Consider the following 57,671-nt stretch of genomic DNA (forward strand, 5'->3'; position numbering starts at 1 on the left):
TACTTCGAATTCCTTAGCACTCTTACTATAAACAAGGTTACCTTTCAAAATAAAAATAGATTCATTCATCGGTTGTCGTCTCCTTTCCCATCTCCGTAACAGCAGCAAATTTTTTCTGCATAAAAAAATGACTATAAGCAGCTACAGAGATACCTCCGCAGATACTTATAGTCAACTATTCCGGTAGTTGGTAGAAACGTCCATCCGATTATGAACCTATATAAGTATTGGTCATATTTTATAATTTTTTGTTATTTTTATCCTAGCATTTATCTATTTTTCTGTCAACCCAAAAATTAATTTATTTCAGTTCACTCATTGTTACAGTTCACACGCGCTGTTGCCACTTATTTATTCCATCAAAGAAATATGCTCCAGATCGTTAAGCCACACTGTGGCACACGCATCACTCGGCATCCGAAGATCCCCTCTCGGTGAAAGCGCAACCGTACCGACCTTCGGTCCGTCCGGCAGGCAGGAACGCTTGAACTGCTGTGAGAAGAACCTCCGGCAGAAGGTCTCCAGCCACTTTAAGATCGTTACAGTATCATAGCTGTCCTCGAAGGTCCGCGCAGCGAGCCTAAAGATCTTGCTCGGAGCATATCCGAAGCGCAGCATATAATATAAGAAGAAATCGTGAAGCTCATAAGGTCCCACCAGATCCTCCGTCTTCTGTGCGATGTCCCCGTCCTTCGGCGGCAGAAGTTCCGGACTGACCGGCGTATCGAGTACATCGTAAAGTACCTTCTTTAATGCCTCATCTGTTGTCACGTCCGCAGCATATTTTACAAGATGACGCACCAGTGTCTTTGGTACCGATGCATTAACTCCGTACATAGACATATGGTCGCCGTTATAGGTTGCCCAGCCAAGTGCCAGCTCTGACATATCCCCCGTTCCAATGACCATTCCGCCCATCTCATTGGCAATGTCCATGATTACCTGCGTCCGCTCTCTTGCCTGAGAATTCTCATAGGTGACGCTGTGATCCTCCGGGTCATGCCCGATATCGCGGAAATGAACGCTGACCGCCTCGGCGATCGGTACCTCACGAAGTGTAGCTCCAAGCTGTACCGTCATCTTACAGGCATTCTGATAGGTGCGGTCCGTGGTACCAAAGCATGGCATAGTCACTGCCACGATATCCTTCTTATCCTTGCCAAGCAAATCAAACGCCCTTGCCGTCACTAACAGTGCAAGGGTAGAATCTAAACCTCCGGAAATCCCTACGACAGCACTCCTTGCACGGGTATGTGCCAGTCTCTTCTTAAGCCCCATGGCCTGGATATTCAGAATCTCCTCACAGCGTCTGGCCCGTTCTTTCTCATTAGCCGGAACAAACGGCATCTTCGGGAACTGTCTGGTCAGCTCCGTCTTCTCCAGCTCCACATAAAACGGTACTCTGATCAGGGAACGCCCTGCTGCCATCTTAAACGTTGTATTCTTGCGTCGTTCTGCGATCAAGCGAAATATATCAATTTCTGAGTAAATTATATCGTTTCTAAAGCGTCTTGATTCTTTCAGTACGCTTCCGTTTTCTGCGATCAGATTATGACCTCCAAAAACCAGATCCGTAGTGGATTCCCCTTCTCCTGCATTGGCGTACACATATCCTGCGATCAGCCTTGCAGACTGTCCTGCGATCAGATCTCTTCGGTACTTATCCTTTCCGACGGTCTCATCACTTGCAGAGCAGTTCACGATCACCGCTGCACCTTCCATTGCAGCCTCAATACTCGGCGGGATCGGGGACCAGACATCCTCACAGATCTCTGCAGTAACGATCAATTCCTCCATCGTCGTCGCCTGGAAAAGAATCTGCGGTCCGAAAGGAACCAGATTTCCCTCAAAGAGAATCCTTCTCGCTGATTCCGGCCCCGGTGTAAAATGCCGCATCTCATAGAATTCTCCGTAATTCGGAAGGAATGTCTTTGTAGTCAGTCCCAGAACTTCTCCCCGGTTCAAAGCTGCTGCTACATTGTAGAGCTCTCCATCCACGCTCAAAGGAACCCCTACGAATACCAGGATATCTTTATCTGCAGTAAACTTTGTAATTTCCAGAAGAGCTGTTCTTGCTTCCCTGATCAATACCTCCTGTGAAAATAGATCCTCACATGTATAGCCTGTGATACACAGTTCCGGGAAAACAACGATCTTCGCTCTCTCATCAGCTGCAGCTTCGATCGCCTCACATATCTTCTCCGTATTATATCTGACATCTGCCACGCGGATATCCGGCGTTGCCGCTGCCACCTTCACAAATCCCTGTTTCATTTCCTTCCTCCTCACTAAAATCCTGATGCTGCCTCTAACATATGTTTTCCAGCTTTTGTTTTCAGCCTTTTCTTTCTCTGGCTGCTCTTTTTCTACCTGCTTTTTTTCAACAGTTCCTTTAACTCATCTACCGTATAATGATAGTCCGTATTACAGAAATGGCATTTCACCTCAATAGTCTCCCCATCATCGATCATGGACTGGATATCCTTCTTTCCGATACTGATGATCGCCTTCTCGATACGCTCCTTGGAACAGTTACAGTAAAACTGTGCCGGCAGGGTATCCACGATCTCCACATTCAGGCCTTCCAGCACCTGATGGAGCATCTCTTCCGGTGTGTGCCCGTTGTCCAGCATAGATGTCACGGACTGGATCTTCTGAATGTTTTCTTCCAGCTTATTCAGTACTTCATCCTCGATAAACGGCATGACCTGAACGATAAATCCGCCTGCACATCTCACCGTATTATCCTTTTCCATCAGCACACCCAGACCGACAGAAGACGGCACCTGCTCTGATGTTGCAAAATAGTAAGTCAGATCTTCTGCGATCTCTCCTGTCTGAAGAATAGTCTGCCCCGAATATGGCTCTTTCAATCCCATATCTTTGATTACGTTCAAAAATCCCGGTCCCAGTGCACCGCCCACGTCCAGCTTACCGTTCTTCGGCGGAAGGAGCACATCCGGTTGATTGACATATCCTTTTACATTCCCCTGGCTGTCCGCTGTAACCGTCATCCCGCCGATCGGTCCGCCGCATTGCACCTGAAGTGTCAGGACATCCGCCGGATTCTTCATCATACTGCCCATCATCACACCGCCTGTCAAAAGACGCCCTAATGCCGCGGTCGCCACCGGACTTGTATTATGATGCTGTCTTGCCTGTTCCACCAGTTTTGTTGTAGACGCTGCAAATGCACGGATCTGTGTGTTCGCAGCCGTTGCTCTTACAATATAATCTTTCATGACTCTTCTCCTTTTTTTACGATCATATATATCCTTTCGCTTTCCTGTGCCGGCTCGTTTCTCGTAAATGCATCATATGCCTTCACAAGCCTCATTCCTGCTGAACAAATCAAAGCTTCCATCTCACGAAGAGTGTACCCTCTCTGATAATGCGTCTCCTGATACCGCCGGAATATATCGTCATTTTCCCTGGACAGCTCCTCATCCCGGATAAACAGGCTCAATCGATATTCATTGATCTGTTCTTCTTCATAGTAATAGTTATCCCAGATAAAACTGCAGTCCTCGCGGTCCTCAGCGATCGTCTGCTCTCCGATGATCTCACGGTATTTATAGTCTGTGTTAAAGTCAAAAATAAAAACCCCGTCTTCATCCAGAAACTGCCCTGTACGTCGAAACACCTCACAGAGCTCTTCCGGTTCCGTGATATAATTCACAGAGTCGCAGATGCTGACAATGGCACGGGCAGAACCATATAGATCTAACTCCCGCATATCCTGCATCAGATACAGGATCTCCTGCCCGGATTCTATCTTTTTCTCCATGGCAATGGCCAGCATATCCCCGGAATTGTCCACCCCGATCATATCATATCCCCGATCAGCCAGATATTCTGTCATCGTGCCTGTCCCACAGCCTAAATCAACCACGAGCCCTTCTGTAATCCCATATTCCTCAAGCAGTCCGTGCAGATACGCACCCCATTCTTCGTATGGCACATTGTCCATCAATGTGTCGTAAACAGAAGCAAAGCTTTCATAAGCATTGGATTCCTTTATTTTCTCCATCTCTTCTAACACCTCATCCATGTTTGCTATATAACTTATAAAGTATATCACACCCATAGTACAAAAAACAATGCCTGGCGGAACTGAAAATGTAAAGTGAAAATCCCTCAACGAAGATCCCTCCATTATTTTTCCCTTGACACATCCTGTCACTTTGCACTACAATAAGAACGTAATATAACATATAACATTTCGGTAGGTGAGGCTACCACAGGGATTTGGATTTTCCTGAGATTGCTGCCGCGAGATTGTGGAGACACAACAAGCTGGTTAGCAGGCTATGTCGTGAAGGCATAACCTAATGCAATTGATATGCCCTGTGACGCTAAAGCTTGGACGGTGGATCTTTTTTCGGAGTATGCGATATAACTCCGTCATTGTTCAGGCAGTGACGGAGTTTTTTCTATTGTAAAGGAACATTCCCTGGAAGGAATCCTCCTGTGAAAAAGAGGACTGCCGGAAGCATGTTGAATTTTTTATTCGGAAAGGTGGTGAGGTTATGGACGCTGGTGCCAGTTATCATTCGTATTGTTTCAAAAAATTGAATACAGATTGGAGATATTATTATGATGGACAAAAATATTTTTGTAGAACTCCTTATTCAGCATCAATTCAAGGCTGTAAGGAGTATTTTAGATGTCATGAACGAAGTGGACATAGCCTCACTTCTTTCCGAATTAGATGACAAAGAACTGGCTCTTGCTTTCCGCCTGATTTCCAAAGACAAGGCGGCAGAGGTATTTGCCAATATGAATAATTCCATGCAGACTTATCTGGTGGAAATGTTTACTGAAAAAGAGCTGCGTGAGCTTTTAGATGACTTATATATGGATGATACGGTGGACCTGTTAGAGGAGCTTCCCGCCAACTTAGTCACAAGGATCCTGGACACGGTCAGCCAGTCCGAGAGGAACATGATCAACCTGCTCCTTAACTACCCGGATGACAGCGCCGGAAGTATCATGACAACAGAATATGTGGGCTTAAGGCAGTCTATGACCGTGGAGGAATCCATGGCCCATATCAAAAGGACCGGAATTCATAAAGAGACGATCTACACCTGCTATGTGACTGATAAGAGAAAGCTGATCGGAATCGTTACCGCGAAGGAATTGATGACCTCTGAGGATACGATGCTGATCAAAGACCTGATGGAGACCGAGATCATTTCCGTCAACACGCATACCGATAAAGAGGAAGTGGCACAGCTCTTCCGCAAATATGACCTTCTTGCCATTCCTGTGCTGGATGCCGAGGGGCTGATGGTCGGGATCGTCACCTTCGACGATGCCATGGATGTCATGGTAGATGAGGCCACGGAGGATATCACCAAGATGGCTGCTATGAGCCCAAGCGAGCAGACCTACTTTGATACTTCTGTATTGGCCCACGCCAAACACCGTATCGCCTGGCTGCTCGTGCTGATGTTTTCAGCGACCCTTACCGGGACCATTATCACCAAATACGAAGATGCATTTGCTGCGATACCGCTGCTTGTTTCCTTTATTCCTATGCTGATGGACACCGGCGGTAACTGTGGTTCCCAGAGTTCCACCCTGATCATTCGCGGAATCGCCTTAAATGAAATACAGTTCCACGATATTTTCCGGGTTATGTTCAAAGAATTCCGTGTTTCCATGGTCGTTGGACTTGCCCTGGCTGTGGCAAACGGAGTGAGGATCCTCATTATGTACCACAATGCTTCACTGGCGCTGGTTATCGGAGCCTCTCTGGCTGTAACGATCATGATCTCAAAACTGATCGGATGCATCCTGCCGCTGCTTGCCAAAAAGATCAATCTGGATCCGGCTATCATGGCTGCACCGCTGATCACGACGATGGTGGATACCTGCTCGATCCTGATATACTTTAATATTGCTACGCGGGTTTTTAAGCTGTGAGTATAGTAAAGCAAAGGCACTTCCTGCCTCTGGAAGTGCCTTTTATAATTCCTATACAGTTATATATTCTTCTTACTAAACGATCACCTTGATCCATCCTTTTGGTGCCTCGATGCGCCCCATCTGGATTCCCGTCAGTGTATCATACAGCTTCTGGATCGTCGGTCCCATCTTTTCCATTCCACTTGGTAAGCAGATCTCTGTGCCGTGATCCACGATCTTGCCGACTGGTGAGATAACTGCTGCGGTTCCGCAAAGTCCGCATTCCGCAAAATCCCTGACCTCATCCAGATATACATCTCTTTCCTCCACTTCCAGTCCAAGATAATGCTCTGCCACATACAAAAGGGAACGTCTGGTGATAGAAGGCAGAATAGTGTCGGAATGAGGGGTAACCACTTTATTGTCCTTTGTCACAAAGAGGAAATTGGCCCCGCCGGTCTCCTCTACTTTTGTCCTGGTCGCTGAATCCAGATACATGTTCTCATCGTATCCATTCGCGTGTGCCGTCACGATTGCATGAAGGCTCATCGCATAGTTCAGTCCGGCTTTAATATGCCCTGTTCCGTTCGGTGCTGCACGGTCAAAGTCTGATACACACAGAGTAAGTGGCTTTACGCCGCCTTTAAAATATGGACCTACCGGAGTCGTAAATACACGGAACTGATATTCGTCTGCCGGCTTCACTCCGATCACCGGGTTGCTTCCGAACATGTACGGTCTTACATAGAGTGTTGCTCCTGAGCCAAACGGCGGAACATATGCCGCATTGGCCCTGACAGTCTGTACTACAGCTTCCACAAAACGCTCTGCCGGAAATACAGGCATCTCCAGTCTTCTTGCAGAGTCTTCCATTCTCTGTCCGTTCAGGTCAGGGCGGAAGGTCACGATATGTCCGTCCTCTGTCGTATATGCCTTTAACCCTTCGAAGATAGTCTGCGCATACTGCAGGACTCCGGCACATTCATTCATCACGATATTCGGGTCATCGATCAGACCACCTTCCTCCCATTTTCCATCTTTGAAATTGGCTACATATCTTTTGTCCGTTGTGATATATCCAAATCCAAGATTCTCCCAGTCAATATTTTTCTTATCCATCTGTATCTCCTCCATTCCTCTGCATACATGCAGTCCAAATTCTATCCTTGTGCCAATTATAATACTTCCCGGCACAAAATTCAAGAGCGCGCTCTGTTTTTTCTGGCATTGCTTCCTGCTCTCTGTTATGTTTTCTTCACGCCGGATACCCAAAGTTTTGGCTCCCGCTCCTCCTAACGCTCCATCATGCTGATCGATTCAATTCCTACACTTCCGCCTCGCACCACTTCGATATTCTTGAATTCTTCCTTCATCAGCTTGATAACCGCATCGTTCTTCGCAGCCGTCTGCACGAATTCCAAAAGCAGACTGTCCTTGCCATAATCAATGACCCGGGCCTTGAAAGTCTCAGCGATCTGGAACAGCTCCACCTTATCCTCCTGGGTACACTTTCTCACCTTGATATACAGAATCTCCTTCATCCTCACAAATATATCCGTAAAATCAATCACCTTGATGACTTCCACAAGGCGGTTCAGCTGCTTTTTGATCTGCTCAAAGGTCTCATCATCGCTCACCGTAGCGATCGTCATCCTGGAAATCGTGGGATCCTCGGTCGTTCCCACGGTCAGGCTGTCCAGATTGTAAGACTTGCCGGAAAACAAACCGGAAATTTTTGAAAGAACACCTACCTGATTCTCTACATATAATGAAATCCATCTTTTTTTCAGACTATTATCCATACTCTTTTACTCCTTTAACAATCCATGATCATCTCTTCCAGTGTTCCGCCCGGCTGGATCATCGGGTATACCATCTCCTCCGGATCTATGATAAATTCGATCAACGTCGGAACCTTGGTGTTCTTCTTTGCTTCCTCAAAGGCTGCCGCGATCTCCTCTGTCTTTGTCACGCGGATTCCCTTAGCCCCGTAGCTTTCTGCCAGCTTTACAAAATCCGGTGTATACTCAGGCATTTCTCTTCCTTCCGTCCTGCGGAACAGGGCACCGGATCTTAAATTCGTCATACCATACCGTTTTCCGTAAAACAGCTTCTGCCACTGGCGCACCATGCCAAGATAGGTGTTATTAAATACACATAAAATAACCGGAAGCTCCTCCAGAACTGCAGTTGCAAATTCCTGGATATTCATCTGCATTCCTCCGTCACCTGAGATCGCAATGACCGGAGTGTCGGGATTTCCAAGCTTCGCTCCGACTGCTCCCGGGAAGCCATATCCCATGGTTCCCAGACCGCCGGACATTATGATCTGTTTCTTTTCCGTTATTTCTACATACTGGGCGGCAAACATCTGATGCTGCCCCACATCGGTTACCACGATCGCCTCATCAAACTGGCGGTTGATCTCATCAATGATATCCTTCGGCCCCATCTCTGCATGCTTCTTCATCATCAGCGGATGCTCTGCCTGCCATGCATTCACCTGCTCCAGCCATTTTCCCGTCTCACACGGCTCCACGTACTCCTGCATCTTTAATACAGCCTCCCTCGCATCAGCAACGATAGGGATATCTACATGGATATTTCTGGAGATCGCGGCAGTATCGATATCGATATGTACGATCTGTGCTTTTGGCGCAAATGCGTGTAGTTTACCGGTGATCCTGTCATTAAATCTGGTTCCGATGGAGAACAGAAGGTCACACTCACTGACTGCCATATTTGCCGCATATGCACCGTGCATTCCAAGATTTCCTATATACAGCGGATGGTTGGTTGGGATCGCTCCCCTTCCCATAACCGTTGTAATGACCGGGATGTTCGTCTTTTCCACAATCTTTGTAAAAATATCATTTGCCCTTGCAATATTCACACCGCCGCCTGCGAGAAACAGAGGGCGTTCCGCCTTATGGAGCATCTTGATCGCTCTTTTCAGCTGTCCGATATGTACATTGGTATTTGGCTTATAACCGCGGATATTCACCTCTGACGGGTATTCTGCGCTGCCTAACTCTGCCATAACATCCTTGGGCAGGTCTATCAGTACCGGACCTGGTTTTCCTGTCCTTGCAATATAAAATGCTTCCTTAATGATCCTTCCCAGATCCTCCCGATTGCGGACTGTGACACCGTACTTCGTGATGCTTCTTGTAATTCCCACAATATCAACTTCCTGGAAAGCGTCATTTCCAATCAGATGTCTTGCCACCTGCCCGGTAAAACACACAAGTGGAACACTGTCATAATTGGCTGTTGCTAAGCCTGTGACCAGGTTCGTGGCCCCCGGTCCGCTGGTAACCAGACAGACACCCACCTTTCCTGTCGTTCTCGCATAGGCATCCGCCTCATGCACAAGAGCCTGCTCATGTCTCGGCAGGATCACCCGGATATCCTCCTGCTTGTAAAGCTCATCGCTGATATCGATCGTACAGGCGCCCGGATAGCCGAAGAGTGTATCTACCCCTTCTTCTTTCAATGCCTTTACCAACAATTTGTTTCCTGAAATCTGTCTCATGCATATACCTCCTTTATTTCCCCAGTTGTCTTTACTCATACCGTGCTCTTAACTGCCCCTGAAAGTGAAAAGAGCCCTAAGCTATACTTAGCTTAGGGCGAATCTGCAATCCGTGTTACCACCTAACTTCAGAGAGTCTTCTCTCTGCACTCTGCCAGTACAGGAACTGCTTCCGATACTGCTTCCCTGTAACGTAGGAACAACGTTGAAGCTTACTTGGGCCCGCGGCCTGTTCGGTTCACTGCTCGGGGGCTACTTCCATAGTTCCGTCACGAAGACTTCCACCAGCCGTCTTCTCTCTTGGCATCCGGTTCCTATGTACTCCTCCCTGTCTTAGCATTTCACAACTTCTGTTTTGGTAAATTTATATTTATTATAGTGTGTGTTTTTAACTTTGTCAATGTCATATTCTTGATCTTTTTTATTCTGTACCGAAATATAAGCAGTAAAGCCTGTCTGCGGCTCCCTGATTTCTGACCTCATTTTTCCCGGTGCCCCTGCCTCTTATCACAGATACCGTCCTGCTGCCAGCAGATACACCGCCGTATAGTAAAGGAACAGAAGTACCGCACGATAGCTGCGATTCTGCTTCCCGCTTAAATAGCTCCATCCCAGGATCGTATCCGAGATCACAAAACAGACCCCGCCGATCCCTGCCAGTACAGATTGAAGCTCCCGGCTATTGATCCCCATAGAAACCGCCTTTGCCGCCATCAGACAAAGAAGCGCTGCATAAACGGCCCCGGGCAAAAACAGATTTCCCAGATCCTTGACATACTTCCTGACCACCAGGAACATTCCGGCATAAAGGATCAAAAATACCGCAGTCACATATCCGGAGGCTGCACCGCTTCCGGCCAGGCTCATCACGACGCAGATATGTCCGATTCCAAATGCAGCGACACCGCTTAAGAACCAGATCTCCAAAAGGACATCCGCCGCCATATAACAGAGAAGCCCTGCAAAAAGCCACCAGGAAGCCGCCTCTTTTGTTCCCCAGGCATGGTACAATGTCAAAAGCACAGGCATGCAGGTTGCCGCAGCCTTGAAGACCAACGGCTTTCTACTCCCGCTTTCTTTCCGTGAAAAATAGATCCCACCAAACACAGCCATCAAAACTGCCGCTGCAGCCAACATATTATCTCCTCCAAATCCATCCACACATCGGATATCCTAAAATCCGCCTCACTGCTTCCCTGATGAAGTTAAAAATTTTTATTTTTTACCGCACCCGCGATTGTATATAAGAACAGTGCCCCCATATTTACGATCACGACACTGGCCCCTGCCGGGGCAGCCCATACATATGAAATCGAGATTCCAATAAACAAACAAACGACCGAGATAACTGCAGAGTTTACTATGACACTTTTAAATGTCTTGCACAGCCTCATAGATGTCAATGCCGGGAATATAATGAGACTGGATATCAGCAGCGCTCCCATCATCCGCATCCCCAGCACGATCGTAACCGCTGTCAGGACTGCGATCATAGTGTTATACAGATTTGCTTTGACGCCTGTAGCACGCGCAAAGGTCTCGTCAAACGTAATGGCAAATATCTTATGATAGAACAGGAGATAAAGGACCAGCACTGCCGCCGAAAGTATCAGGCTTAATTCCACATCCTCACCGCTCATCGCCAGGATGCTGCCGAACATATAATTGTACACATCCGTATTCATCCCGGTCGTCATAGAAATCACCATCACGCCGACCGCAAGTGCTCCTGTGGAGATCAGCGCGATCGCCGCATCTCCTTTGATCTTACTATTTCCGCTGATGCGAAGAAGCAGCACCGCCGCCAGGATCACAACAGGGATCGCTACGGCCAGCGGCGCCGCATTTGCAGCTGTCGCAATGGCTAAAGCACCAAATCCCACATGAGAAAGCCCATCCCCGATCATGGAATATCTTTTCAGCACAAGGCTGACTCCCAGCAGTGCAGAACACAGTGATACCAGGGAGCCTGCCAGGATCGCTCTCACCATAAACGGATAGGAAAACATCTCAATTATTTTTCCGGCCATGGTACTCACCACCTCTCAAAAATTCTTTTCCGATCCCGCTTTCCCTATAAGCATCCGCCGTACCAAAGAAAAGCGCAGTCTCCTGTAAATGCAGGATATGGCTGGCATATGCCATTGTACTCTCGATATCGTGTGAAACCATGACCACTGCGATCCCTGCCTTTTTATTGATCTCATTGATCAGCTGGTAGAATTCCTGTGTCACGATGGGGTCCAGCCCTGTCACAGGCTCATCCAATAAAAGCAGCTTCTTTGTGGCACACAGCGCCCGGGCCAAAAGCACTCTCTGTTTCTGCCCTCCTGAAAGATCCCGAAAGCACTGGCGCTGCAAATCCCTGATTCCAAGCAGCTCCATATTCTCTCTGGCTTTTCCCTTATCTGCTGCCGTATAAAAAGGGCGTAACCCTCTGCTGTTGAGCCGCCCGGACAGGACCACCTCATACACACTTGCCGGGAAATCCTTCTGCACATCTGTCTGCTGCGGAAGATATCCGATCTCATTCTGTTTCAGCCCATCGCCCAAAAGGATCTTCCCCTTTGCCGGTGCCTTTAAACCAAGAAGGCTTTTTACAAGAGTACTTTTTCCCGAACCATTTTCCCCGATGATGCCAAGATAATCCGCCTGTCCTACCTCGAAAGACAGGTCATGCACCACCGTCTGCCCCTCATAGGCAATGGATATATTCTCGCATTTAATCAGTGCCATCTGCCAGCGCCTCCTTCAACGTCTCAACATTTTTCTCCATCATATCCAAATATGTGACGTGCTCCTTAAATTGTTCTGCCGTGATATTATGGCAGCTGTAGAACACCTTTACCCTGGCACCTGTCGCCTCCGCCACCGCTTTCGCGATCTGATCATTACTCAGCTCCATTTTAAGGACTACCGGAATTTTGTCTTCCTTTACCTTATTGATCAGAAATGCCATGGTCGATGCACTCGGCTCTGTGTCCGATGCGCATCCCGGAAATGCCGCATAATAATCCAGCCCATACTCCTTCGTAAAATACCGGAATGGAAAACGGTCCCCAAAAAGGAGAGTATGTCCTGGCGATTCCTCCACGACCTTCTGAAACTGCAGGTCCAGGTTCTTAAGCTTCCCTTCGTATGCCTGGGCTTTCTTCCTGTACTCCTCTGCATATTCCGGATCTGCCTCACCTAAAAGTTCAGACAGTTTTTCCACGATCCTCTCTGCATTTTTGGGAGATGTCCACACATGCTCATCCAGTTCTCCCTCATGGGCTTCCTCAGTTCCCACATGGCGCTCTTCTTTCATTCCCTTGACATGCTCTTCCTCCACTGTGTCCACACAGTCCACAAGCCGGAGATCCCTTCTGCCTCTGTTGTCCATAGACTCCAGGATATCCTCCACCCAGGCATCATTTTCTCCGCCCACATAAATAAACAGATCACAATTCTGGATATCGATGATATCCTTAGGTGTCGGCTCATAAGAATGGCTCTCCTCTCCCGGCTTTAAGAGCATTTTAAGATCGACTCTGTCCCCTGCAAGCTCCCGCACAAAGTCATACTGCGGGAAAATAGTCGTGACCACTTTTATCTTTTCTCTCCCGGTCCGATCTGACTTTTCCTGCCTGTCACGCTGGTCAGACTGTGATGAGGCACATCCCAAAATGAAGGCAGCCGAAAAGGCCAGAAGCAGAGCAAGACCACGTTTCCTGCCCTTTAAGTTTCTTCCGGCTTTTTTTCTTGTATTTATCCATGTCTTTTTTATCATTAAAATTTCACTTACTTTCTGTCTCAGTGCGTCTACTTACGGCGCTCATATCTCGTGAACCGGTATTCCAGGTCAAAACAGGTCTGCTCTTCACTTTCCTGTACCAGCTCCCATTCCTCTCTTTCATCCAGATTCGGGAAATAAGTATCTGCCTGAAATGCATGGTCGATCTTTGTGATCAATGCAGTATCACAATAATCGAGCAGCTGTCTGTATACACTGTCTCCTCCGATCACATAGATATCTTCTGATTTATATTTTTTCAATTCTTCCTGTAATTCCTCTAAAGTATGCACAATAACAGCATCTTTTACACAATAATCTCTGTTAGATGTCAGGACAATGTTTACTCTGTTCTTAAGAGGCATCCCATTCGGGAAACTTTCCAGTGTCTTTCTTCCCATGACGACCACCTTTCCCGATGTCGTCTCGCGGAAAAACTTCATATCTGACGGAATGCTCACCAAAAGTCTGTTCTGATAGCCAATGGCCCAGTTTTTGTCTGCTGCTGCAATTAAATTCATTGTAATTCCTCCCTTTATTAAGTCCTATTAAACTGCAATCGGTATATTCTTGATCTGCGGATGAGTCTGGTAATCATCAAGACGCACGTCATCTGTCGTAAACTCATAAAAATCCTTAATTTCTGGATTCAGCCAGAACTTCGGCGCCGGATAAGGCTCCCTGGAAATCAGCTCTTTGATCAGCGGAATATGTCTGTCATAAATATGAGCGTCAGCGATCACATGGACCAGTTCCCCGGCCTTCATATCACATACCTGGGCGAGCATATGCAGAAGTACCGCATACTGGCACACATTCCAATTGTTAGCGGCCAGAATATCCTGTGAGCGCTGGTTCAGAATCCCATTCAGCGTCAGTTTCTCACTTCCTGCTTCTTTTGTCACATTAAAGGTCATGCTATATGCACAGGGATACAGGCGCATCTCATGCAGATCCTGGTGCACATAGATATTTGTCATGATCCTGCGGCTGTATGGGTTATTTTTCAGATCATAGATCACGCGGTCAACCTGATCCATCATCCCCTCTTTATACTGATGCTTTACTCCCATCTGATAGCCATACGCTTTTCCGATGGAACCGTCCTCATCCGCCCAGCTGTCCCAGATATGGCTATTCAGTTCATGGATATTATTGGACTTCTTCTGCCAGATCCACAGCATCTCATCCACACAGCTCTTGATCCCCGTCCTGCGCAGCGTCAGCGCCGGAAACTCCTTAGAAAGATCATACCGGTTCACCACTCCAAACTTTTTGATCGTATAAGCAGACGTCCCGTCCTCCCAAACCGGACGTACCTTTTCCCCTTCCGTACTGGTGCCGTTCTCGATGATGTCCTGGCACATATTGATAAATAACTGATCTGCATAACTCATGTTGTTGTCTCCTTTCCTGCAAAGGGGTCAGACCCTTTTGCTCTCCGTTTTCTCCTAATTTCGAATAATTATGTTTATTTTGAATATTTGACTCTTTCATCTTTTATGGGTCTGCTATATTATATAACATTTTCTCAAGCCCCCTTGTAAGGGCAGCAATTTCTTTTTTGGTCATCCCGCGGGTCATCTCCCGATCCATCTTTCTGCGGTCAGCTTCCATCCTGCGCTGAATGTCATAGGCTTTTTCTGTGAGATAGATATTCTTCTTCCTCTTATCAACTGCATTCGGCACACAGAAGATGAAGCCTTTTTCATCCAGTCTTTTTAATAATCCGGTCACAGTTGGGTTCTTCAGACTCAAATGACGCTCTACATCCCGCTGACTGACTTCTTCCTGGTTCGTATGGAACAGATAATCCAACACAGCACATTGGGATGCTGTAATTCCGATTGTTCTCAGCTTTTCATTCAGATCCTTTTCAAACACGTTATTAATCTGTTTCACGGTAAATCCGATCGGCTGACTTCTTCTCTCCATGCTGATCTCCTTTTTCGCATTTTTCACTTATATGTATACCCAGGGGGTACACCTTTTCCCATCTCTTCCTGCAATATATAGCACGCTATCTACTGTTATACCATTATAAAAGAGGTGTGTCAACTTCACACACCTCTCTTTCGCATATCATCTCTGATCCTTGAATCCTGCTAATGACGTCCCTTATCAATACTCATCACGAACGCTGCCGGCTTGCCATTTTATCTTCCTGCCGATCAATATTCTCTGATCACACTGCTGATCTCCAGAATGCTGTCCATTTCCTCTAATTCCCTAAGCGCATCCTTTAAATGATATTCTTTTACTTTCTCCGTTACAATGACCAGTTCCGCCTCATGGTCACGTACTCTTTTCTGTACAACTCTGGCGATACTAACCTTATGATCTCCGAATACCTTGGCAATGCATGCCAACACTCCCGGCTGGTTCTTCACCTGCATTCTAAGGAAAAATTTATTCTTTACGTCGTCAAAGTCCTTGATCGGCAGCTCCTTATAACAGGTACAGCTGATCCGGCCTGTACACTGATATGCAATGTCCCTTGCCACATCAATCACATCTCCCAGAACCGCACTGGCAGTCGGCAGCTCGCCTGCTCCTCTGCCGTAGAACATGGCATCATCTACTGCGTCCCCATGTACAAATACAGCATTAAAGGAATCCCTGACTGATGCCAGCGGATGCTCTTTATTAAGCAGCATCGGATATACTCCAGCCTCGATCCCATTCTCCGTATTATGTGCCACACCAAGCAGCTTGATCACACTGTCAAACTCCTTTGCGTAGGCAATATCTTCGGAAGTGATTTTTGTGATCCCTTCCGTGTATACATCCTGAAAAACAACTCTGGAATGAAAAGCAATAGAAGCCATGATCGCTACTTTGCGTCCTGCATCCAGTCCTTCTACATCTGCTGTCGGGTCCGCCTCCGCATAACCTAATTCTGTCGCCTTCGCAAGAGCTTCCTCAAAGCTCATATTATCCTCAAACATTTTTGTCAAAATATAGTTCGTCGTTCCGTTTACGATCCCGATCACCTCGGAAATATCATTACCTGCCAGGCACTGCTTCAACGGACGAATGATCGGAATTCCGCCGGCCACCGCTGCCTCGAACAGAAAGTCACACTTTCCCTCCTCTGCTGCATCCAGAAGCTCCCTGCCATATTCCGCAACCAGATCCTTGTTTGCAGTAACTACATGCTTCCCTGCATGAAGTGCATCCACGATCATCGTTCTGGCAGGCTCAATCCCTCCCATCACTTCGATCACGATCTGAATCTCTTCATCCTCCAGGATTTCCTGCCAGTTATCCGTCAGAAGTGCAGCATCCACACCTTCCCTGGCTTTCTTCAAATTATGTACCAATATTCTGGAAATCTCAAGCTCTGCCCCTATAGTACGCTCCATGACATCTTCTCTTCTGTGTATCAGCTTATATACACCTGTTCCGACCGTTCCCAGTCCAAGCAGGGCTGCTTTTATCTTTTTCTGCTCCATCTCTGCACTCCTTTACCGCGTTAAAATTTTATTGGGTCATATTATAGCACAATCAGATGAGAAAAGCCAGAAAGATTTTATTGAGATTATTTTATCCCCTATTAATGCAATACTACAGATCCTAATTTCCTTCTTTCAATTTCCCCCGAAAAATGTTATTCTTATGCTATGCCACAAGTTACAGTTAATGTCATTTTTAAAAAGGATGTGATTTAAATACATCAGATTTCTTTACTCCGTATAAAAAAATATTCATTCCCCAAAAGAGGCTTGTTATCGAGCCTCTTTTATATTTTTTGATACTCTCACATTAATTAAACAATCCAAAAAATAAATACTTACGGATTTTGTCGTAAAAAGTCGACAGATATCGGTCAGTTTTATATGTTACTATTTGATATGTAAACGAAAGCTGGAATTTACGCATACTATATACAATTCAACCAGGTGTGTAAATATATGAACAATAGACTACAGGAATTACGTTGGGAAAAAGACTGGTCACAACAAAAATTAAGCAGATTGAGCGGTGTTCCTCGAACTACTATATCAGCAATTGAATCTGGTACAACAACCAATCCGTCCATCGAAACAGCTCTTCTTCTCTCTAAGGCTCTTGGGATGCCTGTTGAGGATCTATTTATACTATAATTTTAGGAACACACGTATCTATCTGTATAAAGCAAAGTTTAGAATTACTATAAGTTTAAATAAGTTAGGTGATGTAGATGACAGAAAATAAACTTGGTAATCGGCTAAAGCAGCATCGGACTGCCCGTAAAATGACTCAGATCGATCTGGCAAAACCTCTTAATATGTCGCGTCAGACTGTATCCACATACGAGACGGGCAGCCGGATCCCTGATATCTATACCTTATGGACAATCGCAGATATCTATGAGATCAGTATCGACGAATTAATAGGAAGGGATACCGGGCATAAATGACCGGTATCCCTTCCTGTGTCTTCATGAGCTTCACTTCGTTTCTTTTCTTCCGTTTACCTGATATCGTATACACTCCTAAACCATAAAAAAATAGTGCTAAAACAATGAATCTTTAAAGCAGATCATTATCTTAACACTCACTTTCGTTACCCTGACGGGATACCAAAAAGCGATAGACGGGATTCGAACCCGCGACCCCGACCTTGGCAAGGTCGTACTCTACCAGCTGAGCCACTATCGCGTTTGTTTTTCGTTCCTGTTTTAGTACCTCACCGGAACAATAATTACTATACTATATGAAGTTCAGATTGTCAACAGTTTTTTTCAACTTTTTTATATTTTTTGTATTTTATATATAATATACACTATCTCACTCAATATCATACCGATGTTCCTGCCGCAATTCTTTCACCAAACCATAATTCCAAGGGGGCAATAGGTCTTATTTAAGAGGCAGTTCCTTTCCTAAAGAAAAAAACTGCCTCTTACTCTTTTTATCCTGAATCACACTATTCTGTGACCGCTTTCAGCCCCAGCTCTTCCAGCTGTTTCTCATCTACGACACTTGGTGCCTCTGTCATCAGACAGGAAGCATCTTTTACCTTCGGGAAAGCCATAACGTCACGAATGCTGTCTTCCTTCGCCATCAGCATGATAAGACGGTCTAAACCATATGCAAGCCCTGCATGAGGCGGTACACCGTATTTAAACGCATCCAGAAGGAATCCAAACTGCTCGTATGCCTGCTCTTTTGTAAAGCCGAGCACCTCGAACATCTTCTCCTGTACGTCATTCTGGAAAATACGGACACTTCCTCCTCCGATCTCATTTCCATTGAGCACGATATCATATGCCTTTGCACGCACTCTGCCCGGATCTGAATCAATATACATGAGATCCTCCTCCATCGGCATGGTAAACGGATGGTGCATTGCCAGGAAGCGGTTCTGCTCATCACTCCACTCCAGAAGCGGGAATTCTGTGATCCATACAAATTTATACTCATCCTTATTCAGGATCTCCATCTGTCTTGCGATCTCCAGACGCAGATTTCCCAGCACGTCCCAGACTACCTTATTCCTGTCAGCCGCAAACAAAAGCAGGTCTCCCGGCTCTCCATTCATGGCCTGGATCAGGCTGCTCATGCCTTCTTCTGTCATGAATTTTGCAAAGGAAGACTTCACGCTGCCATCTTCCTGCAGTGCAATGTAGGCCAGCCCCTTTGCACCAAAATCCTTTGCAAAATCAACCAGCTTGTCGATCTTCTTACGAGGCATGCCTCCCTGTCCTTTTGCATTGATACCACGGACAGTCCCGCCATTTTCAATGGCACCTTTAAATACAACAAAATCACAGTCTTTCACAACTTCAGTCACATTCACAAGCTCCATGCCGAAACGGATATCCGGCTTATCGGAACCAAAACGATCCATCACCTCCTGCCAGGTCATTCTCGGAATCGGAAGGGTCACATCCACATCCAGAACCTCTTTAAACAGCTTCGCAAGAAGTCTCTCATTCACATCGATCACATCATCCACATCTACAAAAGAAAGCTCCATGTCAATCTGGGTAAACTCCGGCTGTCTGTCTGCACGGAGATCCTCATCGCGGAAACATTTTGCGATCTGGAAGTAACGGTCATAGCCGGAGCACATCAAAAGCTGCTTAAACAGCTGCGGAGACTGAGGAAGTCCATAAAAACTTCCCGGATGGATACGGCTCGGCACCAGATAATCCCTTGCACCTTCCGGTGTACTCTTTCCAAGGACCGGGGTCTCAATCTCTAAGAACCCCTCGTCTGATAAAAACTGACGCGTCAGGGTCGCAACTCTGCTCCTCATCATCAGGTTTCTCTGAAGATCCGGTCTTCTAAGATCCAGATAGCGGTATTTCAGGCGAAGCTCCTCCTTCGTCTTACTGTTCTCCTCGATCGGGAACGGCGGTGTCTCGGATTCAGAGAGGATTCTAAGCTCCTCTGCCCTGATCTCAATCTCGCCTGTTGCAAGATTCGGATTCACTGCCCCGCTTCTCGCCTCGACCTTTCCCACGATTGCAACCACAAACTCACTGCGCAGCTTTGCAGCTTTCTCGATCAGTTCTGCCTTCTCTTCCCCTTCAAATACAATCTGCAGGATGCCGGAACGGTCACGCAGATCCACAAATACAATGCCGCCCTTATTCCTGTTCTTCTGTACCCAGCCCATCACGGTAACATTTTCGCCGATGTTTGCACTGGATAATTCCGCACAGCGATGGGTTCTCTTTAATCCCTTCATTGACTCAGCCATAATTTTCATCCTCTCTTTTTCAACAGGAGGCTGCCGGTTTTACAAAGGGGTCTGACCCCTTTGCAAAAGGGTCAGACCCCTTTCACACATTTTTCACAATTTACAGTTCATGAACGGAATCGCGGTAGCATTCCACGATATCCTCATATCCCTGTTCTGCCAATTGTTCTTTCTGGAATTTTTTATTTTTCTTCATATTGACGATCATGACCTGTTTCCCTGCAGCGCGTTGCTCTTTTGCGAGATCCAGGACCCTGAGCATTCCTTCCTTGGGCATGTTCTTTTCAATTAGAAATGCTTTCTTTGACTTGCTTGACGGCACTTGATAGCCTCGCTCAAGCAGCAGCATGACGATCCGCTCGAAACCGATGGAGAATCCGACTGCCGGTGTATTCTGCCCGGTAAATTTACCGATCATCTCGTCATAGCGTCCGCCGCCGCCGACACTCCCGCCAAACTCATCCATAGAAATCTCGAAGATCGTTCCTGTATAGTAGGACATTCCGCGCACCAGTGTCGGGTCAAAGCTGATCTTGAATTCTGCCTCTTTCGCACTCTCTACGCTTGTGATGATCATCTCCAGTGAAGCCGCCGCTTCATCCGGGAGAAAGCCTTCCAGTTTTTCCTTGCAGAAACGCACGCCTTCCACGTCATTCGTAATTTCTTTGAAAAGCTGAAGATACTTTTCCACCGATTCTTTCGCATATCCACACTCCTCTAATTCAGACGCCACTCCATCCATACCGATCTTGTCCATCTTGTCAAGAATGATAAATACATTCTCGTAATCTTCCTCTTTGAATCCGCTGTACGCCGCCATTGCCTTCAAAAATCTGCGGTCATTGATGCGGATGGTAAAGTTCTTAAAATCCAATTTCCCAAGTAAGGTCGATGTGGCTAGGATCAGCTCAATCTCTGCCAAGTTACTCGGCTCCCCTAAAATGTCGATATCGCACTGCATGAACTGGCGGAAACGTCCCCTCTGCGGTCTGTCTGCACGCCATACATTTCCCATCTGCAGCGCTTTAAACGGTGACGGCAGATCATTTGCATTGTTAGAATAGTAACGGGACAGCGGTACTGTCAGGTCATAGCGCAGTCCTCCGTCTACCAGGTCGCTCTCTGACTGTGCAGAATCGATCTTTAGCTTCTCTCCTCTTTTTAAAATCTTAAAGATCAGCTTCTCGTTATCTCCGCCCTGCTTGCTGCACAGGTTCTCGATGTGTTCCACACACGGTGTCTCTATAGAAGAGAATCCGAATGCTTTGTAAGTTTCCTTGATCAGCCCGATCACATAATCTCTGATTTCCATCTCGGCGGGCATCATGTCTTTCATTCCGGTAACCGGTTTCTTCTTTAACGCCATAACCATTCTCCTTTTCGCTCTATCATTTCGTCAATACGGCTGATATATTCCGTAATGTCCTTTACATTCTCGATCCGAACCAGGTTCGTCTTCTTCCCGTTCCCCATCTCGATCTTCTCCGGGAGTACGATCTTGGTAGAAGCGCCTGCACCTGCTGCAAGGATCGTCTGCTTTTCTTCCATAATAAGTATATTGTATATTCCGGCTTTGTCAACCTTTGCATAGCCAACATTCTCAAAATTTCCCGCAATATTCTTCTGGCGGTATAAATAATATGGAACAAGCCCCATCCGGGCGGCAGAATCTGCACTGTCCTTCACCATCTGTTCGATCTCGGTGTGCAGGTCAAGCTCCCTGTGCTCCTGGCCGAACTTCGCCGCCCTTTTGATTGCAAGAGCGTGTACAGTCAGGCTGTCTGGCCCAAGCGCTTCGATCTGCTTTAGGGTATCCTGCATATCGCCTGCATCCTCCCCGGGAAGGCCTGCGATCAGATCCATATTGATATTCTCAAATCCGAGAGACCTTGCCATGTGAAAGACATCCTTCACATCCTGCACGGTGTGCCTGCGACCCACCGCATCCAGCGTCTTCTGCTGCATAGTCTGCGGATTAATAGAAATCCGGCTGACCGGAAACCTGGAGATCACTTCCAGCTTTTCTTTCGTAATACTGTCCGGCCGGCCCGCCTCCACCGTAAACTCTTTCAAGTGCTCGCAGGAAAATACGGAATCAATGGTCCCAAGAAGCCGTTCCAGTTGATGAGCCTCCAATGTCGTAGGTGTCCCTCCGCCGATATAAATGGTATTCAGTTTCTTTCCTTCTGCTGCCTTCCCGATCGCTGTGATTTCCTTACACAAGGCATCCAAATAGGAGTCCATATTACCTTTCCATTTCTCAAGAGGTGAGGAGCTGAAGGAACAGTAGGAACAGATACTCGGACAGAATGGGATTCCCACGTAAAGGCTGTAGCCGCTGTTATAATCCAGTTTGCCTAACAATGTCTTCTCTCTTTGGGCAATCTCCCACGCAAGCTGCGCTTTCTCATCAGAGACACCATATGCGTTCTTTAGAAACTTTATTATTTCTTCTCGTTCCATTCCAGATTCTATTTTCTGCATCACAAGCTTTGTCGGCCTTACTCCTGTCAGCATCCCCCATGCGAGATGTATCCCGGTCTTATCTGACAGCCAGTCATAAACCTTCTTCGTGACATAACGTTTTCCGTCCTGACGGTCTGTAAACTTATTTATTTCTTCCGCTGCAATGGAAAAGCAAGAGCCTCCTTCCAACTTGAGTTTTATAAGAGGTTCTTGCCCTTCATCCACCTGCTGCCTGATCTCCGTATTCGGAAAAAAGGCTTTGGTGATATGATATAAATTATACATATACAATGTATCTTTACTATTGATTTCAATCATGATCAATTTCCGCTTTCTATCCTTCTAAAGAAATGGATTATTCGCCTTCTCAAAGGCTATCGTCGTCTCATCCATATGTCCGGGATACACCTTCGTCTCCTCCGGAAGACACATCAGCTTCTCCTTTATAGAGCGGATCAGCTGCCCGGCACTTCCTGTCGGGAAGTCTGATCTCCCCACAGAGGCACAGAACAGCGTGTCTCCTGAAAATAGCACTCCCTCTGCCGGAAGATAATAGCAGCATCCCCCGATCGTATGCCCCGGTGTATAGATGACTTCAATCTCCATTCCCGCAAGTGTCAGCCGTTCCTGATCCTTCACATATACAGCTCCGGAAAATGTATAGCCCGGGCCGTAAGTAGAAGAAGAGTTTAAGGAAGCATCCTCAAGCAGTTCCCGCTCCTTCTCATGGGCATAGACCGGAACCTGAAATGCTTCCAAAAATCCGTCGATCCCCATGATATGGTCGAAGTGTCCATGAGTCAACAGAATGGCCTTTAGTGTAAGCCCCTGCTCTCTGATATGATCCACGATCTTCTGCTTACAAGTCGCCGGATCAATCAGAACACACTCCTTTGTCTCTTCATTCTGCACGAGATAACAGTTCGTGCCTATTATGCCAATTACAAATTTTTCAATCTTCATCTCTCTAACCTGCCGTTCGTTCAATATCGATCACGCCGTCCAACTGGCGCAGTTTCTCAATTACCCTATGCAGCTCATCGCGCCCATGCACGATGAATCCCATGTCCAGGGTAGCGGTCCCTTTCTTGCTGGTGCGCACATTCATAGACTTCACATCCAGCTTCGCCTCAGTGAAAACCTTGGAGAGGTCCATTAAAAGCCCCTGCCTGTCATATGCATAGATCTTAAGCTCTGCCAGATACTGTCCGCCGCTCTCTGCCTCTGCGGTCTCTTCCCACTCCGCATCGATCAGGCGCTCCCGCTCCTTCTCAGACAGATGCAGCATATTCACACAGTCCGTCCTGTGAATGGACATTCCGCGTCCTCTTGTCACAAAGCCCACGATCTCGTCTCCCGGCACCGGATTACAGCACTTTGAAAAGCGCACTGCCATATCATCGATCCCCTTCACCACAATGCCGCTCTTGGACTTGGCAATATGGACCTTCTGGCTGCTCGCCTCGGAAATCTTCTCCAGGATCGTCTCATCTGTGATAGCTTTTTTATGCTCCTTCTCGTATTCCTCTACGAGCCGGTTCACCACCTGGCCTTCCTTCAATCCGCCGTGTCCCAGCGCAGCCAGCACCGCATCCCAGTCACGGAAGCCATACTTTTTCTGCACGATCTGCTGATACTTCGGTTTCATGATATTAGAAAGATTGATCGACTTCGTCTTACAGTAGGCTGCGATCATCTCCTTGCCGCGGATGATATTATCTTCCTTAAATTCCTTCTTAAACCACTGGTTGATCTTATTCTTTGCCTGCGTGCTCTTTACGATATTCAGCCAGTCACGGCTTGGCCCCTTAGAATTCTGAGAGGTCAGGATCTCGATCCTGTCGCCGTTCTGTATCTTGTAATCGATATTGACCAGCTTGCCGTTCACCCTGGCACCGACCATCTTATTCCCCACTGCACTGTGGATCGCATATGCAAAATCCACAGGGGTAGAGCCGTTCGGCAGATTCTTCACATCCCCGTTCGGGGTAAAACAGTATACATCCTCCGCAAACAGATCCAGGTCACCCTTTAACAGGCTTAAGAATTCCCGGTTATCTGACATGTCCCGCTGCCACTCCAGAATCTGACGCAGCCAGCTTAGCTTCTCTTCCTCCTGAGCCTTCACACTCTTGGTGGAATCCCCGCTCTCTTTATACTTCCAGTGCGCTGCAATACCAAACTCTGCCGTCTTATGCATCTCCTCCGTGCGGATCTGGATCTCAAAGGGCTGCCCGGAGGGACCCATCAGCGTTGTATGCAGTGACTGGTACATGTTCGCCTTCGGCATCGCGATATAATCCTTAAAACGCCCCGGGATCGGTGTGTACATCTCATGGATCACACCCAGCGCTGCATAGCAGTCCTTCACCGAATCTACAATAATACGGACTGCAAACAGATCATACACCTGATCCAAGGTCTTATTCTGGTTCACCATCTTCTTATAGATACTAAAGAAATGCTTCACCCGCCCATATACCTTTGCATGTATATGTGAATTCTTCATATGTGCAGACACTTCTGCCACGATCTGCTGTACAAATTCCTCCCGTTCCGTCTTACGCTCGTTCAGATCCTGCACCAGATCAAAATATACATCCGGCTGATAATACTTCAAAGACAGATCATCCAGCTCCGTCTTGATCTTGGAAATACCAAGCCTCTGGGCAATGGGGGCATAAATATCCATCGTCTCTCTGGCCTTTTCCTTCTGCTTCGCCTCTGTCATAAATTCCAGCGTGCGCATATTATGGAGTCTGTCAGCCAGCTTAATGATAATGACTCTGATATCCTTCGCCATCGCAAGGAACATCTTTCGGAGGTTTTCTGCCTGAACCTCCAGCTTGTCCTGGGAATAAGACAACTGTCCCAGCTTGGTAACACCGTCCACAAGGAGGGCTACCTCTTCCCCGAACTCTTTCGTCACATCCTCCAATGTCATGTCCGTATCTTCCACGGCATCATGGAGCATCCCTGCCACGATGGTCTCTTTATCCATCTCCAGGTCTGCCAGGATAATGCCCACCCACAGTGGATGAATGATATAAGGCTCTCCTGATTTTCGGACCTGGCCGTTATGTGCCTCAGTCCCGATCTTATATGCCTTTTCGATCATCGTGATATCCGCCGAAGGGTGATACTTTCTCACCCTGGCGATCAGAGCCTGATATAATTGTTCAGGGTCTTGATAATCTTCGGGTGCTTTTACGGCATGCCCGTCAACAATCTCCAAATTTTTGTTCATCATTTCATATTCCGGAGTTCCCGCCATATCAATTCCCCCTTTCCTCTACAGTAAAATTTCTCCCTATCCTAATTTCATGGGGACAAAATACCTTTTGCCCCCCTATATCATTACATACTCCTAAGTATACCATTATTTTTGTGATTTTCAAACTATTTCAATTAGAAAAACCACGTAAATACGCTAAATTTGGTAACTTTCCTATGACAGACTACATAAAAGATACACATTTCACTGTCACTTATTGGTAGTTTACAACCGTGATCTGCAGCGTACGTTTCCCCATATATTCGTTCACAGACGGGTAAAACGTAAAGGACATCGTCTGCCTGCCGCTCATATATTCCATACAGCCTTTGGCATCCCCGAAATAGATTGCTTCCATCTGGTTTCCTCTCTGGTCTTCCACCCTGAACTTTAAAACATTTTGGTTCTTCCCGATGATCCTGGGACTGATCACGCGCAGGTTCTTCTCTGCAAAAAGCGGCTTCGTGTTCCCCTTGCCAAAGGGTTCTAAAAGTTCCAGCTCATTCACCAGGTTTTCTGTCACATAAGAAAGCGGAAGCTGCATATCAATGGAAACTTTAGGCTTAAGGTCTTCCTCTGACAGATCTGCCAGCTCATTGATCACCTCCCGGAAACGCCCTACATTTTCCTCTTCCAGGGAAAGCCCTGCCGCCAGCTTATGCCCTCCGAATTTGGTAAACAGCGCCCGGCACTTACACATTTCCTCAAACATATGGTAGGCTTCAATAGACCGTCCCGAGCCTTTTACTCCTTCCTCACCTGCTGTCAGTACAAAGGTGGGCCGGTAGTACCTCTCTTTAATTCTTCCCGCAATAATTCCGGCTATACTCTCATGGCAGTCCGGCAGGTAAATCACAAGCACCTTATCCTCTTTCAGTGAAGTATTCTCGATCTGCTCCACTGCCTGCTCTACCCCTTTTTCTGTCATCTCCTTGCGGCTGTCGTTCAGCGCCTTGAGATCCTCCGCCAGCATCACCGCCTCCCTGCGGTTCGGTGCATTTAAAAGATCCAGAGCCCTCTTAGCCGTATCCAGGCGTCCGCTCGCATTGATGCAGGGCCCTATCACAAACCCGATATGATAGGCTGACAGCCGGTCCGCCGGCACACCCGTACATTCCATCAGCGCTTTTAATCCATGATTGCTGGTCCTTTTGAGCATCTCCAGCCCCTGTTTCACAAAGACACGGTTCTCGCCCACCAGGTCCATCACATCCCCGACCGTCGCGATGGCCACATTTTCCATCAGATAATCTACATCGTCCACGTCCCGCTGCATCACCTCGTAAAGAGCCTCCACCAGCTTATAAGCAACTGCTGCGCCGCATAACCCCTTGAAGGGATATTCACAGTCCGGCCTGTGGGGATCCACCACTGCATCCGCCTGAGGCATCAGATACTCCCGCTCTCCTCCTGCTTCCAGATAAGGTACCTCATGGTGATCCGTCACGATCACCGTCAGCCCCATCTTCTTCCCATAAGCAATCTCGTCCATCGCCGCGATCCCGTTATCGCAGGTGATGATCGTATCGATCCCGTCATCCAGTGCTCTGTCGATCAGCATCCGGTTCAATCCGTACCCGTCCTTGATCCGGTCCGGGATATCCGTATCCACTTCGCCCCCCAGCTTTGCAATCCCCTCCTGGAGAACATAAGTCGCATTCACTCCATCTATATCATAATCACCGATCACCCGGATCGGCGCACCCTCTTTTATCTTCTCCGACAGGATCTCCACTGCCCGGTCCATATCCTTCATCAGCATCCCGTCAAAAAGATCCGCGATCGTCCCATTCAAATAAAATCCGATCTCCTCATCCGAAACTATATCCCTGTTGCGGATCAGCCGTGCCAGAATAGGAGAAATCCCATACTTTTCTCCAATCTCGTTAAAATCCGCCTTTTTCATTGAAACAAACCACTTTTCCACCTTTTATCCTCCTCGTACGTTACTGCTCACACCACTGGCGCACCACAGTCCCCCTCGTATACCATATCATTACCATCTTATCCACACCCCCGCCCCCTGTCAATCATTTTTCCGCAAACCCGCTTCCAAAATCCCCCTCATCCACTGCTGCACACCTTTCCTGCCCCCTACGGTACAGTGTATGGCTGTCCCAAAGTCTTAAAGTGCGCTTTAGAAGGCCTTAGAGAAAAACAGAAAAAAGAAAAGTCAGAACTCGCTGTTCAACAACGAATTCTGACCTCTGTTTTTTCTTTTAAATCTTCTTCGCAAACGGTCTGGATTTTCAAAAGCCGTCCCTACTGCCTAAGGGCATTTCCGGTGCCGGCTTAGCGCTTTGCCCCCACCTTTGCCTTCATGACATACCACAATGCTCCTGTAATGCAGACAGATGAGTAAGCTCCGCAGATGATACCTACCATCAGCGGCAGTGCAAATTCTTTGATCGAGCTTACGCCCATGATAAACAATACTGCAACCATCACAAATGTTGTCAGTGAGGTATAGATACTACGCGTCAGTGTACGTGTGATGCATCTGTTCACCAGTTCGTTGAGTTCCTCACCGCGCTTCTTGGTCTTCATCTCCTCCCGGATACGGTCGAAGATAACGATCGTTGCATTGATCGAATAACCTACGATCGTCAGCATACATGCAATAAATGTATTACCAACAGATACTCTTGCAATGACATAGAATGCCAGTACGACCAATACATCATGGAGCAGTGCCAGCACGGCACTCGTCGCAAACCGGATATCCTTAAAGCGGAACCAGATATAAAGCAGCATACAGATTGTAGCGATGAGCACAGCTACGATCGCGTCCTGTCTCATCTCTGAACTTACGGTAGAGCTGATATTCTCCGTTGTGATCTCATCACCGTCCACCTTGAAGTTATCTGTCATCGCCTTATTAAACGCTTCACGTTTATCCAGCTCCAGAGCCTTTGTCTTGAAGATGACCTGGTTCGTACCTTCTACCTTTTGAACCTGAACATTGTTATCTCCGGTCGCTTCTTCGATCAGAGGAACGATATTCTTGTCAATTTCTTCCAGGCTGTAATCCTTGTCAAACGTTACATTTGTGGAAGTACCGCCTTTAAACTCAAGGCTGTAGTTCAGCACACCTTTTCCCTGGCTTCCATTGATCCCCATGAAAACGAATCCAACCAGGATCACTGCGATCGAAATCGCAAAGAACATTTTTTTCTTTCCAAGGAAATCGATTGGTTTCCTTTCCGGTTTCACACGTCCATACACCTTCGGGTTGTGGATCCCCACTGCATAAAAAGCATAGACGATCAGACGGGTGATAACAAGGGCCGTAAACATAGATACGACGATACCAAGTGCAAGTGTCTGTGCAAAGCCTTTTACAGTACCGCTTCCCTTGAGCCACAGCACTGCTGCAGCGATCAGTGTAGTAATGTTTCCGTCCAGGATCGCGGACATAGCTTTGTGGAAACCGGCATTCAAAGATGCTCTAACCGACTTGCCGGAAGTCAGCTCCTCACGCACTCTGGCGAAAATAATAACATTGGCATCCACTGCCATACCGATACCAAGGATAATACCCGCGATACCAGGCAGTGTCAGCGTAATATCAAACGCATTCAAAAGAACAAGAATCAGCCCTGTATAAATGATCAGCGCAATACTTGCTGCCAGTCCTGGAAGCAGGTATACAAAGCACATGAAGATAAATACGATGGCAAGTCCGATGGCACCTGCCTGCAGACTCGTGCTGATCGCTTCCTCACCAAGCTGAGCACCGACCACGTTAGAACGAAGTTCTTCCAGCTCCAGGCTCAGACCACCGATACGGATAGTGGAAGCGAGCTGATCTGCATCTTCAAAAGTCATATTTCCGGAGATCTGAGCTTCTCCGTCTTTAATCTCATTATTAACATTTGGTACACTGACCAGTTCCCCGTCATAATAGATCGCTATGGTCTCTTTTCCGGCTGCCGCTTTCGTTGCCGCAGCAAATTTCTCAGTTCCTTCTTTTGTAAATGACAGCTGAACGATATTTTCTTTATTATTCATCTGGTCCTGGGATGTTGCTGCCTGTGCATTCTTGACATCTGTTCCTGTCAGAACGATAGAGCCGTCCTCTTTCAATTCATCGATCGTCTTATCCAGATGATATTTTCCATCAGATCCTAAGCTGTAGTTCGCTTTTCCATCGCTGTCCTTTTCCCTGATAAAATACAGAGATCCGGGCTGTCCTAATTCATCCAGGATCTTATTCGCGTCCTTCACACCCGGAATCTCGATACTGATGCGGTCATCGCCCTCCTGATACACGGTCGCCTCTGTACTGTACTGTTCAACACGCCGCTGCAGCTTGTAGATCGTGTCATCCATATCCTCCTGGGAAGGTGTGCCCCCTTTTACCTGATAGGTGATGCTGACACCACCCTCAAGGTCAAGGCCGAGCTTGATGTTCTTAGCGGCACCTGAACCCGTTTTCCCGAAACCGATCACGGTTGTAAATCCCAGAAGAGCTACCAGTGCGGCTGTCAGGATCAGGCTGATAATTCCTTTACTTTTCTTCATGAGTCTCTTTCCTTTCTTCATCTGCCAATGCAGCCTTAATCATAATCGCACACTCCACGCGCTTCCTCTCCATCTCACAGCTTACATCATAGGTATCGTGAATGGTGTTGTGGAACTTGTAAGAGTTTGCCATGCAGCCCCCGCTGCAATAGAACCTTGCGAAACAATGTCTGCATTTCTCCTTGGAATAGACACTACAGCTTCTGAATTCATCCGCGATCTCCGGCTTTGTGATGCCTTCGTCCACATTTCCCATCAGGAATTTCTCATCCCCTACAAACTGATGGCACGGGTAAAGGTCTCCCCATGGCGTCACAGCCAGATACTCTGTACCTGAGCCGCAGCCTGACAGACGCTTAGCCACACAAGGCCCGCCTTCCAGATCAAGCATAAAGTGGAAGAAGGTGAACCCTTCCCCTTTTCGCTCTCTTTCCACCATCGTCTTTGCAAGAATGTCATATTCCCTGAAAATCTGCGGAAGGTCGCTTTCCCTGATTGCATAAGGGTCTGTGTCCTCCCCAACGACCGGTTCTATCGAAATCTGTTTGAATCCCAGCTCTGCAAAATGCATCACGTCATTTGAGAAGTCGAGATTGTCTCTTGTAAATGTCCCTCTGATATAATATTTTTCCTGATTCCGGCTCTCGGCCAGCTTCTGGAACTTCGGCACGATCAGGTCATAGCTTCCCTTGCCATTACGGAACGGGCGCATCTTATCATTGACCTCCTTACGTCCGTCAAGACTTAGGACCACATTGTCCATCTCCCGGTTCACAAACTCCTGGACCTCATCATTTAACAGGACTCCATTCGTTGTCAATGTAAAACGGAAATGCTTGTCATACAGCTTTTCCTGCTCTCTTCCGTATGCCACCAGGTCTTTGACCACCTGCCAGTTCATCAGCGGCTCACCGCCGAAAAAGTCAACTTCCAGATTCCTTCTGTTTCCGGAATTCTGGATCAGAAAATCAAGCGCCTTCTTTCCAACCTCGTAGGACATCAGAGCACGCCGTCCGTGGTACTCCCCTTCCTCCGCAAAACAATATCTGCATGCCAGGTTACAGTCATGCGCAATATGCAGACAAAGAGCCTTTACGACAGTCTTCCTCTGCTTTACTTCTCCAATATAATCTTCATAGATATCTCTTGTAAAAAGCTGCCCTGCCTCAGTCAGTTCGATCACTGCCTCCAGGACCTCACCGAGTTCTTCCTTATTATATGTACTTTCCAGGTGCTCACAAAGAGATCGAAAAGTCTCCTCTTTACGGAGAGTCTCCGATGTATGGAAGGAATTCATCTCCTCCAGACATCCGATCACATCGTATGCAATCTTGTCCACCACATGAACAGAACCGCTGTTCACATCGAGGACAATGTTATATCCATTATTCTGGTACTGATGTATCACAACAGATACCCCACTTTCATCTTAATTCACCTGCCGCCGGAGATCTTTTCCGTTAACAAGCGTAAGGCAGCGGCCGAGGTCGCTGCCTTTCATTGTTTCATTTTCCATATTCTGCTGACGCTTATCTGCTATGTAGCCGATCTTTAGTGCAGCTTATTTCTTATGTTCGCAAGTCTGGTTTCCTACTGTGCAGGAAGTCTTGCATGCTGACTGACAAGATGTCTGGCATTCTCCACAGCCGCCCTTTTTCACTGTATTGTTCAAAGTCTGTGTATTCAATGTTTTGATGTGTTTCATGGTTCTATCCTCCTATTCTTCTTGCTTGTATTCACCTCGTAACATTATAGCACAGAGCATACAGTTTTTAAAGTGTTTTTTTCATCCCTTGAACTGCACCTTGATCTGTATCCCCTGATCTGGATCAGGACACCATTCCGCCCAGCATCCCGCCGCTGGCACAGAGAAGAAATGTGGTCAGCACATTGGCACCGCTGCCCTGCAGAGTCCTGTATACTCCCAGTGAGATCAGAAGCAGAAGGCCGAAATATAAGATCCCGATGGTCAGTCCCCAGGCAAATTTTCTCACCTTAGCCATCTTTCCTGCCGCAAAACCGCCGACAAAAGTAGATACCACATAAATCGCAACGATCCCGCCCGTCACTTTTCCTTCATCCAAATTCATTTTATAGAGCAGCAGGGTCAGCAGAAGCAGAAGGATTCCGGTCACCACATAAGCGCACAGAAGGGCTTTCAAGATCCAGACTGCTTTTCCTTCCGCTTCACGTCCCTTATTTGTCTTTTTTTCCATTCATAACCTCCTCGTCCATCCATATACTAATACAGCATATGATTGTCCCCGGAGAAATATGCCGCTTTTTACAGCTTCATCTCTTACTGCTCCATCTGCCGTCCCAAAAAGCCTGCCGCACTCTGCGCCACCTTCTGCTCCAGCTCCCCCATTTTCTTCTTCTCATCCTTATTCAGAAATACGACCGCCCCGATCGCATCTCCTTCACAGAGGATCGGGCAGATCACCTCTTCTTTAAACTCCTTCTCATCAGGTGTGACGGCCGCATATTTAGGGCTGTCCGCTCTTGCAAGCACCTGCTCTCTTAACTGGATCAGCTTTTCTAACTCCTTGCTGATATATTTATCCTGCAGATCCTTTTTCCCGCTGCCGGATGCCGCTACCACCTGGTCCGTATCCGTAATACATACAGTGTATCCCATGGTCTGCGCCAGACTCTCGGAATACTGCTTTGCCAGTGTTCCCAGTTCCCCGATGGGAGAATATTTCTTAAGTATGACTTCGCCTTCTCTGTCCGTAAATATCTCCAGCGGATCTCCTTCTCGAATCCGCAATGTTCTCCGTATCTCTTTCGGAATGACCACCCTTCCCAGGTCGTCGATCCGCCTTACGATTCCTGTAGCTTTCATAAAAATTTCCTCCATTTAACGTCATAGTAATAATTAGCACTGCTACTATTATTTGTTAAACAGAGGAAAATATTCGTCATCTGATCAGTTTTCCATTTCTACATATTGTTCGGCAATATTTTTCACATGATCGCCCATTCTTTCAAAATCCGTCAATATCTCAGTAAATATGATACCGCTCTGCGGCTTACACTTTCCCTTTTTCAACCGCTGCATCTGCTTTTTGAAATATTTGTCTCTTGTATCGTCAATCTTCTGCTCCATCATAGAAGCCCGCTCCAGCACGACATCTGCTCTTCCCATATCCGGTTCTCTGATGATGTCCAAAGACTCAAGACACTGCTTTTTCATGATTTCCAGCTCTTCCCTGGCCGTATCGGAAAATTCTGCATTCCAGCCCTTTAAGTCACGTGCATACTCCGCAAGGTTCACCGCATGGTCACCGATGCGCTCCAGATTACTGATGATCACATAATATCCGTTGATCCTGCGGGAATCCGAAAGCGACATCTCGCTCGACATCAGTGACACAATATACCCCGAAATCTCCTGGTTTAGGTAATCAATATATTCTTCCCTCTCCTCGATCACCTTCATCTCCTTCTCCTGATACTTCGCCAGGATATCATACGCACTGCTCAAATTCTTCTCCACCATATCCCGCATTCTTTCAGCTTCATTCTTTACCTGGGATATGGCCACCGCTCCATGCCCGATCGCATAAGAGGATTCGAATTTGGAAATGTACTTTAAGCAGTGTTCCTCGTCTGCCTCTTTCCTGCTCTCCGGCAGGATCCGTTTTGCTGCCTCTGCCATATAGGTTCCGAAGGGCAGCAGGATCAGTGTGGTCACAATATTAAATACGGTATGTACATTTGCGATCTGCGAAACTGGATTGCCCGGTGTCAAAGCCTCCATCCAGGATACAAACGGTGTTACAAGACAGACTACTGTAAACAGCACCGATCCGAATATATTGAACATCAGATGGATCACCGTCGTCCTCTTCGCATTGACCTTCATTCCGATGGATGCAAGGACCGCTGTGATACAGGTACCGATATTCTGCCCGAACAGGATAAAAACTGCGCTGGACAATGGAATCATCCCAGTTGCCGCCAGTGCCTGAAGAATCCCCACAGACGCGGAGGAGGACTGGATGACTGCCGTAAACACCGCTCCTATAAGTATACCCACAAGAGGATTTTTAAATGTCGTCATAAACTGGATAAACGCTGCTGAATCCTGCAGAGGTTCCATCGCATTTCCCATCATATCCATTCCCATGAACAGTATCCCAAGCCCTGCAAAAATACTGCTGATATGGTGGACTGTCTCATTTTTAATAAACATGATCGCCGCAACACCGCCAATCGCAAATACCGGAGCAACTGCCCCGATATCCAGTGCGATCAGCTGTCCCGTGATCGTTGTACCGATATTGGCCCCCATAATGACCCAGACGGCCTGTTTGAGCGTCATCAGCCCTGAATTCACAAATCCGACAACCATGACCGTAGTTGCGGAGGAGGACTGGATCACCGCCGTGATCCCAGCCCCGACCAGGACTCCCTTCACCCGGTTTGCGGTCAGCTTCTCAAGAATCGCCTTCATCCGGTTTCCCGCGGCAGTCTCCAAGCCATTGCTCATCATCTGCATTCCGTATAAAAATAATGCCAGCCCTCCCAATAGGGTCAGTATATCCTTCATTCCCATCTCTAATACTTCTCCTTCGTATCTCTAGAATCGTAAAGACACGGATCCTCTCATAAATCCGCACTTTTCCAGACAACATTAGCATAAAAAAATTCCGGCAGTCAATTCATGCACACGCTTCTTAGCACTATCTTAACGGGAAAGGCAGACATCCAAAATCTGCAGGCGGCTTGCTTGGTTCGCTGCTTGAGTCGCTGCCTGAGTCGTTCCCTGATGAGGGTCTGATGAGGTCAAAATTCCTGATTGAAAATCGCACTTTATTCTGCTAAAATTAGTAGATATCAAATACACGCAGGATGGAGCGATGTTATGAGTTTGAAAATCCCAATCGAGACTTCCGCCAGACACATCCATGTCTCTCAGGAAGATTTTGAACAATTATTCGGCCCTGGTGCACGCCTGAACTACACCAAAGAACTCAGCCAGCCCGGCCAGTACGCCTGTAAAGAACGGCTTACAGTCATCGGCCCAAAAGGACGGTTTGAAAAAGTCATTGTCCTGGGACCTTTCCGAACTGCAACCCAGGTGGAAGTTTCCGTGACCGATGCAAGAAAGCTGGGGATCCCAAGCGTCATCCGGCAGTCCGGTGATATTGCCGGCAGCCCCGGCTGTACCTTAGTCGGCCCTCACGGAAAAGTAGAATTAAAGGAGGGAGTCATTGTTGCCAAACGGCATATCCACATGACACCACTCGATGCGGTCAGAGCACACGTGAAAGACAATGATATCGTCTTTGTCATAACCACAAGCTATGAGCGTTCTCTTATTTTTTCCGACGTTGTTGTCCGTGTCAGCCCTCACTTTTCGCTTGCCATGCATGTGGATACCGATGAGGCAAATGCATTCGCAAATGAGGACAACCCAACCGGCGTGATTTTAAAGTTATTTGACGGGCATACTTATAATCTGCAGACATGGGCAGATGAATTGCAGTCCGGGATCAACAGAGGGGTCTGACCCCTTTGCAAAGGGGTCAGACCCCCACGCAATTCCCACACAATTCTGACAATAAATTGAATGGAGGTATCATGAAATGAGTAAGATTGAAGAAGTAAGAAGTGCCATGGTCGCAGCGATGAAAGCTGGGGATAAGGAAAGAAAGGCTGCCCTCTCTTTTCTGTTATCTGCCCTGAAAAACAAGGCAATTGACAAACGTGCCGATCTGACCGGTGAAGAAGAGAGCCAGGTCATCTTAAAAGAGATCAAGCAGACAAAAGAAACTTTGGAGATGACACCCGAAGACCGCACTGATATTATTGATGAATGCAGAAAGCGCCTTGCTGTGCTTGAGGAATATGCACCGAAGATGATGGACGAGGATGAAATCAGGGAGATTGTAAAAGGAGTCCTCTCTGATCTCAAAATAGAGGCACCTACCGCCAAAGACAGAGGCCGGATCATGAAAGAATTAATGCCGAAAGTGAAAGGAAAGGCTGACGGAAAACTTGTCAGCGAGATCGTTGCATCTTTTATGGAATAAAAATATCGGAGGGTATACCTTAATCCGCAATTTATTGCGGGTCCGCCCGCAGGGCATGAGTTACGGGATGCCCTTTGGGTATACCTTAATCCGCAGCGTATGCTGCGGACCCGCCCGATAGGGCATGTATTACATCGTGCCCTGGGGGTATTCTAAAATCCTCAGTTCTTTCTTCTTATATATATGATACACATTGTCTTTTGCCTGTGCACCCAAAGCTAAAGCCGGCATCCTCTCATCCCCGTCTTTATTCACTCCCCGGTAATACATGACCTGCCTGCATATAAAAAACAGCGGAGAGCTGTAATGTTTGCAGGATTGCTTTTTAGAAAAAGATACAGTATACTTTAACTTGCTTCTAAAATACTTACAGGAATCAATGAGAGGACAAGTAAACAATTATGTTTCTATTAATTTTCAACCAACTATTAAAAATGCTGATTATTTTGGTATTGGCTTTTACCTGCTACAAAATGAAAATCGTATCCCAGGAGGGAAATAAATCGGTATCCAACCTGCTGCTGATGGTCGTCAATCCCTGCCTGATCATCACAGTTTATCAGACAGACTATGATGCAAGACTTGTAAAAGGGCTGCTGATCGCATTTGCAGCCGCATGTATATCGCATGTCATTGGAATCCTCATAGCCAGATTTCTCATTCCTGCGAAGAACAATCCTGAATACAGCCTTGACCGCTTCGGCGCAGTATACTCCAACTGCGGTTTTATCGGAATTCCGCTTATATACAGTGTCCTAGGAAACGAGGGTGTCTTTTACCTTACTGCATATATGACCGTATTCAATCTATTCACCTGGACCCACGGCTTAAGTCTTCTGGAGGATAAGTTTACATTAAAGCAGTTAAAAGAGGGGCTGCTCTCTCCGATGATCATCGCGACCTTCATCGCAGTTATTTTGTTCTTCATCCAGTTCAAAATCCCTGCAACAGTACTTGACTCCATGAATTACATCGCGGATATGAACACGCCTCTGGCCATGATGGTAGCAGGCTTCTCTGTTGCACAGGCTGACCTGAAAAAGATTTTTACCACGCTCCACCTTTACTGGGTAAGCCTCCTCAAATTGATCGCAATGCCGCTCATGGTCGCTGTATTTTTGTTTGTCACAGGGATCAGCCATAACATTTCTTATGCCACACTGATCGCTGCAGCATGTCCTACCGCAACAACAACTACTATGATGGCAATTCGTTATAACAGAAACTATACCTATTCTTCCGAAATTTTTGCATTAACTACAGTCCTGTCTATGGTTACCATTCCTTTCGTCACTTTTATTGCCGGCTTTTTAATCAAATAATCAGGCCTGGACTGGAATAAAATGAAATAAGGCCTTGGAATAAAACCCACATAAAAAATCGATCAGCCTCCGCCTTATAAGCGGAACCGCTGACCGATTCTTTTTTTCTCCATGTCCACTTTCCTGTCTTATACAGACCGTCCCCATGCAGATCACTTTCCAAGACAATTTTGACAGGGAACATAGCCGTCCTTCTTCAATTCCTCTATTGACTGACTGGTCTTCTCCTTGTTCTTCCCAGCCATCTTCTTCACACTGCCACATGACGGCAGATGAATTTTTTTTGTGTTTGTATTCAGGATATAGGATGTATTGTTTTTCGTATCCCTGAATACTCCCTTTTTTGCTGCAGCCACCGGCTCGGCATCTGAACGGGCACCTTTGGGTTCTCCGGCCTTCCAGCTTTCATCGGGAGACATATTCCAGGTAATTTTCTTTCCATCAGAAACCGCCACGACCGTCCCCTGTTCATCCGTCCGAAAGACCTTCACACCATCCCGGCGCAGAAGATTCATCACCTCCGCGTGGGGATGGCCATATGAATTCTCCTCTCCGCAGCTGATCACTGCATACTCGGGAGAAACTGCATCCAGAAATTCTTCATTGGTTCCTGTCCTGCTGCCATGATGGCTCACTTTATACACATCCGCATCCAGCTTCTGCCCATTTCGCAGCATCTCTTCTTCCGATTCCTCTTCTGCATCTCCCACGAAAAGGAAATGATTCCTGCCATGCTCCAGACGGACAGCGATCGAATAATCATTCGCACTGTCATATTTACTGCTGTTTGGGGCTGTTATCGTAAAGGAAGCATCCCCCAGCTGATAGCGTTCCCCTACCTTCGGATGAACTGCTTTATAATTTTTGGCTTTCAAGGTATCAGTCACTTCATAATAGGTCTTTGTATCTTTGCCAAAATCCGGCAGAAGTACCTTCCCGCAGTCGAATTTATAGATCACCACATCCAGGCCGCCGATGTGATCAGCATCCGGATGTGTGCCGATCACATAATCCAGCTTTTTCACCCCCTGCTTCTGCAGGTAATTCTGGACTGCAGTTCCCTTATTATTATTGCCGGCATCGATCAGCATCGCATGTCCGTCTGAAAGGATCAGCGTTGCATCCCCCTGTCCCACATCCAGAAAATGTACCTCCAGAGAACTGCCGTTTTTATCTGCTGCGCTCACATCCATCTTAGCTCTGTCTGCAAAATATCCCGTACCAAACATCAGCAGAGCCAGGAGCAGTGAAACAAATATGTTTCTTATCCCTTTTTTTCTCATCATACCACCCTTTGCATAAAAACAGGGACTCTGCCCGTTTCCCAGAATCCCCATTTCTTTTTCTTACTTAATACACAGCCGCTTCATCTCTGGCTGTTCTGCTTCTTAATCCACGAACTTTACTGCAGTCCCATAAGCCATAACCTCTGCGGCTCCTGCCATAACTGCTGCAGATGCATACCGGATATTGACCACCGCATCCGCTCCCATGCTCTCTGCCTCTTCCGTCATACGCTTTGTAGCCAGGGCCCTTGCCTCATTCATCATCTCATTGTAAGCCTTGAGTTCTCCGCCCACAAGCGTCTTAAAGCCCTGCGTAATGTCTCTTCCCACATTCTTAGACTGGATGGTGCTTCCCTTTACCAGTCCCAGCATCTCAAGCTTCTTTCCTGTAATGTAATCAGTATTTACTAAGATCATCTTCTTCTCCACTCCTTATCTCTTTTATTCTCTGGATACATACTCCCAAGGAAACGCCCGCCAATGCGATCGGAATGACCGCACCTATGATACACGCCGCCAACGGAGGATGCATCATTAAAACCACCACAAAAAATCCTACAAAATAAAGAACTAGAAGCGCCGTAATGATAACCGGAGCAATCATCTTCCTGCTATGCCTGTTCATCTTCTTTTTCCTTCCCAAGTATGATAGATCGCTTCCAGAGCATCTACTGCCCCGTCAATCCCGATAAGACTTACGTTGAGCATCAATTCATGTGACTCGATGCGTCCCCATTCACGCCCCGTACGTGCCTCATAATAACTCTTGCGTTCCTTATCCGTCTTTTTAATCTTATCCCATGCCTGTTTCTCTGTCAACTTATAGATATTCATGATCCTGCGGATACGGTCGTCCTTGTAGGCATAAATGAAGGCATTGATACAATTCGAGTAATCTCCCAGTACATAATCCGCACATCTGCCGACAAAGATACAGGAGCTTCTCCTGGCCAGCTTTTTAATGATCTCGGTCTGCGTCTCATACATCCGTTCACTCAGCGGTGTGCTATAGACGTCAGAACCCGCAAACGAGGTGTAATCCCCTGTTCCCACCACATATGCAGATAAAAACCTCCCCAGGATCGTCTCGTCTACACGGGCTGCCTCCTCATCGCTCACTTTCAGCTCCTTGGCCGCCATCCTGATCAGGTTGTGATCGTAGAGTGGGATATCCAGGCGCTCTGCAAGGCGGTTTCCTATTTCATGTCCGCCGCTGCCAAATTGTCTGCCGATCGTTATGATCGTATGATCTGTCATGCTATCAACTCCTTTTATGACAAATGAAATACCGCCTATTAGTTAGTTCTATTATAACTCATTTTGTCAGAAAAAAGGGGAGATTTATAAATAATATTTTTCAAATGTCTCCTCAGGAAGCGGTTTGCTGTAATAATATCCCTGGATGCGGTCGGCCCCCATTCCTTTTATCAGCTCTGCCTGTGCCGCGTCCTCGACGCCTTCCACAATGACCTTCTCTCCCATGCTGTGGAAAAGCTCGATCAAGGTCTTTACCAGCATCTCAGAATCCGGATTTCCCGGGAAACCGATCAGAAGGCTTCTATCCAGCTTCACGCACTCAAATGGGAATTCCAGGACACTCGCAAGATTCGAATACCCGGTTCCAAAATCATCCAGATAAAATCCAATCCCCGCACGGTTCATATTATACATCACATTCTTCATATATGACATATCCTGCAGAAGTACCCGCTCCGTCACCTCTATCTTTAATCTGTCCGGTTTCAGATGGTGGCGCTTTAGACAGTCCAGGATCCTCTTTTCCAGCCCTGCATCCGCAAACTGCTGCATGGACAGATTGATGGAAATGCTCTTCACCTGACTTTCCGGATTTTTCTCTAATAACTCGCATACCTCCTCCAGCACGATCCAGCTGAGATCATCAATCATGCCAGACTCCTCTGCGATCGGGATGAAGCGGGAAGGAGGAACTGGATTTCCATCATAGTCATTCAGCCTGAGCAGAGCCTCCGCGGAGCAGAAACCGCTTTTTAAATGGTTGACCGGCTGGTACCATACCCGGAAGCGTCTCTGTTCCACCGACTGCTGCATGATCTCAAGGATCTTCTTTTCTTCTTCATACTCCTTCATTACTGTCTCTGTAAAGTGGACATCATGAGACGGTGTGTCCTTGGCCCTCTGTATCCCGAACTCGATATAATCCATCAGCTGGGACGGCGTACAATGCTGTCCCACATAATCCAGATACATGAAAGCAGTCCTGATATGTGTATGAATCCACTCTACGGTCCAGCCGTCCTGAAACCGCTTCTGGATCAGCCTGTAATTCTCAGCAGACTGCTCAGGAGATTTCCATGGAATGATCAGCCCAAACTCAACATTGCCGAACCGAAATACCTCTGCCCGCGGAATCAGCCTTTTCAGCTCTGTTGCGATCGTATAAAGGAATTCGTCTCCCTTCTGGTGTCCATAATTCTTATTGATGATATCGAACTTTCTCAGGGCAATGAGGATGATCTGAAATTGCTGCTCTCCTGCAAGCCTCAGAGAAATATTTTCATAAAAGCTCTCCCTGTTCCCGGCCATTGTCAGATGATCCCTCTTTAACTCCCTGGCCTGAAAGCTGATAAAAAGGATCAGATCGGCAATCGCCATCCCCGTTCCATTCATGATCATCTGCGGATATGTAAATTGGAAAAGACACAAAAGAGCCATAATCGGCGGCAGTGTATAGATGATCCGAACCACCGACTGGCTGACACTGGGACGATTCTTACAAAAGCAAAGATAGATCATGATGATCTCCACCATCATCGCTCCATATCCCAGGCTGTTAACCGGCCCTCTGTGATAGTTCCCCGCCTGGTCAAAGTAAAAGATGATCCCTGATTCCAGATTATAGAGAAGAGCTGCCAGATAAAGCACATTCACCACTGCCAGTCCGCAAAAGGCCCTCCTCAGGCACTTCTTGTCATATACATGTTCCAGCATCTTAATAAATACATATGCTGCGATCAGAGAGCATACAATGACGGTAAGCATAAAATATGTGCTGTTCATGAGCATATTCAGCCAATATGGGACCACATCCGAATGTTCGATCAAGCTCACACATACGGCATTCCATATGATCGACAGCATAGAAAGCCATAGGCAGCTCCTGTAAAGCCTGACTCTTATATTGACAACAGACCTCTTCTCGTAAAAATACAGCATTAAAACAAAAATGACTATAAAAGCCATGCACTCTCCAGCTAACGACCACAGCATCATAAATACACTCCAACTTATTTGACATTAATGAATATATTATATCATATATTGCCATGATTCAAAGAATTTTTTTCCATTCTTCCTATAGATAATGTCAGAGATAATGCCAGTTTATGCAGCTATAAAGAACTATAATAGAATTTCATTATTTTTGTCTTGTAATGATGAAATCGAAGTGCTAGAATGAATACACGTCAGATAACTTTAGTACTGTAGCGGAGGAAATTAAGATGTCATTATTTAACAAGCTAGACAATCAACAGAGACAGCGTTTATTCGGGATGGGGAATGCCGTACTCGGCTCGGTCATGTTTGCATTCGGGCTGAATATATTCATCGCCCCACTCTCCTTATATAACGGAGGATTCATGGGTATTTCCCAGTTGATCCGTACACTCATTGTAAGCGTATTCCATTTTTCATTCGGCCAGACAGATATCGCGGGTATCATCTACTTTCTGATCAATATCCCGCTGATCTATATGGCATGGAGTAAGATGGGAAAAGAATTTTTCGGGCGCTCCATCATCACCATCATCATCCAGACAGCCGCACTGACCTTTATCCCGGTCCCGGCTGCTCCGGTCATTGATGATTACCTGACAGCATGTGTCATCGGCGGCATCATCGCAGGTACCGGCTCAGGCATGATCCTGCGCGGCGGAAGCTCCGGCGGCGGACAGGACATCCTGGGAATCTATTTTTCAAAGAAGTTTCCAGGCTTTAGTGTTGGAAAGGTCTCCATTATCATCAACTTCTTTGTATATGGAATCTGTCTTTTGATGTTTAATATTGAGATCGTAATTTACTCTCTGATCTATGGTGTGATCTACTCCATCGCCTGTGACCGTGTACATATCCAGAATATTAATATGAGTGTCATGATCTTTACGAAAAAGCTTGGCATCTCAAGAGCGATCATCGAGCAGACCGGACGCGGTGTTACCAACTGGGATGGTGCCGGGGCCTATACGAACCAGACATCCTATATCCTGTTTGTTGTGATCTCTAAATATGAAGTCAACCAGTTAAAACGGATCGTACGAAGTATCGACCCGAATGCATTTATGATCTTTACAGAAGGCTGCTCTGTTTCGGGCAACTTCGAGAAAAGGCTGTACCCCTGATGGGTGCAGCCTTTTCTCCTCTTTAAGCCCTCTTCGTCTTTATGATTCTATAATTCTTCATTCGTTTTGATCACCCGCTGATACCAGTAAAACGACTTCTTCCTGCTTCTTTTCTTCGTCCCGCTTCCGTCTTCCTGCTGGTCCACATAAAGCCCTTTCCTAAAAAAAGGAATAGAAAACCATATCACACATACTGTCCGTCACGAAAAGATCTCCGCGGAATAAAATATACTAATAATGTAAGAGAAAGGATAAAATATCATGATCACCAATTATCTCATAATCGCAGCAGTGATCCTTGTCATCGCGATCTTGTTGGTCTTCCTCATATGGCGGATCAGAAGCCGCCGTTTCCGGCCTGACAGCAACAAACTTAACCAGCAAAACGAGCTGAATGCAGACCTGGAAGAGACTGGTTTTGCCTACGAACTAAAAGGAGACTATTTCTATTCCCTTATGGACTGCTGGCAGCGCAAGGTCGGTTACTGTCATCTTTATGATGAGGCTGCTCCGCTGTTCAATATGATCATGGACTGCGAGCCCGTCACCTTTTCCTACGCCGGAAAACGCTGGCTGATCGAGCTTTGGAAGGGTCAGTACGGTATCACCACCGGCGCAGAGATCGGTATCTATCATACCGAGCAAAACGATATAGATTCCGATAAATTTAAGGGCACCTTCTACGAAAATATTTCTGATAATGAAAGATTGAAAATGTCATTTGTACTGCGCAGAAACAAAAAAGTGATCCTTAAGCGCAATTCCGTCCACTGGTGGCTGACCGGATTTAAACTGGGAATGTTCTCTGAAACCAGCCAGCTGACCATGGATGCTAAGATCACATTTCCAGACCGAGGCATGAGAAATGCATTTGTCGAAAGCCTGACAAAGCTGGGATACCGCAGAAAAGAATATTCTGTTTCAAGGAATACTGTTTCCATTCACTATACAACTCCGCATTTCCCTCAGACAGAGTCACGCAGCAAGATCAGGGAAGCCCTTGTCCAGAAGACAAACAGGAATAACTGCAGACTCTATGAATTTACAACCGGAAAATACAGCGATACCCTGGATAAACTGGAGTATTTGAAGGCCATGGCGCCTGAACTATATCAGATCTTCATAGATTCCCTTTATGCAAGAGGAGTATATGAGGCATTCGATTGGATCCAAGACTGGCTGGGAGGAAGCAGACCAGAGCCCGGACCGGATCCAGATCCGCACCCACCGGTACATCCGTGTCCGCCTCCGGTGTGTCCGTGCCCGCCTGGGCCATGTCCGTGCCCGCCTCCGGTGTGTCCGAGGCCTGAACCGCCTTGCCCATGCCCGCCTCCGGTGTGTCCGAGACCTGAACCGCCTTGTCCGCAGCCCTATGTGCACCCCTGCCCGCCGCATCACTGCCAGCCATGTCATCAAAGACAGTGCTTCCCTCAGCAAGGGAACCAGCCCCGTCAGAGAAACCAAAATTCCTATGAGATAGACTACCGTAACCAAACGCAGGACTTCACTTATGAAGAGCGTCAGTATACACGAGATTTACGATACGGAAATCTCAATGAACAGGAAGATTATGATACACATGATGAGGACGATTTTTTATAAGTCTCAACCCTTGACAACACCCCCAAAAAGGAATGCAGAACAGCCTGCCAAAAGCAGCCTGTTCTGCATTCCCTGATACAACACAGTCTTCTTATTCTTTGATTCCTTTACTCCTGCCTAATCAGACGCTGCGCCCCCGATCCTTCTTTTACATCCAACGATCTTAACTTTTCCCCAAATGCCGGAAGGCAGTGGTTCCTTCACCCTCTCCCTCTCCCTCCAGTTAAAGAGCCGTTCTTTTCTGCACTCATTCAGGCCGCCCGATGCATAGGGCCATTCCGGCAGGATCTTTTCTTCGAGCCTTTCCGGATATTCCGGGTCGATCATCCGGTTGATCAAAAGATTCACCGCAATAATCTCAATCTTATTTTCTCCCTTTTTTAACAATCCGGTTATATCCGTACGGTAAGGATGCTTTATGACCGTTTCCACGAAAGTTCCGTTTATGTATATTTCCGCAGTCTCCCCCAAATGTTCCAGATTCAGCATTACTCTCTTTGAATCCTGCAGGCTCTGCCATGCCTCCTCTGTCAGGGAAAATGTTTTGTGATACCTGCCGGGACCGGAATAATATCTTAGCTCCGGTTCTTTTTCCCAGCTTGTCAGTACATCATATTCTTTTCCGAAATTACACTCAGGAACCTCCAGTACCCATCCATCTGAAAGATCCACATGAATTTCTTCTGTCTCCTCCGCTTCTTTCATAGGAGGAAACTCCATCTCCTCACTAAACACAAACAGCAGAGACTGATAGGCCTCCAGATCGATCCCGACTTCCACCCCATCTTCGGTGCTTCTCATGCGGTGCACGGCCTTCTCTTTTCCATCCATAGGGTCAAACACACTGAATCCCGTCTTACACCCTGTAAATTTAATTATTTCTTTAATATCATTTTTACTAACATTAGAAACAAAATATATATCTTCACTCTCTGTCCGTCTATGTACATATCCTACTACATCAGGATGCTCATAGATAGATACATCCGGTGCTTTTACACTGCGCAGTGCCTTAAGCAGGCTGTCGAATTTATCCGCAGTGACCGTGAGCTTTCCCTGCTCCAGCATCTTGCGTCCGATCCGGCAGATTTCTGCAGTCCGTTCCTCATACTGCATCCTTCCGCACGATCTGTTAGGAAGCCTCTCTGCTGCGATGACTCTTCCTCCATTTTCCGCAAGCCTGCAGATCCTCTTCATAGACTCTAGAGGAATATGGTCACATTCGATCAGAAGCAGGGTATCATAATCGTATTCTTCCCAATTTTCCAATACATCGTCATTCACATAATCAAACCAGTATCCGGCCTTCTGAATTCCATCGATGCAGGGAACCCCCAGTCTTTCATCCAGCTTCATGCACATATGTGTATCGGCAATGGGAGTCTCTGCCCAGATATCATGCTGCGGAAGATAGACCGCCGTCGTTACGACCGGTCTGCCGCGCTGCATGAAGTCACAGACCCGGTTGATGTAGACACTGATCTTCTTATAATATTTCCACCATGTATTGGTATGATTGATGTTCGTAGAAGCATAGAATGCCAGCATCCTCTCGTCATCATCCTTACTGTAGCTATAGCCATGGTTTACGATCTGGTTGATCCCGTCCAGGAAAATACTGTCTGCCGCTGCTTTTATATTTTCTAATGATACCACAAACCGCGGAAAACGCAGCCACGTAAAAGACTCATTTGAGATCACCGGCTTATGGTATACATGTCCTGCCGAAACGGCCAGCCTTCTATGTACTGTATTCACCTCATATCTGTCAAAAGCAGAAAACGTCTCCCCTTCCGGGATATCCGCGGCCCCGTACGCCTGCAGGATATCTCCCCAGGTCCCATGGGCCTGGATCCTGGAAGCCGCCCCCTTTTCATGACACCATGCTGTCAGCTCCCGGAAAAAGTTTTCTACGGTCAGCTCAGCCATGGTCTTCTGGTAATCATATCTGATCTGATCCGTCATTCCCTTGATCTCACCCCAGAGTGCATAAATGTAAGGTCTCAGCTCATAGCCTCTTCTCTTTCTGAATTCTTCATACAGAATATCTGTCCAGTTATGTCCGAAGACCTCGATGGAATCACAGAAAAAGTTCTGGATCTTTCCCTGTCCCACCGCCTCCACAAGGGGATCTCCGCCATACTCCAAAAACGTTCGAAGCGAATCCTTTCTGTTATGGTCGATGATCAGCCCCTCTCCTCCCCGCAGCGGCTTCAACACCCTCTGCTTTTTATCACTGGAAACAAAAAGAACGATCTTATGCAGCCCCTCTGGAATGCTGATGTCTTCGATCTCTGTCCCCCACGGCCAGTTAAACAGGTATTTATCCACCACATGCTCCGTAATGTCGACGATCGTCTCCGGCAGCATCCGGGCCCCCTCCATCCTGCCAAGCACCGCGCCTACTACCCTGCCATAGATCACAGTTGTAAGGTCCTTGTAAAATGTACACGGCCCCTCCACATCAATACTAAACGGCAGCACATTCTGCCCGCTTAATTCTTCCGGTAAAAACGGACCGCCGAACGGCCACGATGAGCCTAAGGTCAGGTCAAACTGCATCTCTCTTTTCCTCGCCTCATCCGCCGCAAAGCGAATCAGTTCAAAATACTCAGGAGATAGATATTCGTGATTTTGTAAACCTTTTTCTTTCTCATCTGCCTGTAACGGATATAAAATCTGTAATTCTACACCTCCGATCTCTGCCTCCTGCATCAGATCCAGCTCCCGGATTATTTCTTCCTTTTCAACAGCGCAGCCATACCACCACCATCTGGTCCGGCCTTTGGCCTCTCTGCGCGGGTGTAATAGCTGATGTCTTACATCCTCTTTCTTCACTACTGCCTCCTCCTGACTGCCTGCGAAGACTTATGTATCCACACAGGCCTGCTGCATAATTTCTTTCAGTCTGCTGATATAATACTTATAATTTTCAAAGGAAGCTGACGGCGGGACCTGATGGTCAGCCCCGGGGAGGTAGCCTCCCTGCCTGACCACAGGCAGTATCCGTTCGAACTCCCGGTCGATTGCCTCTTTTCCTTCTGCGATACTCAGCTTGTTAAATCCTCCGATGAACTTCAGGCCGGGATATGCCTCTCTCACAGCAATGATATCCATTCCTGCATTCACATCCATAGGCAGAAATCCATCCACGCCGGCTTCTATAAACTCCGGGATCAGCTTCATGAAATCCCCATCTGTATCTACGAACACATTTTGACATCCGTAGCTTTTCAGGAAGGGGATCAGCTTTTTATAATAGCTCCCGACAAACTCCCGGAAACACTTAGGGGAGATCATCGGCCCGTTCTTACCGCTTAGATCCTCCTGGATATAGATGACATCCGGCTGAATTACTTTCAAGATTCCCGGAAGATATCTTTCATACAGATCCAGGATCACACTGTTGATCTCATGCATCCAATCCGGCTCATCATAAAAAGCAAATAAATGCTCTTCCACCCCGAAGAGTTCTCTGGGAATCCAGAAGAATCCCTGCAGGCTCATGCGTACCGAAAAATCTCCCCTCTCATGTCCTAACCGCATGTGCCCGCATGCTTTTTCAATCTTTTCTTCCGTCAGGCAGCGTGCCATCTCTGCTTCCAGATTCTCTTTCAGGGCCGTCCATTCCTCATAGGAATGCAGGATGATCCCGTTCTCTTCTCCGAATGGAAACTCGAACTTCACCCTTCTGACAGGGTCGAAGCCGAGCAGCTCCTCAAAGGCCATGACCGGATCGCCAAACCGAACCTTAAGAAATGCTTCCGTATCCGAAGGAAGCTCTTTATCCTCTCCTGTCAGCCCTTCTGCAATTTCTTCAACAAGCCCCTCCTGCCGAAACCGTTCTACCGTCAGATCCCACGGATAGAAGGTCTCCTCTATGGAGCCGCGCCCCTTTGTATCTTCAAAATTTAAGGTTGCACATTCTCTTTCTCGATTTGTCATATATTCCCTCTTATATCTTGTCCTGTATACCGGTACCTGATTTCCTTTTAAGCTTTCTTTAAAGCCTGTTCCAGATCCTCGATCAGCACATCCGCCCCTTCCAGGCCGCAATGGATACGGATCAGCCCCCTGTCGTGCCCGTCCAGGTTCAGAAATTCCAGTTCCTCCTCTGAATAATGTATCAGTGGACACAATGCCAGGCTCTCAAACCCGCCCCAGGAGCATCCGATCTCAAATATATTCAGCTTATTTACAACATCGATAGCTTTCTGCGGCTCACTCTTTAATACGAAGCTCAGAAGCCCCGTATGCCCTGTCTGCTGTTTCCTGATCAATTCAGCCTGGGGATGAGATTTCAGCCCGGTATAGTAAACCCGCTCCACCAATGGATGATGCTCCAGATATTCTGCCACGGTCATCGCTGTCTGCTGATGCTGCTCCACACGCAGATGCATGGTACGCAGGCCGCGGATCGCAAGCCATGCCTCCATCGGTCCTAAGATGCCGCCGAATAATTCCCGGATGGTATCCCGGATCAACTCTCCCAATTCCCCATCCTTCACGACAAGGATCCCGCCGATAATATCACTGTGGCCTCCGATATACTTCGATAAGGTATGCATGGAAATATCCACTCCCATGGTAAGCGGCTTTTGATAAAGCGGTGTACAGAAGGTATTGTCTATATACGTCTTTACCCCGTGTGCCCGGGCGATTTCCGCGACCCCTTGGATATCCGTTACCGTGAACACAAACGTAGCCGGGCTTTCCAGAAGGAGCATCGCCGTATTTTCCCGGATCAGCGCCTCCAGCTTATTTAGATCCAGACCGTCCCAGTAGGATACCGTGATCCCAAGCCTGGGGATAAAGTACTGGTTCAGGATATTTTTGATGGGCTGATAAACATCCCTCATACAGATGATATGGCTTCCGGCACGGCATACGGCGAGGATCGCCGCCGATGCTGCTGCCATTCCGCTGGAAAATGCAATTGCCATGCATCCCTTTTCCAGAGCTGCCACCTTTTCCTCTAAAATATGTACTGTCGGGTTCGCTGCCCTTCCATATACATATGCCTGATTTCCCCCCCGTGCCGCATAGGCTTCCATACTATCAAAAATATGGAGGGAATTCATAAATACCGGCGGCACTACCGCATTCAGATATTTTTCCTGCTCCTCTCCCAGATGTGTGATCGCTAATCTGTCTTCCCTTCTCTGCATAGTTTACTCCTTCACAGCCCCCGCTGTCATCCCTTCTACAATAAATTTCTGCATAGCCGCAAACATCAGTGCCGTAGGCAGAAGTGCCATGACACCGCCGGCCATCAACAGTCCCCATTCTACGTTATACTTTCCGATCAATGTCTTAAGTCCTACCGGGATGGTCCACATCTCCGGTGTACTGATAAAGATGGACCCTGCGATCAATTCGTTCCATGCCCCGATAAAACCAAATACAAATACGGAAACAATACCCGGGAACATGATCGGGAACACGATCTTAAACAGGGACTGCATCTTCGTGCATCCGTCTACTCTTGCTGCCTCCTCCAGTGTTACAGGTATCCGCTCAAAGAAACTGCGCATCGTAATGACACAGAACGGCAGATTGACTGTTACATAGTATATGAACAGACCGATATGTGTATTGATCAGCCCCATCTTTGAAAAGATGATATACAGTGGAATAATGACTAAAATTCCAGGGATCATCTGCGTGATCAGGAAAAAAAGGACCACTGCCTGTTTTCCATTGAACTTATAACGCGCCAGCGAGTATCCGCCCAGCATGGAGAATACCGTCACCACCAGTGCAGAAGCAACAGATACCAGGAGGCTGTTTTGCAGCAGCACACCATAATTAAACTGTTCAAACAGATCTGTATAGTTCTGCCAGGTAAATGTCTTCGGGAAGAAGGTCAGGTTATTTACATCCAGAATCTCACCGCTGGTTTTAAAAGAGGTGATCACTATCCAATAGATCGGAAGTACAACCAGTAAAAAGAAGAAGATCAAAATAATGACACGTATGGCCGTTCCGATTGCATTTTTCGTTTTTCTGCTCATTAAAAATCACCTGCCTTATCATATTTGGTAAGTTTTAGGAATGCCATTGCATAGATTCCCAAGATCACCATCAAGATCACACCCAGTGCAGCCGCAAATCCGAAATCATATGATCCGAACGCCTTAGAATACATATACGCCGGGAGGGTCTGCGATGTATTTGCCGGCCCGCCGTCCGTAATGATAACGACAAGGTCCAGTGAGTTAAAGATCCAGATCGTTCTTAACAGGACCGTTGTGATCAGCGTCGGCTTTATGTATGGAAGTGTGATCTGGAAAAACTGCCTTACAGTCCCGCAGCCATCCACATCCGCCGCCTCATAGACATCTGTCGGGATCGACTGCAGCGCTGCCAGTATCATGATCGCAAAGAAGGGGATCCCCATCCAGATCATCGCTATGATGACGACCGCCAGTGAAAATCCGGGCGTACCCAGCCAGGCAATATTCTTGTCGATCAATCCAAATTTTTCAAGCAGGTTATTTACTACACCATACTCTCCATTAAATGACCAGCGGAAGATCAAACCAACTACAAAGCCTGAAAAAGCCCAGGGAAGGAATACGATGGACTGGTAGAGCCCCCTGCCCTTGAACTGCTTTTTCAAAGCTACCGCCAGAGTCATTCCCAGCAGAAACTGACCGAGCACAGAAACAATTACATAGATGAAGGAATTCTTCAAAATCATCAGACCGTCCGGGTCACCCACCAGTTTCGCAAAGTTTTCAAAACCATTAAAATGAATATCATTCGGGGCTGTCAGCTTATAATTCTGAAATGCCATGATGAAACTGTTGATCAGCGGATAACCGAACAGCAGCAGCAAAATTACCAGAACAGGAAGTAAAAACAGCCAGGGTTCCATTTTCTTTTTCATGTAGGTATCAGTCTCCTTTATTTTTTATCATACAGCTGGTGTCATAAAACACTCCTTTGGATAGGGCTTACCTCTTTTGGATAAAGCATAAGGGGGTTAATGTTTTTTAACCTTCACATTAACCCCCTTTTTATTACCCTATTCCACTAAAATGTTCTCTGTCCCATTTTACTGCATTGTCTTAGGTGTTTCGATCGTAGAACCTTCGTTGTCAGCCAGATACTGTTTCATGCGGGTGGTAAGCTCATCTCCGATATGGTTCAGTACATCTTCTGCTGACTGTTGTCCAAGCAGATACTTCTGCAGTTCTGTGTGGAACATGTCCTGATGAAGGTCTGTATAGTTGAAAGGACCATACATCGGCGGAACTGTAAAGTTAGGGTCATTCAATTCGTCTAAGAATACTCCATAAGGTCCGTTCTCTCCGTATGTCTCGTCATCTCCGACATCCTTCTTGATCGGGATCAGGCCGCCCATCTTGCAGTATTCGATGTTGTTGTCCGCTCTTACGAGGAAATCGATCAGCTCAAGTGCTTCCTCCGGATGCTCTGAGCTCTTAGCGATCGTATAGGAGTACGGACTTCCGGCTGTATTCATCATCTTGCCGTCAACAGTAGATACCGGCATCGGAAGAACGCCCCATGTCTCCGGGTCCATCTTCTCTTCACATGCCTTTGCAACCTCGGAATCGTTGGAGATCGTTCCTGTTAATCCCCCTGTGAAGTTATCTACCATCTCGACAAATCCCCAGTTAACGGAATCCTCTGGTACATAGCCGTCCTTGTAGATCTCGCACCATTTCTCAACTGCTTCTACACATTCCGGAGTATTCAGGATGAAGTTTCCTTCCTCATCGAATACATAACCGCCGGTAAATGACTGCAGATATGCAAGCAGCGGGTCAAATGCTCCTCTTGCTCCGCGGAAGGAGTTGCCGTAACGCTTCTTATCTTTGTCTGTCAAAGCCTTGATCAGATCGAAGTATGCATCATACGTCCAGTCTTTTCCTGTCGGGATCTCATATCCGATCTCTTTTACCCAGTCTTTCCTATAGAAGATTCCTTTTACCATGAAGCCGTCCGGGATGGAATACACATGTCCGTATCTCTCTTTTTCCTGTGCCCAGTTGATCTTCTGTACCGCGTCCACGAACTGGTCTCCGTTCTCTTCTACATAGTCATCGATCGGGATCACCCAGTCTGCCTCTGTAAACTGTCCGAGCCACAGCGGATGTGTTGTGATGACATCCGGCAGCTGTCCCGATGAACCGAGAACGGTCAGCTTATCAGCCGCATCATCCCACGGAACACTCTCGTATTTTACTGCAACGCCGGTCTCATCCTCGAACTTGGCAAATACGTTCTCAAAATACTTCTGACGTTCCGGGCTTGGGCTGACATCGATAAAACGAAGTGATGCCTTCCCGTCAGAGCCCTTGGATGAATCTTTTGATGAATCCTTGCCGGATGATCCACATCCGGCCAACAGTCCGGCTGCCATCGTAGCTGCCATCAATGCTGCCAAAATCCTTTTTTTCATAAACTTCCTCCTTTTTCTTTTCAAACCACAATACCAGATGGCCTGAATGAATACTTTTCTCCCTTAACTGGTTCTTCCCCGTCACTTTCGTGAGGTATTTCCGGTCTGACCACTTATGCAATAATACTAACATCTCATTTATCCCTTGTCAATATTTTTGTTGCATTTATACTTTTTATCTAATTTTTTCTTTCATTTTTTGTCTATTTTTCCTTACTCAACTTTTTATTTGCACTTGACAAGTCAGTACATTTTCTATATCCTTACCTTAATATACTTTCCCCCTTCTCTGCTCCATTTCCATAACACTTATACAGCAAATATACAGAACTCAAGTTGTTACAACAGAAAGGAGTCAGGCAATATCAATTACATATTGCTGAATTAGAGATGAGTAAAAAATACACTGCTACCAGACGATGCTACTTGATCGATCATCACTCCCCCCAACCCCCGGATATTCTATTGAATCATCTTGATATTGACGAATACGATGCCTTTTTCGAAACAGCAGGCATTGATTCCCTTATGGTATACTGCAAGGACCACTGGGGTGTCACATATTATCCCAGCCAGGTTCCCGGTGCCAGGATGCATAAGGGGATCAAGGGGGACTGGATCAAAGAGGTCAGTACAAGATTAAAAGAAAAGGAAATCGAATTTGTAGCCTATTATTGTATCGAGTATGATGAAGGGGCCGCAAGGCAGTTCCCTGAATGGAGAGTCACCAAGCCGGACGGCACCGGACGGATACGGGACGATGAATTTGCAAAATGGAGCCTCTGCTGCTATCAGACCGGATACCGGGAATACTGTCTGCTGCAATTAGAGGAGATCGTAAAAAACTATGCCCCTGACGCACTGTTTCTCGATATTTTCGGCGCTTCCCTGTGTTATTGTGATAACTGCCGTAAAAAGTTTGAATCCATTTATCACTATCCGCTCCCGGAAGCCTCCGGGGATGTGATGAAACATAAGACCGATATCATCGCATTTTTAAACCACAACGCAAAAGAATTCCTGGAAGAATTAAAGAGACGGGTCAAGGCAATCGATCCAACCCTTGCCGTCACTATCAATTTTTCCTGCCATTATCCGAAGGAGATCCGTGATATGCTGGACTATCAGTTTTCAGAGCCTCTGCTCAAGGACAACTGGTTTTCCTCCGCCTACGCACGTGATACCGCGATCGGGCAATATCCCATCCTTGCCCCGGGAGAGGCCTCACAGGTCTACAATTACAGTGCCGTCTCCGAATATATCTGTGATCTTTCCTCCATCGCCGCCCAGGGCTTAAGGGTCGGCATGTACAGCGGTTCCCAGCACATGGACGGAACGCTGGACTTTGAGGAAGCCAGAAGGCTTGGCGCGGCATATGCAGAAATTCAGAAGATGGAGCCTTACCTCACCGGACGGACTCCGGTAAAATGTGCGGGTATCATACAAAGTGATCTTTCCATGGCGATCAATATTGCGTCTCTGGAACCGGATGCCATCCTTCGGGCAAAACGGCATAACCCTCACCAGAACGCTGTCTTGGGAGCGATGCAGCTCTGTGAGCATGCCAAGATCCCATATATGATTCTGCCTGAACGCACACTGACCGAGTCTCTTCTGGAAGAATTTGATGTGATCCTCCTGCCGGAAGTCTTTGTCATCGAACAGGACACAGCCGGTCTGCTGACCCGGTATGTTGCAAAGGGCGGGGTCATTATCAGCTCCGGACAGAGCGGCTTATGGAGTGCAGATTCGGAAAAGCTCCCGGCCTCCACCATCGCCGGACTGTTGGGTACCAAAGAAAGCACCATCCATACCGAGTATCAGCAAAACCGCTGGTCCGCTTACCTAAAACCGACAGGCCGCGTGACATTCACGGGTCTGCTCTCCTCGACAACGCCTCCTGTGAGTGAACATTTTATCGAAACGACAGCGGCAGAGGATAGTGAAACGCTTCTGAACCTGATCCTGCCATGTGTTGCCTGTGATGAGGAGCACTGGGTGAACTGGTGGAGTCCGCCGCCGGGGGAAGATTCCGGCTATCCGGCCCTGATCCGCCGCCGGGAGGGAAAAGGCAGCACCTGCTATATGGCTTTTGACTTTTTCACCATGGCTTCCCTGGAGAGCTTCCAGTATCCAAACGAACTGTTTGAGGATATTTTAAGGCTTACGGATATCGTACCTGCAGTACAAAATATCACGGCCATTCCTGATATCATCCGTACTGCTTACTTCGAGACCGAGGACAGCTATATCATCCATCAGATCTCCATGATACCAAAGCGTTTCCATGGAGATGTCTGTCCGATAAGCGGCGGTACTCTACAGCTAAAGCTTCCGGTTCGGCAGGCAGAAGTTGTCTATCCTGTGAATGCAGAATTGGATCTTACATCCGCTGACGGTAAAACGACGATCTCACTGCCGGACTTTTCACTCCAGCAGATCATCATTTGCAGGAAGTAAACGCAGAAAATAAACTATTCGGCAGGCTGGCAGTCTGGTATCGCTTTTCGGCCGGCCTGACCGTTTCTACCAAGAAAGGAATTTATCATGAATAACCGCGAGCGACTACATGCGATCATGAATTATGAGAAACCGGACCGGATGCCCGCTGTGCATTTTGGATTTACCCCGGAAGTGATTCAAAAATGGGTCCGGGAGGGCCATATCAGTAAGGATTTCCTGGACTATGAGGATTACTCTTATGAAGCCGAGGATCTCCTTTCCCAAAAGCTCGGCTTTGATTTTGGCTGGCATGCAGCACGTGTAACCACAACAGAGCTTTTCCCCTTTTTCGAGGAAAGATTTGTAGAACACCTGGACGACGGCTTTGATAAATATATCAACTGCGACGGTGTCTATATCCTTCAGCGCGCAGATGCCAGATCTATTCCCGCTGAGGTGGATCATCTGCTGAAAGACAGGGCCTCCTGGGAGAAATACTATCTGCCGAGACTGACTTATACGGAGGAACGCTTTTCATCAGAAGAGCTGGCGCGCCTGATCAAAGAGCAGGAAAAGGGAAATCCCATCGGACTTCACTGCGGCAGCCTCATAGGACGTCTCCGTGATTATCTGGGAATCGTAGGATTAAGCTATATGACGGTGGATGACGAAGAGCTGCTTGAGGAGATGTTCCGAACGATCGGGGATCTATGTCTGAGATCGGTACAGAGAACCCTTGATTCGGGGATCACGTTTGACTATGCACACTTTTGGGAGGATGTCTGTTACAAGAACGGGCCGCTTCTCTCACCCGCTATGTTTGAAGAATATACTGCCACGTTTTATAAGAAGATCACCTCGCTGCTTCACTCGCATGGAATAGACATTATCAGCGTAGACTGCGATGGAATGGTGGATGCCCTTCTGCCGATCTGGCTGGAAAATGGAGTCAACACCATGTTCCCCATCGAGGTCGGTACCTGGGATGCCAGTATTGCACCATGGCGTGAAAAGTACGGGAAGGCCGTAAAGGGAGTCGGCGGTATGCGCAAACACCTGCTTGCCCTTGATCACGCAGCCATCGATGAAGAGATTAAGCGCCTGAAACCGCTTGCCAGACTTTACGGCTATATCCCCTGCCCGGACCATAGGATTCCCGATGATGCCAATTGGGAAACTGTACAATATTACTGTGAGCAGGTGAAAAAAATCTTAGATGAATAAAAGCACCCGGCAAAGATCAATCTCTGCACCCGGCAAAAAAATGCTGTACTGCATCCTCACGGACATGCAGTACAGCATTTTTTATTCGATCCGGCCATAGATCTCCAGGTCAAGCGCCACGATCTTATCGTACATTTTAAGTGCCTCTTCTACATTCCTCTCCTTCATAAAGCGCACCATCTCAAGATGGTAAGGGAATGTGCTCAGCAGGATGGAAAAATAATCAAAGCCTGTCTCCTCAAAATATCCATACAGCTCTTGGTCGAAGGTCTCATACATCTCGATCATATTGCAGACCATATTCGTCATTTCCTGATTGCCGTAGCTTTCAATGACACTGCGGTGGAACTGATGATCCATCTCTTTGGGCATCACGCCCCTGGCTGCTATGGCATCCATCTGCACTGCCATATCCTCCAGCTCCTTTAACTTTTCCTCCGAAATCTTCGGAATCGCATTCTCCAGGCTGTACCTCTCCAGGACCGTTTTGATCTCGAAAAGTTCCAGAAAGTTTTTCACGGCAAGATGAATACTCATCTGTCTTCCTTCCACATAATCCGTGACAAAAGTCCCCTTCCCAACTTCAACACGGACAACGCCCTGGTTTTCCAGCTCCCGGATCGCCTCTCTTAAGGTCGGGCGGCTGACCTTCCACTCTGCTGCCAGCGTTCTCTCCCCGGGAAGTCTGTCCCCGGGTTTTAATTCTTCTTCTTTGATGTATTGGTATATCCTATCTGACAGCTTGGAATATAACAATGTTTTGCCTT

The 57,671-nt window shown here is 47.1% G+C and carries 49 protein-coding genes, 1 tRNA gene, 2 riboswitches and 1 other annotated feature (1 of these 53 running past the window's edge); of the genes, 10 read left to right on the forward strand and 40 right to left on the reverse strand.

Going from position 1 to position 57,671, the window contains the following annotated elements:
* Nucleotides 1-148: 148 nt before the first annotated feature.
* A riboswitch (purine riboswitch) is annotated at nucleotides 149-244 on the reverse strand.
* Between the two features lie 107 nt (nucleotides 245-351).
* The 3 genes from AC4OGX_RS07410 to AC4OGX_RS07420 form a co-directional block, all read right to left on the reverse strand.
* The gene (locus AC4OGX_RS07410) at nucleotides 352-2,274 is read right to left on the reverse strand and encodes an NAD(+) synthase (RefSeq protein WP_493329506.1); all 1,923 of its coding nucleotides are present in this window, start codon (nucleotides 2,272-2,274) and stop codon (nucleotides 352-354) included.
* Nucleotides 2,275-2,366: 92 nt separating this feature from the next.
* Complete coding sequence (gene hslO, locus AC4OGX_RS07415; protein WP_493329507.1) at nucleotides 2,367-3,242, reverse strand: Hsp33 family molecular chaperone HslO; 876 nt, start codon at nucleotides 3,240-3,242, stop codon at nucleotides 2,367-2,369.
* Nucleotides 3,239-4,030, reverse strand: coding sequence for a class I SAM-dependent DNA methyltransferase (locus AC4OGX_RS07420; protein WP_493329508.1), 792 nt, complete (start codon nucleotides 4,028-4,030; stop codon nucleotides 3,239-3,241). Before AC4OGX_RS07420 ends, hslO begins: the two co-directional genes overlap by 4 nt.
* Before the next feature lie 184 nt (nucleotides 4,031-4,214).
* A riboswitch (M-box (ykoK) riboswitch) is annotated at nucleotides 4,215-4,382 on the forward strand.
* A 217-nt stretch (nucleotides 4,383-4,599) separates the two neighbouring features.
* Here AC4OGX_RS07420 and mgtE point away from each other — a divergent pair.
* A complete protein-coding gene (mgtE, locus tag AC4OGX_RS07425; RefSeq protein ID WP_493329623.1) occupies nucleotides 4,600-5,931 on the forward strand; it encodes a magnesium transporter in 1,332 nt (443 codons plus the stop codon).
* 75 nt (nucleotides 5,932-6,006) lie between these two features.
* Here mgtE and AC4OGX_RS07430 read toward each other — a convergent pair whose 3' ends face one another.
* The 11 genes from AC4OGX_RS07430 to AC4OGX_RS07480 all read right to left on the reverse strand — a co-directional run bounded on the left by AC4OGX_RS07430 (nucleotide 6,007) and on the right by AC4OGX_RS07480 (nucleotide 16,675).
* Nucleotides 6,007-7,032, reverse strand: coding sequence for a branched-chain amino acid aminotransferase (locus AC4OGX_RS07430; protein WP_493329510.1), 1,026 nt, complete (start codon nucleotides 7,030-7,032; stop codon nucleotides 6,007-6,009).
* Between the two features lie 173 nt (nucleotides 7,033-7,205).
* Nucleotides 7,206-7,715: an acetolactate synthase small subunit gene (gene ilvN, locus AC4OGX_RS07435; RefSeq protein ID WP_493329511.1), complete on the reverse strand. Its 510-nt coding sequence runs from the start codon at nucleotides 7,713-7,715 to the stop codon at nucleotides 7,206-7,208.
* Between the two features lie 14 nt (nucleotides 7,716-7,729).
* Nucleotides 7,730-9,448: a biosynthetic-type acetolactate synthase large subunit gene (gene ilvB, locus AC4OGX_RS07440; protein ID WP_493329512.1), complete on the reverse strand. Its 1,719-nt coding sequence runs from the start codon at nucleotides 9,446-9,448 to the stop codon at nucleotides 7,730-7,732.
* A gap of 90 nt (nucleotides 9,449-9,538) precedes the next feature.
* Nucleotides 9,539-9,792 (reverse strand) — a binding site (T-box leader).
* Between the two features lie 163 nt (nucleotides 9,793-9,955).
* Complete coding sequence (locus AC4OGX_RS07445) at nucleotides 9,956-10,585, reverse strand: lysoplasmalogenase (RefSeq protein WP_493329514.1); 630 nt, start codon at nucleotides 10,583-10,585, stop codon at nucleotides 9,956-9,958.
* A 68-nt stretch (nucleotides 10,586-10,653) separates the two neighbouring features.
* Nucleotides 10,654-11,478 (reverse strand): metal ABC transporter permease, encoded by an 825-nt coding sequence (locus AC4OGX_RS07450; protein ID WP_493329516.1) that lies wholly within the window; start codon nucleotides 11,476-11,478, stop codon nucleotides 10,654-10,656.
* The gene (locus AC4OGX_RS07455) at nucleotides 11,459-12,184 is read right to left on the reverse strand and encodes a metal ABC transporter ATP-binding protein (protein ID WP_493329518.1); all 726 of its coding nucleotides are present in this window, start codon (nucleotides 12,182-12,184) and stop codon (nucleotides 11,459-11,461) included. Before AC4OGX_RS07455 ends, AC4OGX_RS07450 begins: the two co-directional genes overlap by 20 nt.
* Nucleotides 12,171-13,217, reverse strand: coding sequence for a metal ABC transporter substrate-binding protein (locus AC4OGX_RS07460; RefSeq protein ID WP_493329519.1), 1,047 nt, complete (start codon nucleotides 13,215-13,217; stop codon nucleotides 12,171-12,173). Before AC4OGX_RS07460 ends, AC4OGX_RS07455 begins: the two co-directional genes overlap by 14 nt.
* A 32-nt stretch (nucleotides 13,218-13,249) precedes the next feature.
* Nucleotides 13,250-13,741, reverse strand: coding sequence for a dihydrofolate reductase (locus AC4OGX_RS07465; protein ID WP_493329520.1), 492 nt, complete (start codon nucleotides 13,739-13,741; stop codon nucleotides 13,250-13,252).
* Nucleotides 13,742-13,768: 27 nt separating this feature from the next.
* Entirely contained in the window at nucleotides 13,769-14,617 is an 849-nt protein-coding gene (gene thyA / locus AC4OGX_RS07470) for a thymidylate synthase (RefSeq protein WP_493329521.1), read from the reverse strand.
* 103 nt (nucleotides 14,618-14,720) lie between these two features.
* On the reverse strand, nucleotides 14,721-15,155 hold the full coding sequence (locus tag AC4OGX_RS07475) for a MarR family winged helix-turn-helix transcriptional regulator (protein WP_493329522.1): 435 nt from the start codon (nucleotides 15,153-15,155) through the stop codon (nucleotides 14,721-14,723).
* Between the two features lie 236 nt (nucleotides 15,156-15,391).
* On the reverse strand, nucleotides 15,392-16,675 hold the full coding sequence (locus AC4OGX_RS07480; protein ID WP_493329524.1) for a homoserine dehydrogenase: 1,284 nt from the start codon (nucleotides 16,673-16,675) through the stop codon (nucleotides 15,392-15,394).
* Between the two features lie 459 nt (nucleotides 16,676-17,134).
* Between AC4OGX_RS07480 and AC4OGX_RS07485 the strand changes: the two genes are divergently transcribed.
* Complete coding sequence (locus tag AC4OGX_RS07485) at nucleotides 17,135-17,326, forward strand: helix-turn-helix transcriptional regulator (protein ID WP_493329525.1); 192 nt, start codon at nucleotides 17,135-17,137, stop codon at nucleotides 17,324-17,326.
* 77 nt (nucleotides 17,327-17,403) lie between these two features.
* On the forward strand, nucleotides 17,404-17,622 hold the full coding sequence (locus AC4OGX_RS07490) for a helix-turn-helix transcriptional regulator (protein WP_493329527.1): 219 nt from the start codon (nucleotides 17,404-17,406) through the stop codon (nucleotides 17,620-17,622).
* A 168-nt stretch (nucleotides 17,623-17,790) separates the two neighbouring features.
* On the opposite strand, the gene AC4OGX_RS07495 is transcribed toward AC4OGX_RS07490, so the two are convergent.
* The 13 genes from AC4OGX_RS07495 to AC4OGX_RS07555 form a co-directional block, all read right to left on the reverse strand.
* Nucleotides 17,791-17,863 (reverse strand) — tRNA-Gly (locus AC4OGX_RS07495).
* Nucleotides 17,864-18,131: 268 nt separating this feature from the next.
* Nucleotides 18,132-19,913 (reverse strand): aspartate--tRNA ligase, encoded by a 1,782-nt coding sequence (aspS, locus tag AC4OGX_RS07500; protein ID WP_493329528.1) that lies wholly within the window; start codon nucleotides 19,911-19,913, stop codon nucleotides 18,132-18,134.
* Between the two features lie 100 nt (nucleotides 19,914-20,013).
* Nucleotides 20,014-21,279, reverse strand: a complete 1,266-nt coding sequence (hisS, locus tag AC4OGX_RS07505) for a histidine--tRNA ligase (RefSeq protein WP_493329529.1) — start codon at nucleotides 21,277-21,279, stop codon at nucleotides 20,014-20,016.
* A complete protein-coding gene (gene hemZ / locus AC4OGX_RS07510; protein WP_493329530.1) occupies nucleotides 21,270-22,697 on the reverse strand; it encodes a coproporphyrinogen dehydrogenase HemZ in 1,428 nt (475 codons plus the stop codon). The genes hisS and hemZ overlap by 10 nt, the downstream gene beginning before the upstream one ends.
* A 24-nt stretch (nucleotides 22,698-22,721) precedes the next feature.
* Nucleotides 22,722-23,342: an MBL fold metallo-hydrolase gene (locus tag AC4OGX_RS07515; protein ID WP_493329531.1), complete on the reverse strand. Its 621-nt coding sequence runs from the start codon at nucleotides 23,340-23,342 to the stop codon at nucleotides 22,722-22,724.
* 4 nt (nucleotides 23,343-23,346) lie between these two features.
* Nucleotides 23,347-25,653, reverse strand: coding sequence for a RelA/SpoT family protein (locus AC4OGX_RS07520; RefSeq protein WP_493329532.1), 2,307 nt, complete (start codon nucleotides 25,651-25,653; stop codon nucleotides 23,347-23,349).
* 214 nt (nucleotides 25,654-25,867) lie between these two features.
* Nucleotides 25,868-27,580 (reverse strand): single-stranded-DNA-specific exonuclease RecJ, encoded by a 1,713-nt coding sequence (gene recJ / locus AC4OGX_RS07525; protein WP_493329533.1) that lies wholly within the window; start codon nucleotides 27,578-27,580, stop codon nucleotides 25,868-25,870.
* A 365-nt stretch (nucleotides 27,581-27,945) separates the two neighbouring features.
* Nucleotides 27,946-30,177, reverse strand: a complete 2,232-nt coding sequence (gene secD / locus AC4OGX_RS07530; protein WP_493329534.1) for a protein translocase subunit SecD — start codon at nucleotides 30,175-30,177, stop codon at nucleotides 27,946-27,948.
* On the reverse strand, nucleotides 30,164-31,585 hold the full coding sequence (gene scfB, locus AC4OGX_RS07535; protein ID WP_493329536.1) for a thioether cross-link-forming SCIFF peptide maturase: 1,422 nt from the start codon (nucleotides 31,583-31,585) through the stop codon (nucleotides 30,164-30,166). The genes secD and scfB overlap by 14 nt, the downstream gene beginning before the upstream one ends.
* A 153-nt stretch (nucleotides 31,586-31,738) precedes the next feature.
* Nucleotides 31,739-31,882, reverse strand: coding sequence for a six-cysteine ranthipeptide SCIFF (gene scfA / locus AC4OGX_RS07540; protein ID WP_009002406.1), 144 nt, complete (start codon nucleotides 31,880-31,882; stop codon nucleotides 31,739-31,741).
* A 124-nt stretch (nucleotides 31,883-32,006) separates the two neighbouring features.
* Complete coding sequence (locus AC4OGX_RS07545) at nucleotides 32,007-32,393, reverse strand: TIGR04086 family membrane protein (RefSeq protein WP_493329537.1); 387 nt, start codon at nucleotides 32,391-32,393, stop codon at nucleotides 32,007-32,009.
* Between the two features lie 83 nt (nucleotides 32,394-32,476).
* A complete protein-coding gene (gene spoVT / locus AC4OGX_RS07550) occupies nucleotides 32,477-33,022 on the reverse strand; it encodes a stage V sporulation protein T (protein WP_493329538.1) in 546 nt (181 codons plus the stop codon).
* An 84-nt stretch (nucleotides 33,023-33,106) separates the two neighbouring features.
* Nucleotides 33,107-34,738: a Na/Pi cotransporter family protein gene (locus tag AC4OGX_RS07555; protein WP_493329539.1), complete on the reverse strand. Its 1,632-nt coding sequence runs from the start codon at nucleotides 34,736-34,738 to the stop codon at nucleotides 33,107-33,109.
* Nucleotides 34,739-35,047: 309 nt separating this feature from the next.
* Here AC4OGX_RS07555 and pduL point away from each other — a divergent pair, with 309 nt between their 5' ends.
* Nucleotides 35,048-35,695: a phosphate propanoyltransferase gene (pduL, locus tag AC4OGX_RS07560; RefSeq protein ID WP_493329540.1), complete on the forward strand. Its 648-nt coding sequence runs from the start codon at nucleotides 35,048-35,050 to the stop codon at nucleotides 35,693-35,695.
* A gap of 76 nt (nucleotides 35,696-35,771) precedes the next feature.
* Nucleotides 35,772-36,218, forward strand: a complete 447-nt coding sequence (locus tag AC4OGX_RS07565; RefSeq protein WP_493329541.1) for a GatB/YqeY domain-containing protein — start codon at nucleotides 35,772-35,774, stop codon at nucleotides 36,216-36,218.
* 129 nt (nucleotides 36,219-36,347) lie between these two features.
* Here AC4OGX_RS07565 and AC4OGX_RS07570 read toward each other — a convergent pair whose 3' ends face one another.
* Complete coding sequence (locus AC4OGX_RS07570; protein WP_493329543.1) at nucleotides 36,348-36,488, reverse strand: hypothetical protein; 141 nt, start codon at nucleotides 36,486-36,488, stop codon at nucleotides 36,348-36,350.
* Nucleotides 36,489-36,619: 131 nt separating this feature from the next.
* Between AC4OGX_RS07570 and AC4OGX_RS07575 the strand changes: the two genes are divergently transcribed.
* Nucleotides 36,620-37,540: an AEC family transporter gene (locus AC4OGX_RS07575; RefSeq protein WP_493329544.1), complete on the forward strand. Its 921-nt coding sequence runs from the start codon at nucleotides 36,620-36,622 to the stop codon at nucleotides 37,538-37,540.
* Nucleotides 37,541-37,692: 152 nt separating this feature from the next.
* Here AC4OGX_RS07575 and AC4OGX_RS07580 read toward each other — a convergent pair whose 3' ends face one another.
* The 5 genes from AC4OGX_RS07580 to AC4OGX_RS07600 form a co-directional block, all read right to left on the reverse strand.
* Nucleotides 37,693-38,826: a ComEC/Rec2 family competence protein gene (locus AC4OGX_RS07580; RefSeq protein ID WP_493329546.1), complete on the reverse strand. Its 1,134-nt coding sequence runs from the start codon at nucleotides 38,824-38,826 to the stop codon at nucleotides 37,693-37,695.
* A gap of 102 nt (nucleotides 38,827-38,928) precedes the next feature.
* Nucleotides 38,929-39,243: a YbjQ family protein gene (locus AC4OGX_RS07585; protein ID WP_493329547.1), complete on the reverse strand. Its 315-nt coding sequence runs from the start codon at nucleotides 39,241-39,243 to the stop codon at nucleotides 38,929-38,931.
* On the reverse strand, nucleotides 39,224-39,451 hold the full coding sequence (locus tag AC4OGX_RS07590; protein ID WP_493329549.1) for a hypothetical protein: 228 nt from the start codon (nucleotides 39,449-39,451) through the stop codon (nucleotides 39,224-39,226). Before AC4OGX_RS07590 ends, AC4OGX_RS07585 begins: the two co-directional genes overlap by 20 nt.
* Nucleotides 39,448-40,083, reverse strand: a complete 636-nt coding sequence (locus AC4OGX_RS07595; protein WP_493329551.1) for a cytidylate kinase-like family protein — start codon at nucleotides 40,081-40,083, stop codon at nucleotides 39,448-39,450. The genes AC4OGX_RS07590 and AC4OGX_RS07595 overlap by 4 nt, the downstream gene beginning before the upstream one ends.
* A gap of 84 nt (nucleotides 40,084-40,167) precedes the next feature.
* Nucleotides 40,168-42,078, reverse strand: coding sequence for a putative bifunctional diguanylate cyclase/phosphodiesterase (locus AC4OGX_RS07600; protein ID WP_493329552.1), 1,911 nt, complete (start codon nucleotides 42,076-42,078; stop codon nucleotides 40,168-40,170).
* Nucleotides 42,079-42,308: 230 nt separating this feature from the next.
* Here AC4OGX_RS07600 and AC4OGX_RS07605 point away from each other — a divergent pair, with 230 nt between their 5' ends.
* Together AC4OGX_RS07605 and AC4OGX_RS07610 are read left to right on the forward strand one after the other, a co-directional pair.
* Nucleotides 42,309-43,205 carry a YitT family protein gene (locus AC4OGX_RS07605; RefSeq protein WP_493329553.1) on the forward strand — a complete coding sequence of 299 codons (897 nt, stop codon included), beginning with the start codon at nucleotides 42,309-42,311 and terminating at the stop codon, nucleotides 43,203-43,205.
* A 261-nt stretch (nucleotides 43,206-43,466) separates the two neighbouring features.
* Nucleotides 43,467-44,807 carry a DUF4474 domain-containing protein gene (locus tag AC4OGX_RS07610; RefSeq protein ID WP_493329555.1) on the forward strand — a complete coding sequence of 447 codons (1,341 nt, stop codon included), beginning with the start codon at nucleotides 43,467-43,469 and terminating at the stop codon, nucleotides 44,805-44,807.
* A 117-nt stretch (nucleotides 44,808-44,924) separates the two neighbouring features.
* Here AC4OGX_RS07610 and AC4OGX_RS07615 read toward each other — a convergent pair whose 3' ends face one another.
* The 6 genes from AC4OGX_RS07615 to AC4OGX_RS07640 all read right to left on the reverse strand — a co-directional run bounded on the left by AC4OGX_RS07615 (nucleotide 44,925) and on the right by AC4OGX_RS07640 (nucleotide 53,238).
* A complete protein-coding gene (locus AC4OGX_RS07615) occupies nucleotides 44,925-47,645 on the reverse strand; it encodes a glycosyl hydrolase (RefSeq protein WP_493329556.1) in 2,721 nt (906 codons plus the stop codon).
* Between the two features lie 30 nt (nucleotides 47,646-47,675).
* A complete protein-coding gene (locus AC4OGX_RS07620) occupies nucleotides 47,676-48,752 on the reverse strand; it encodes a uroporphyrinogen decarboxylase family protein (RefSeq protein ID WP_493329557.1) in 1,077 nt (358 codons plus the stop codon).
* A gap of 47 nt (nucleotides 48,753-48,799) precedes the next feature.
* Entirely contained in the window at nucleotides 48,800-49,975 is a 1,176-nt protein-coding gene (locus AC4OGX_RS07625) for a trans-sulfuration enzyme family protein (protein ID WP_493329558.1), read from the reverse strand.
* 3 nt (nucleotides 49,976-49,978) lie between these two features.
* Entirely contained in the window at nucleotides 49,979-50,821 is an 843-nt protein-coding gene (locus tag AC4OGX_RS07630; RefSeq protein WP_493329560.1) for a carbohydrate ABC transporter permease, read from the reverse strand.
* On the reverse strand, nucleotides 50,821-51,699 hold the full coding sequence (locus AC4OGX_RS07635; protein WP_493329562.1) for a carbohydrate ABC transporter permease: 879 nt from the start codon (nucleotides 51,697-51,699) through the stop codon (nucleotides 50,821-50,823). Before AC4OGX_RS07635 ends, AC4OGX_RS07630 begins: the two co-directional genes overlap by 1 nt.
* A gap of 168 nt (nucleotides 51,700-51,867) precedes the next feature.
* Entirely contained in the window at nucleotides 51,868-53,238 is a 1,371-nt protein-coding gene (locus AC4OGX_RS07640; RefSeq protein WP_493329563.1) for an ABC transporter substrate-binding protein, read from the reverse strand.
* 390 nt (nucleotides 53,239-53,628) lie between these two features.
* On the opposite strand from AC4OGX_RS07640, the gene AC4OGX_RS07645 reads away from it, so the two are divergent.
* Nucleotides 53,629-55,698 carry an alpha-amylase family protein gene (locus AC4OGX_RS07645; RefSeq protein ID WP_493329564.1) on the forward strand — a complete coding sequence of 690 codons (2,070 nt, stop codon included), beginning with the start codon at nucleotides 53,629-53,631 and terminating at the stop codon, nucleotides 55,696-55,698.
* Between the two features lie 87 nt (nucleotides 55,699-55,785).
* On the forward strand, nucleotides 55,786-56,904 hold the full coding sequence (locus AC4OGX_RS07650) for a uroporphyrinogen decarboxylase family protein (RefSeq protein ID WP_493329565.1): 1,119 nt from the start codon (nucleotides 55,786-55,788) through the stop codon (nucleotides 56,902-56,904).
* 81 nt (nucleotides 56,905-56,985) lie between these two features.
* Here AC4OGX_RS07650 and AC4OGX_RS07655 read toward each other — a convergent pair whose 3' ends face one another.
* Nucleotides 56,986-57,671, reverse strand: the 3' portion of a protein-coding gene (locus AC4OGX_RS07655) for a FadR/GntR family transcriptional regulator (protein WP_493329566.1). Its footprint extends 22 nt past the window's final position; the window shows 686 of its 708 coding nt (coding positions 23-708); its start codon lies off the right edge, out of view — the gene reads right to left on this strand; the stop codon is at nucleotides 56,986-56,988.

This window comes from Faecalicatena sp., from assembly GCF_058819085.1.

Excerpts from the sequence above, each read along its gene's own strand:
- AC4OGX_RS07410 (WP_493329506.1), bottom strand. The coding sequence starts at position 2,274 with ATGAAACAGGGATTTGTGAAGGTGGCAGCGGCAACGCCGGATATCCGC.
- hslO (WP_493329507.1), bottom strand. The coding sequence starts at position 3,242 with ATGAAAGATTATATTGTAAGAGCAACGGCTGCGAACACACAGATCCGT.
- AC4OGX_RS07420 (WP_493329508.1), bottom strand. The coding sequence starts at position 4,030 with ATGGAGAAAATAAAGGAATCCAATGCTTATGAAAGCTTTGCTTCTGTT.
- mgtE (WP_493329623.1), top strand. The coding sequence starts at position 4,600 with ATGGACAAAAATATTTTTGTAGAACTCCTTATTCAGCATCAATTCAAG.
- AC4OGX_RS07430 (WP_493329510.1), bottom strand. The coding sequence starts at position 7,032 with ATGGATAAGAAAAATATTGACTGGGAGAATCTTGGATTTGGATATATC.
- ilvN (WP_493329511.1), bottom strand. The coding sequence starts at position 7,715 with ATGGATAATAGTCTGAAAAAAAGATGGATTTCATTATATGTAGAGAAT.
- ilvB (WP_493329512.1), bottom strand. The coding sequence starts at position 9,448 with ATGAGACAGATTTCAGGAAACAAATTGTTGGTAAAGGCATTGAAAGAA.
- AC4OGX_RS07445 (WP_493329514.1), bottom strand. The coding sequence starts at position 10,585 with ATGTTGGCTGCAGCGGCAGTTTTGATGGCTGTGTTTGGTGGGATCTAT.
- AC4OGX_RS07450 (WP_493329516.1), bottom strand. The coding sequence starts at position 11,478 with ATGGCCGGAAAAATAATTGAGATGTTTTCCTATCCGTTTATGGTGAGA.
- AC4OGX_RS07455 (WP_493329518.1), bottom strand. The coding sequence starts at position 12,184 with ATGGCACTGATTAAATGCGAGAATATATCCATTGCCTATGAGGGGCAG.
- AC4OGX_RS07460 (WP_493329519.1), bottom strand. The coding sequence starts at position 13,217 with ATGATAAAAAAGACATGGATAAATACAAGAAAAAAAGCCGGAAGAAAC.
- AC4OGX_RS07465 (WP_493329520.1), bottom strand. The coding sequence starts at position 13,741 with ATGAATTTAATTGCAGCAGCAGACAAAAACTGGGCCATTGGCTATCAG.
- thyA (WP_493329521.1), bottom strand. The coding sequence starts at position 14,617 with ATGAGTTATGCAGATCAGTTATTTATCAATATGTGCCAGGACATCATC.
- AC4OGX_RS07475 (WP_493329522.1), bottom strand. The coding sequence starts at position 15,155 with ATGGAGAGAAGAAGTCAGCCGATCGGATTTACCGTGAAACAGATTAAT.
- AC4OGX_RS07480 (WP_493329524.1), bottom strand. The coding sequence starts at position 16,675 with ATGGAGCAGAAAAAGATAAAAGCAGCCCTGCTTGGACTGGGAACGGTC.
- AC4OGX_RS07485 (WP_493329525.1), top strand. The coding sequence starts at position 17,135 with ATGAACAATAGACTACAGGAATTACGTTGGGAAAAAGACTGGTCACAA.
- AC4OGX_RS07490 (WP_493329527.1), top strand. The coding sequence starts at position 17,404 with ATGACAGAAAATAAACTTGGTAATCGGCTAAAGCAGCATCGGACTGCC.
- aspS (WP_493329528.1), bottom strand. The coding sequence starts at position 19,913 with ATGGCTGAGTCAATGAAGGGATTAAAGAGAACCCATCGCTGTGCGGAA.
- hisS (WP_493329529.1), bottom strand. The coding sequence starts at position 21,279 with ATGGCGTTAAAGAAGAAACCGGTTACCGGAATGAAAGACATGATGCCC.
- hemZ (WP_493329530.1), bottom strand. The coding sequence starts at position 22,697 with ATGATTGAAATCAATAGTAAAGATACATTGTATATGTATAATTTATAT.
- AC4OGX_RS07515 (WP_493329531.1), bottom strand. The coding sequence starts at position 23,342 with ATGAAGATTGAAAAATTTGTAATTGGCATAATAGGCACGAACTGTTAT.
- AC4OGX_RS07520 (WP_493329532.1), bottom strand. The coding sequence starts at position 25,653 with ATGGCGGGAACTCCGGAATATGAAATGATGAACAAAAATTTGGAGATT.
- secD (WP_493329534.1), bottom strand. The coding sequence starts at position 30,177 with ATGAAGAAAAGTAAAGGAATTATCAGCCTGATCCTGACAGCCGCACTG.
- scfA (WP_009002406.1), bottom strand. The coding sequence starts at position 31,882 with ATGAAACACATCAAAACATTGAATACACAGACTTTGAACAATACAGTG.
- AC4OGX_RS07545 (WP_493329537.1), bottom strand. The coding sequence starts at position 32,393 with ATGGAAAAAAAGACAAATAAGGGACGTGAAGCGGAAGGAAAAGCAGTC.
- spoVT (WP_493329538.1), bottom strand. The coding sequence starts at position 33,022 with ATGAAAGCTACAGGAATCGTAAGGCGGATCGACGACCTGGGAAGGGTG.
- AC4OGX_RS07555 (WP_493329539.1), bottom strand. The coding sequence starts at position 34,738 with ATGGGAATGAAGGATATACTGACCCTATTGGGAGGGCTGGCATTATTT.
- pduL (WP_493329540.1), top strand. The coding sequence starts at position 35,048 with ATGAGTTTGAAAATCCCAATCGAGACTTCCGCCAGACACATCCATGTC.
- AC4OGX_RS07565 (WP_493329541.1), top strand. The coding sequence starts at position 35,772 with ATGAGTAAGATTGAAGAAGTAAGAAGTGCCATGGTCGCAGCGATGAAA.
- AC4OGX_RS07570 (WP_493329543.1), bottom strand. The coding sequence starts at position 36,488 with ATGTATTACCGGGGAGTGAATAAAGACGGGGATGAGAGGATGCCGGCT.
- AC4OGX_RS07575 (WP_493329544.1), top strand. The coding sequence starts at position 36,620 with ATGTTTCTATTAATTTTCAACCAACTATTAAAAATGCTGATTATTTTG.
- AC4OGX_RS07580 (WP_493329546.1), bottom strand. The coding sequence starts at position 38,826 with ATGATGAGAAAAAAAGGGATAAGAAACATATTTGTTTCACTGCTCCTG.
- AC4OGX_RS07585 (WP_493329547.1), bottom strand. The coding sequence starts at position 39,243 with ATGATCTTAGTAAATACTGATTACATTACAGGAAAGAAGCTTGAGATG.
- AC4OGX_RS07590 (WP_493329549.1), bottom strand. The coding sequence starts at position 39,451 with ATGAACAGGCATAGCAGGAAGATGATTGCTCCGGTTATCATTACGGCG.
- AC4OGX_RS07595 (WP_493329551.1), bottom strand. The coding sequence starts at position 40,083 with ATGACAGATCATACGATCATAACGATCGGCAGACAATTTGGCAGCGGC.
- AC4OGX_RS07600 (WP_493329552.1), bottom strand. The coding sequence starts at position 42,078 with ATGATGCTGTGGTCGTTAGCTGGAGAGTGCATGGCTTTTATAGTCATT.
- AC4OGX_RS07605 (WP_493329553.1), top strand. The coding sequence starts at position 42,309 with ATGTCATTATTTAACAAGCTAGACAATCAACAGAGACAGCGTTTATTC.
- AC4OGX_RS07610 (WP_493329555.1), top strand. The coding sequence starts at position 43,467 with ATGATCACCAATTATCTCATAATCGCAGCAGTGATCCTTGTCATCGCG.
- AC4OGX_RS07620 (WP_493329557.1), bottom strand. The coding sequence starts at position 48,752 with ATGACAAATCGAGAAAGAGAATGTGCAACCTTAAATTTTGAAGATACA.
- AC4OGX_RS07625 (WP_493329558.1), bottom strand. The coding sequence starts at position 49,975 with ATGCAGAGAAGGGAAGACAGATTAGCGATCACACATCTGGGAGAGGAG.
- AC4OGX_RS07630 (WP_493329560.1), bottom strand. The coding sequence starts at position 50,821 with ATGAGCAGAAAAACGAAAAATGCAATCGGAACGGCCATACGTGTCATT.
- AC4OGX_RS07635 (WP_493329562.1), bottom strand. The coding sequence starts at position 51,699 with ATGAAAAAGAAAATGGAACCCTGGCTGTTTTTACTTCCTGTTCTGGTA.
- AC4OGX_RS07640 (WP_493329563.1), bottom strand. The coding sequence starts at position 53,238 with ATGAAAAAAAGGATTTTGGCAGCATTGATGGCAGCTACGATGGCAGCC.
- AC4OGX_RS07645 (WP_493329564.1), top strand. The coding sequence starts at position 53,629 with ATGAGTAAAAAATACACTGCTACCAGACGATGCTACTTGATCGATCAT.
- AC4OGX_RS07650 (WP_493329565.1), top strand. The coding sequence starts at position 55,786 with ATGAATAACCGCGAGCGACTACATGCGATCATGAATTATGAGAAACCG.